The organism is Bacillus sp. GW823-FHT06B01 (assembly GCF_058952315.1).
This window is the reverse complement of the sequence record NZ_JBXAHR010000005.1, coordinates 1-57,671: the sequence shown is the minus strand read 5'-3', so window position 1 is coordinate 57,671 and position 57,671 is coordinate 1. Positions and strand designations below refer to the sequence as shown.

The 57,671-nt window shown below is 35.0% G+C and carries 63 protein-coding genes and 3 pseudogenes (1 of these 66 running past the window's edge); 14 read left to right on the top strand and 52 right to left on the bottom strand.

Translation table 11 applies throughout. The annotated features are described in order from the left end of the window. The 4 genes from AC1Q8N_RS21845 to AC1Q8N_RS21830 all read right to left on the bottom strand — a co-directional run. Positions 1-540, bottom strand: partial view of an ABC-2 transporter permease gene (locus AC1Q8N_RS21845; protein ID WP_048544081.1) — the 5' portion only. It extends 111 nt beyond the left edge of the window; 540 of the gene's 651 nt are visible here — the first part of the coding sequence; it begins with the start codon at positions 538-540; its stop codon lies beyond the left edge, outside the window. Further along, positions 541-1,392 carry an ABC transporter ATP-binding protein gene (locus AC1Q8N_RS21840; RefSeq protein ID WP_493521374.1) on the bottom strand — a complete coding sequence of 284 codons (852 nt, stop codon included), beginning with the start codon at positions 1,390-1,392 and terminating at the stop codon, positions 541-543. A gap of 46 nt (positions 1,393-1,438) precedes the next feature. Then, complete coding sequence (locus tag AC1Q8N_RS21835; RefSeq protein ID WP_098079653.1) at positions 1,439-2,227, bottom strand: helix-turn-helix domain-containing protein; 789 nt, start codon at positions 2,225-2,227, stop codon at positions 1,439-1,441. Between the two features lie 459 nt (positions 2,228-2,686). Beyond that, positions 2,687-2,890: a hypothetical protein gene (locus AC1Q8N_RS21830; RefSeq protein WP_048544090.1), complete on the bottom strand. Its 204-nt coding sequence runs from the start codon at positions 2,888-2,890 to the stop codon at positions 2,687-2,689. Between the two features lie 152 nt (positions 2,891-3,042). Here AC1Q8N_RS21830 and AC1Q8N_RS21825 point away from each other — a divergent pair, with 152 nt between their 5' ends. Next, entirely contained in the window at positions 3,043-3,855 is an 813-nt protein-coding gene (locus AC1Q8N_RS21825) for a GNAT family N-acetyltransferase (RefSeq protein ID WP_048544092.1), read from the top strand. A 171-nt stretch (positions 3,856-4,026) separates the two neighbouring features. Beyond that, positions 4,027-4,230 carry a CsbD family protein gene (locus AC1Q8N_RS21820; RefSeq protein ID WP_048544094.1) on the top strand — a complete coding sequence of 68 codons (204 nt, stop codon included), beginning with the start codon at positions 4,027-4,029 and terminating at the stop codon, positions 4,228-4,230. A 102-nt stretch (positions 4,231-4,332) separates the two neighbouring features. On the opposite strand, the gene AC1Q8N_RS21815 is transcribed toward AC1Q8N_RS21820, so the two are convergent. The 12 genes from AC1Q8N_RS21815 to AC1Q8N_RS21760 all read right to left on the bottom strand — a co-directional run bounded on the left by AC1Q8N_RS21815 (position 4,333) and on the right by AC1Q8N_RS21760 (position 12,593). Beyond that, the gene (locus AC1Q8N_RS21815) at positions 4,333-5,319 is read right to left on the bottom strand and encodes a HoxN/HupN/NixA family nickel/cobalt transporter (protein WP_098079655.1); all 987 of its coding nucleotides are present in this window, start codon (positions 5,317-5,319) and stop codon (positions 4,333-4,335) included. Further along, a complete protein-coding gene (locus tag AC1Q8N_RS21810) occupies positions 5,306-5,938 on the bottom strand; it encodes an AmiS/UreI family transporter (RefSeq protein ID WP_048544098.1) in 633 nt (210 codons plus the stop codon). The genes AC1Q8N_RS21815 and AC1Q8N_RS21810 overlap by 14 nt, the downstream gene beginning before the upstream one ends. A gap of 18 nt (positions 5,939-5,956) precedes the next feature. Beyond that, a complete protein-coding gene (locus AC1Q8N_RS21805) occupies positions 5,957-6,778 on the bottom strand; it encodes an urease accessory protein UreD (protein WP_048544100.1) in 822 nt (273 codons plus the stop codon). Continuing rightward, on the bottom strand, positions 6,775-7,392 hold the full coding sequence (ureG, locus tag AC1Q8N_RS21800) for an urease accessory protein UreG (protein WP_000594929.1): 618 nt from the start codon (positions 7,390-7,392) through the stop codon (positions 6,775-6,777). Before ureG ends, AC1Q8N_RS21805 begins: the two co-directional genes overlap by 4 nt. A gap of 14 nt (positions 7,393-7,406) precedes the next feature. Further along, positions 7,407-8,105, bottom strand: coding sequence for an urease accessory protein UreF (locus AC1Q8N_RS21795; protein WP_048544104.1), 699 nt, complete (start codon positions 8,103-8,105; stop codon positions 7,407-7,409). Further along, positions 8,083-8,538 (bottom strand): urease accessory protein UreE, encoded by a 456-nt coding sequence (locus AC1Q8N_RS21790; RefSeq protein WP_048544106.1) that lies wholly within the window; start codon positions 8,536-8,538, stop codon positions 8,083-8,085. Before AC1Q8N_RS21790 ends, AC1Q8N_RS21795 begins: the two co-directional genes overlap by 23 nt. 18 nt (positions 8,539-8,556) lie before the next feature. Then, on the bottom strand, positions 8,557-10,269 hold the full coding sequence (gene ureC / locus AC1Q8N_RS21785; RefSeq protein WP_048544109.1) for an urease subunit alpha: 1,713 nt from the start codon (positions 10,267-10,269) through the stop codon (positions 8,557-8,559). Position 10,270: 1 nt separating this feature from the next. Then, entirely contained in the window at positions 10,271-10,600 is a 330-nt protein-coding gene (locus AC1Q8N_RS21780; protein ID WP_048544111.1) for an urease subunit beta, read from the bottom strand. 14 nt (positions 10,601-10,614) lie between these two features. Further along, a complete protein-coding gene (locus tag AC1Q8N_RS21775) occupies positions 10,615-10,917 on the bottom strand; it encodes an urease subunit gamma (RefSeq protein WP_001241328.1) in 303 nt (100 codons plus the stop codon). Between the two features lie 135 nt (positions 10,918-11,052). Beyond that, entirely contained in the window at positions 11,053-11,304 is a 252-nt protein-coding gene (locus AC1Q8N_RS21770) for a DUF2164 domain-containing protein (protein ID WP_001994665.1), read from the bottom strand. A gap of 17 nt (positions 11,305-11,321) precedes the next feature. Continuing rightward, a complete protein-coding gene (locus AC1Q8N_RS21765) occupies positions 11,322-11,774 on the bottom strand; it encodes a peptidoglycan recognition protein family protein (RefSeq protein WP_098079659.1) in 453 nt (150 codons plus the stop codon). A 15-nt stretch (positions 11,775-11,789) separates the two neighbouring features. Next, positions 11,790-12,593, bottom strand: a complete 804-nt coding sequence (locus AC1Q8N_RS21760; RefSeq protein WP_098079660.1) for a protein phosphatase 2C domain-containing protein — start codon at positions 12,591-12,593, stop codon at positions 11,790-11,792. A gap of 114 nt (positions 12,594-12,707) precedes the next feature. Between AC1Q8N_RS21760 and AC1Q8N_RS21755 the strand changes: the two genes are divergently transcribed. Then, positions 12,708-13,547 (top strand): YitT family protein, encoded by an 840-nt coding sequence (locus AC1Q8N_RS21755; protein ID WP_176519582.1) that lies wholly within the window; start codon positions 12,708-12,710, stop codon positions 13,545-13,547. Between the two features lie 20 nt (positions 13,548-13,567). Here the strand turns inward: AC1Q8N_RS21755 and AC1Q8N_RS21750 are convergent, their stop codons facing one another. Then, on the bottom strand, positions 13,568-13,939 hold the full coding sequence (locus tag AC1Q8N_RS21750; protein WP_048544119.1) for a VOC family protein: 372 nt from the start codon (positions 13,937-13,939) through the stop codon (positions 13,568-13,570). A gap of 236 nt (positions 13,940-14,175) precedes the next feature. On the opposite strand from AC1Q8N_RS21750, the gene AC1Q8N_RS21745 reads away from it, so the two are divergent. Further along, positions 14,176-15,708: a BA3702 family sensor histidine kinase gene (locus AC1Q8N_RS21745; RefSeq protein ID WP_098079662.1), complete on the top strand. Its 1,533-nt coding sequence runs from the start codon at positions 14,176-14,178 to the stop codon at positions 15,706-15,708. A gap of 47 nt (positions 15,709-15,755) precedes the next feature. Here AC1Q8N_RS21745 and AC1Q8N_RS21740 read toward each other — a convergent pair whose 3' ends face one another. The 12 genes from AC1Q8N_RS21740 to hutP form a co-directional block, all read right to left on the bottom strand. After that, entirely contained in the window at positions 15,756-16,367 is a 612-nt protein-coding gene (locus AC1Q8N_RS21740) for an alpha/beta hydrolase (RefSeq protein WP_000975462.1), read from the bottom strand. Positions 16,368-16,391: 24 nt separating this feature from the next. Beyond that, a complete protein-coding gene (locus AC1Q8N_RS21735) occupies positions 16,392-17,330 on the bottom strand; it encodes a ring-cleaving dioxygenase (protein WP_098079664.1) in 939 nt (312 codons plus the stop codon). A 341-nt stretch (positions 17,331-17,671) separates the two neighbouring features. Next, a complete protein-coding gene (gene putP, locus AC1Q8N_RS21730; RefSeq protein WP_141520047.1) occupies positions 17,672-19,150 on the bottom strand; it encodes a sodium/proline symporter PutP in 1,479 nt (492 codons plus the stop codon). A 300-nt stretch (positions 19,151-19,450) separates the two neighbouring features. Then, a complete protein-coding gene (locus AC1Q8N_RS21725; protein WP_493521373.1) occupies positions 19,451-19,939 on the bottom strand; it encodes a CcdC protein domain-containing protein in 489 nt (162 codons plus the stop codon). A 112-nt stretch (positions 19,940-20,051) separates the two neighbouring features. Continuing rightward, positions 20,052-21,626, bottom strand: coding sequence for an FMN-binding glutamate synthase family protein (locus AC1Q8N_RS21720; RefSeq protein ID WP_048544127.1), 1,575 nt, complete (start codon positions 21,624-21,626; stop codon positions 20,052-20,054). 67 nt (positions 21,627-21,693) lie between these two features. Next, positions 21,694-22,821, bottom strand: coding sequence for an alkene reductase (locus AC1Q8N_RS21715; protein ID WP_098642773.1), 1,128 nt, complete (start codon positions 22,819-22,821; stop codon positions 21,694-21,696). Positions 22,822-23,413: 592 nt separating this feature from the next. Continuing rightward, positions 23,414-23,875: a CarD family transcriptional regulator gene (locus AC1Q8N_RS21710; protein WP_170771247.1), complete on the bottom strand. Its 462-nt coding sequence runs from the start codon at positions 23,873-23,875 to the stop codon at positions 23,414-23,416. Between the two features lie 281 nt (positions 23,876-24,156). Then, on the bottom strand, positions 24,157-25,128 hold the full coding sequence (gene hutG, locus AC1Q8N_RS21705) for a formimidoylglutamase (protein WP_098079672.1): 972 nt from the start codon (positions 25,126-25,128) through the stop codon (positions 24,157-24,159). Next, a complete protein-coding gene (hutI, locus tag AC1Q8N_RS21700; protein ID WP_048544131.1) occupies positions 25,107-26,378 on the bottom strand; it encodes an imidazolonepropionase in 1,272 nt (423 codons plus the stop codon). The genes hutG and hutI overlap by 22 nt, the downstream gene beginning before the upstream one ends. Before the next feature lie 12 nt (positions 26,379-26,390). Continuing rightward, a complete protein-coding gene (gene hutU, locus AC1Q8N_RS21695) occupies positions 26,391-28,049 on the bottom strand; it encodes a urocanate hydratase (protein ID WP_098079676.1) in 1,659 nt (552 codons plus the stop codon). Between the two features lie 23 nt (positions 28,050-28,072). Continuing rightward, the gene (gene hutH, locus AC1Q8N_RS21690; protein ID WP_493521372.1) at positions 28,073-29,590 is read right to left on the bottom strand and encodes a histidine ammonia-lyase; all 1,518 of its coding nucleotides are present in this window, start codon (positions 29,588-29,590) and stop codon (positions 28,073-28,075) included. A 102-nt stretch (positions 29,591-29,692) separates the two neighbouring features. Further along, positions 29,693-30,133 carry a histidine utilization transcription antiterminator HutP gene (gene hutP / locus AC1Q8N_RS21685; protein ID WP_098079678.1) on the bottom strand — a complete coding sequence of 147 codons (441 nt, stop codon included), beginning with the start codon at positions 30,131-30,133 and terminating at the stop codon, positions 29,693-29,695. Between the two features lie 193 nt (positions 30,134-30,326). Here hutP and AC1Q8N_RS21680 point away from each other — a divergent pair, with 193 nt between their 5' ends. Beyond that, the gene (locus AC1Q8N_RS21680; protein WP_048544133.1) at positions 30,327-31,274 is read left to right on the top strand and encodes a class I SAM-dependent methyltransferase; all 948 of its coding nucleotides are present in this window, start codon (positions 30,327-30,329) and stop codon (positions 31,272-31,274) included. A gap of 13 nt (positions 31,275-31,287) precedes the next feature. On the opposite strand, the gene AC1Q8N_RS21675 is transcribed toward AC1Q8N_RS21680, so the two are convergent. Then, a complete protein-coding gene (locus AC1Q8N_RS21675) occupies positions 31,288-31,860 on the bottom strand; it encodes a DJ-1/PfpI family protein (protein ID WP_098078774.1) in 573 nt (190 codons plus the stop codon). Continuing rightward, positions 31,857-32,444 carry an AAA family ATPase gene (locus AC1Q8N_RS21670; protein WP_095205705.1) on the bottom strand — a complete coding sequence of 196 codons (588 nt, stop codon included), beginning with the start codon at positions 32,442-32,444 and terminating at the stop codon, positions 31,857-31,859. Before AC1Q8N_RS21670 ends, AC1Q8N_RS21675 begins: the two co-directional genes overlap by 4 nt. Before the next feature lie 244 nt (positions 32,445-32,688). Here AC1Q8N_RS21670 and AC1Q8N_RS21665 point away from each other — a divergent pair, with 244 nt between their 5' ends. Both AC1Q8N_RS21665 and AC1Q8N_RS21660 read left to right on the top strand, forming a co-directional pair. Further along, positions 32,689-32,985 carry a hypothetical protein gene (locus tag AC1Q8N_RS21665; protein ID WP_000262403.1) on the top strand — a complete coding sequence of 99 codons (297 nt, stop codon included), beginning with the start codon at positions 32,689-32,691 and terminating at the stop codon, positions 32,983-32,985. Positions 32,986-33,088: 103 nt separating this feature from the next. After that, positions 33,089-33,529 carry a DUF2621 domain-containing protein gene (locus AC1Q8N_RS21660; protein ID WP_000889389.1) on the top strand — a complete coding sequence of 147 codons (441 nt, stop codon included), beginning with the start codon at positions 33,089-33,091 and terminating at the stop codon, positions 33,527-33,529. 30 nt (positions 33,530-33,559) lie between these two features. Here the strand turns inward: AC1Q8N_RS21660 and AC1Q8N_RS21655 are convergent. Then, a pseudogene (locus tag AC1Q8N_RS21655) lies at positions 33,560-34,504 on the bottom strand (hypothetical protein); the annotation flags it as partial. Between AC1Q8N_RS21655 and AC1Q8N_RS21650 the strand changes: the two are divergent. Beyond that, positions 34,497-34,757 (top strand): annotated as a pseudogene (locus AC1Q8N_RS21650) (hypothetical protein); the annotation flags it as partial. The pseudogenes AC1Q8N_RS21655 and AC1Q8N_RS21650 overlap by 8 nt on opposite strands. Positions 34,758-34,819: 62 nt before the next feature. Here the strand turns inward: AC1Q8N_RS21650 and AC1Q8N_RS21645 are convergent. The 3 genes from AC1Q8N_RS21645 to AC1Q8N_RS21635 all read right to left on the bottom strand — a co-directional run bounded on the left by AC1Q8N_RS21645 (position 34,820) and on the right by AC1Q8N_RS21635 (position 36,284). Continuing rightward, positions 34,820-35,326, bottom strand: coding sequence for a CcdC family protein (locus AC1Q8N_RS21645; RefSeq protein WP_001028637.1), 507 nt, complete (start codon positions 35,324-35,326; stop codon positions 34,820-34,822). A gap of 90 nt (positions 35,327-35,416) precedes the next feature. Continuing rightward, on the bottom strand, positions 35,417-36,124 hold the full coding sequence (gene ccdA, locus AC1Q8N_RS21640) for a cytochrome c-type biogenesis protein CcdA (RefSeq protein ID WP_001152684.1): 708 nt from the start codon (positions 36,122-36,124) through the stop codon (positions 35,417-35,419). 16 nt (positions 36,125-36,140) lie between these two features. Further along, positions 36,141-36,284, bottom strand: coding sequence for a peptidase T (locus tag AC1Q8N_RS21635; protein ID WP_098079680.1), 144 nt, complete (start codon positions 36,282-36,284; stop codon positions 36,141-36,143). A 325-nt stretch (positions 36,285-36,609) separates the two neighbouring features. Here AC1Q8N_RS21635 and AC1Q8N_RS21630 point away from each other — a divergent pair, with 325 nt between their 5' ends. Continuing rightward, entirely contained in the window at positions 36,610-37,518 is a 909-nt protein-coding gene (locus AC1Q8N_RS21630) for an EamA family transporter (protein WP_000947017.1), read from the top strand. Positions 37,519-37,606: 88 nt separating this feature from the next. After that, entirely contained in the window at positions 37,607-38,752 is a 1,146-nt protein-coding gene (locus AC1Q8N_RS21625; RefSeq protein ID WP_098079682.1) for a M20 peptidase aminoacylase family protein, read from the top strand. Positions 38,753-38,791: 39 nt separating this feature from the next. On the opposite strand, the gene AC1Q8N_RS21620 is transcribed toward AC1Q8N_RS21625, so the two are convergent. From AC1Q8N_RS21620 to AC1Q8N_RS21610, 3 genes are all read right to left on the bottom strand, one after another. Further along, entirely contained in the window at positions 38,792-39,736 is a 945-nt protein-coding gene (locus AC1Q8N_RS21620) for an ABC transporter permease (protein WP_000482782.1), read from the bottom strand. Then, a complete protein-coding gene (locus tag AC1Q8N_RS21615) occupies positions 39,729-40,640 on the bottom strand; it encodes an ABC transporter ATP-binding protein (protein ID WP_048544154.1) in 912 nt (303 codons plus the stop codon). The genes AC1Q8N_RS21620 and AC1Q8N_RS21615 overlap by 8 nt, the downstream gene beginning before the upstream one ends. 108 nt (positions 40,641-40,748) lie before the next feature. Next, entirely contained in the window at positions 40,749-41,306 is a 558-nt protein-coding gene (locus tag AC1Q8N_RS21610; RefSeq protein WP_493521371.1) for an ABC transporter permease, read from the bottom strand. A gap of 174 nt (positions 41,307-41,480) precedes the next feature. Here AC1Q8N_RS21610 and AC1Q8N_RS21605 point away from each other — a divergent pair, with 174 nt between their 5' ends. Further along, complete coding sequence (locus AC1Q8N_RS21605) at positions 41,481-42,080, top strand: YgaN family protein (RefSeq protein WP_098847908.1); 600 nt, start codon at positions 41,481-41,483, stop codon at positions 42,078-42,080. Between the two features lie 63 nt (positions 42,081-42,143). Here the strand turns inward: AC1Q8N_RS21605 and alsR are convergent, their stop codons facing one another. Then, on the bottom strand, positions 42,144-43,049 hold the full coding sequence (alsR, locus tag AC1Q8N_RS21600; protein WP_000423221.1) for an acetoin biosynthesis transcriptional regulator AlsR: 906 nt from the start codon (positions 43,047-43,049) through the stop codon (positions 42,144-42,146). 152 nt (positions 43,050-43,201) lie between these two features. Between alsR and AC1Q8N_RS21595 the strand changes: the two genes are divergently transcribed. Together AC1Q8N_RS21595 and AC1Q8N_RS21590 are read left to right on the top strand one after the other, a co-directional pair. Beyond that, the gene (locus AC1Q8N_RS21595; protein WP_098048202.1) at positions 43,202-43,567 is read left to right on the top strand and encodes a CidA/LrgA family holin-like protein; all 366 of its coding nucleotides are present in this window, start codon (positions 43,202-43,204) and stop codon (positions 43,565-43,567) included. Next, complete coding sequence (locus AC1Q8N_RS21590) at positions 43,564-44,241, top strand: LrgB family protein (protein WP_000578955.1); 678 nt, start codon at positions 43,564-43,566, stop codon at positions 44,239-44,241. Before AC1Q8N_RS21595 ends, AC1Q8N_RS21590 begins: the two co-directional genes overlap by 4 nt. A gap of 12 nt (positions 44,242-44,253) precedes the next feature. Here the strand turns inward: AC1Q8N_RS21590 and AC1Q8N_RS21585 are convergent, their stop codons facing one another. Beyond that, positions 44,254-44,667, bottom strand: coding sequence for an NUDIX hydrolase (locus AC1Q8N_RS21585; RefSeq protein WP_098048200.1), 414 nt, complete (start codon positions 44,665-44,667; stop codon positions 44,254-44,256). Positions 44,668-44,808: 141 nt separating this feature from the next. On the opposite strand from AC1Q8N_RS21585, the gene AC1Q8N_RS21580 reads away from it, so the two are divergent. Next, positions 44,809-45,015, top strand: a complete 207-nt coding sequence (locus tag AC1Q8N_RS21580; protein ID WP_000624203.1) for a DUF3903 domain-containing protein — start codon at positions 44,809-44,811, stop codon at positions 45,013-45,015. Between the two features lie 361 nt (positions 45,016-45,376). Here AC1Q8N_RS21580 and AC1Q8N_RS21575 read toward each other — a convergent pair whose 3' ends face one another. The 12 genes and pseudogenes from AC1Q8N_RS21575 to phnE all read right to left on the bottom strand — a co-directional run. Beyond that, entirely contained in the window at positions 45,377-46,132 is a 756-nt protein-coding gene (locus AC1Q8N_RS21575; protein ID WP_048544160.1) for a sulfite exporter TauE/SafE family protein, read from the bottom strand. 98 nt (positions 46,133-46,230) lie between these two features. After that, on the bottom strand, positions 46,231-46,377 hold the full coding sequence (locus tag AC1Q8N_RS21570; RefSeq protein WP_000644411.1) for a BC1881 family protein: 147 nt from the start codon (positions 46,375-46,377) through the stop codon (positions 46,231-46,233). Positions 46,378-46,616: 239 nt separating this feature from the next. Continuing rightward, the gene (locus AC1Q8N_RS21565; RefSeq protein ID WP_048544162.1) at positions 46,617-47,165 is read right to left on the bottom strand and encodes a hypothetical protein; all 549 of its coding nucleotides are present in this window, start codon (positions 47,163-47,165) and stop codon (positions 46,617-46,619) included. 23 nt (positions 47,166-47,188) lie between these two features. Continuing rightward, a complete protein-coding gene (locus AC1Q8N_RS21560; protein ID WP_141519870.1) occupies positions 47,189-48,208 on the bottom strand; it encodes an NERD domain-containing protein in 1,020 nt (339 codons plus the stop codon). A gap of 140 nt (positions 48,209-48,348) precedes the next feature. Beyond that, complete coding sequence (locus tag AC1Q8N_RS21555) at positions 48,349-49,395, bottom strand: GH25 family lysozyme (protein ID WP_048544171.1); 1,047 nt, start codon at positions 49,393-49,395, stop codon at positions 48,349-48,351. Positions 49,396-49,527: 132 nt separating this feature from the next. Beyond that, positions 49,528-51,291 (bottom strand): ABC transporter ATP-binding protein, encoded by a 1,764-nt coding sequence (locus AC1Q8N_RS21550; RefSeq protein WP_493521370.1) that lies wholly within the window; start codon positions 51,289-51,291, stop codon positions 49,528-49,530. Then, positions 51,291-53,042 carry an ABC transporter ATP-binding protein gene (locus AC1Q8N_RS21545; RefSeq protein WP_048544175.1) on the bottom strand — a complete coding sequence of 584 codons (1,752 nt, stop codon included), beginning with the start codon at positions 53,040-53,042 and terminating at the stop codon, positions 51,291-51,293. The genes AC1Q8N_RS21550 and AC1Q8N_RS21545 overlap by 1 nt, the downstream gene beginning before the upstream one ends. Before the next feature lie 123 nt (positions 53,043-53,165). Further along, on the bottom strand, positions 53,166-53,387 hold the full coding sequence (locus AC1Q8N_RS21540) for a YneF family protein (RefSeq protein ID WP_001123315.1): 222 nt from the start codon (positions 53,385-53,387) through the stop codon (positions 53,166-53,168). A 78-nt stretch (positions 53,388-53,465) separates the two neighbouring features. Further along, complete coding sequence (gene sirA, locus AC1Q8N_RS21535; RefSeq protein WP_000860645.1) at positions 53,466-53,906, bottom strand: sporulation inhibitor of replication protein SirA; 441 nt, start codon at positions 53,904-53,906, stop codon at positions 53,466-53,468. Positions 53,907-54,062: 156 nt separating this feature from the next. Next, on the bottom strand, positions 54,063-56,063 hold the full coding sequence (tkt, locus tag AC1Q8N_RS21530) for a transketolase (RefSeq protein WP_048544176.1): 2,001 nt from the start codon (positions 56,061-56,063) through the stop codon (positions 54,063-54,065). A gap of 223 nt (positions 56,064-56,286) precedes the next feature. Next, entirely contained in the window at positions 56,287-56,769 is a 483-nt protein-coding gene (locus tag AC1Q8N_RS21525) for a coproporphyrinogen III oxidase (RefSeq protein WP_087982027.1), read from the bottom strand. A gap of 74 nt (positions 56,770-56,843) precedes the next feature. Beyond that, positions 56,844-57,530: pseudogene (gene phnE / locus AC1Q8N_RS21520) on the bottom strand (phosphonate ABC transporter, permease protein PhnE); the annotation flags it as partial. Positions 57,531-57,671 lie beyond the last annotated feature (141 nt).

Below are 57,671 nucleotides of genomic sequence, written 5' to 3'. Positions count from 1 at the left end.
TGATATTGGAAATTGTTCTATTAGATAGCCAATTACACTTTGTAATCCGAAATAAGTAACAAGTCCCCCGCATGCGCCTCCAATTGTAATAACATCAGATTTTTCTGCTCCAAAAACATACAGGAGTGGATAGGCTATCGCTCCGGCATTAAGAATGATGAACGTCCCTAAAGAAACACTATTAAATATACCATCATCAATTGGTGTATCTGAAATGAAACCATGTACATAAAATATGCCATATGATAATACAGTACCAATAATTACAACTAAAAAATAGAAAAGGTAGTGACTTTGTACAATGTTATTTCTAGTAACCGGTAAAGTAAGTACATACTTTTCATAACCTGACTTACTCTCATATTTAATAACTTCAAGTGCAGGAATCGCAGCAAAAAAGATAATAAACGTAGCAATTAAACGGTACATTGAAGCATCACCAAAATAAAAAACGAATCCTGCTCCTAATATCGCTATTCCCATGAACATAAAGAAAGTTCGATACACTAGATAATAGTTTGTCAATAATAAACCTCTCATTTATTTTTCACTCCTCGTTAATAAGACACTCATTTCTTCTATCGAAATGGTTCTATGAGCAATCCCATTTGGTAGTTTATGCACATCTGATACAAGTACATTGAAATAAGAACCATTATTCCTTTTCACCACAACTATATCTTTGTTAATTAAAGTTAGTTGTTCCTCATCAACATCTACAATGGCATACTTGTCCAAAACCTTATTCTTTTCTTCATTCAATAAAATTTCTCCATCTTTTATAATGATAAGATGGCTAGCTATTTTTTCTACATCACTCATAATATGAGAAGAAAGTAGTATACCACCATTACTTTTACTCACAAAACTTTTTAATTCCTCCAACACCTCCTCCCTAGATGAAGGATCGAGACCTCCCGTCGCTTCATCTAGAATTAATAATTTTGCATTATGTGACAGCGCAACAGCTATAGTTAGTTTCATTGACATTCCACGCGAGAATTTACCTACTTTCTCATTAGTAGGTAAAGAGAAAGAATGAACTAATCGGTAAAAATTTTCTCTATCCCAAGAGTCAAACATCTTTTCAAAAACTTTGTTTAGTTGCTTTATCGTAAGATGAGCCGGTAGATTCATAGCATCAAATACGACTCCTATCTTTTCCTTAATCTTGGCATCTTTATTTATATTTTCTTTACCAAATATTTTTACTGTACCATTATCTTTAGAAATTAATTGTAATACTGTTTTAAAGGTTGTTGATTTCCCAGCTCCATTGTTACCAATGAATCCAACAATTGATCCAGACCGCACATTGAAGGAAACATCTCTTAAAACAACTTTATTTCCAAATGATTTACTTAAATTTTCAATTTCTAGAAGATTTGACATCATTACACTCCTATCTTAACTTTTAATAAAAATATGTTTTCTCCTATTAAAAATTATCCACTTTTTCTCTCACTTTCTTTTTCAGTTTAAAAATAAGACGATTACTATATTCTTTATTTTCTACTAAAATTCGATACGCCTCTAATACTCCTAACATACGAACAAAAAGATAAACTCCGATAGCAATAAGTACAACACAATAAGGGTGATACTGTACTAATTCTCCTGAAGTGATATGCTTTTTCTCAAACAAAAACGGGATTGCGCCTGCGGCTATAAAACAAAATCCAATGATCATTACTGCCGCATACTTTTTCTTAATAATTGCATATCTTTTTGTCAATTCTTTTAGAAAGTTTTGATCAAATAGTAGTTCTTCTTTTTTCAATACATTGTATCGACTCTCTTCTATCGTTGCCGGTACCATCATTGCTCCAATTCCAAGAACAGCAATGATAATGACAAGGAATGTCGACATTGTTGCATCTTCCTTAAATAATAAATACGGTATTGTAGATAAAATAAGCAAACTAAATCCTAACGCAATATATTTAGAAATTTTTTGTCCATATACTATATACCCTTCTGCCATTTCCTTACTTACGTAATAACCATCCACATTTTCATTACTTTGCTCAGCAGTTTCTTTTAATAAATAGTCGAGTGATACTTCAAATACATTTCCAATCATTATTAACTTTTCAGTTTCAGGAAAACCTTGACCGTTTTCCCATTTACTAACCGCTTGCCTTGTTGTGTTTAATTTTTCAGCTAATGCTTCTTGAGAAAGGCCCTTTTCCTTTCTTAATTTAAAAAGCTTTTCACCAAATCCCATATGTGTGTCCCCCTTTGTTTTCTTAACTAAATTGTATGTAAACATTACCCTTATCTCTATCTTCCTGCAGTTGCACTTTGTCAACTTATGGTTGCGATTGTGTTATATAGCCGTTTTCTATACGATTTAGCTAGTTTTCTTCTATGATTATGGCGTTAATAAAATACCCTCTCCCAATAACCAATTATAACAATTAAAGGTAATTACTGTTACAAAAAAAAAAAAAAACTCCCTTATTCATTTAAAGGAGTTTTCGATATGAAGTATTCCAATAAGGGTTAATTTGTCTTCCCCATATTGATTCACAATTTCTTCTATACATTTTTGTATGTCGTGCAACGATTAATAAGCATCCCACACAGTATATGTTGTTATCTCTTTATATAAAGACATACTCATATATATATATATGTAAAATATTACTCCTCTAACTTCCCTAATAAAAACACTTCTCCATAATTATAACGGCTTCTGCTTAAACTTTTCATAATGTCGTACTTTTAATAAAAGGATATTCCCGCAATCTGTACAAATATAAGCATCTACTGGTGAAGATGTGAACATCGTCTCCTTTTTCCGTATTTGTGCATAACCGACAAACTCCCCTTCTCCTATGTTATGAGAACCACAATTAGAGCATGTCTGCACGTCTTCCTGTTTCATGAGAGCACCACCTTTAATCTGTTTCCACTCCCTTCGACAGTTCACTTCCATTTCCCTTCCAAAAAACCTCTTATTCTCTTACATTTCAACAGGAATCTCCGAACAAACATCGTATATGTACTATGAAATATATTTATTGACGGAGGAATATTATGAGTACAATTATGACACTCAATGCAGCTCAAGAAATTGAAAACGCAGAAATACATATGCTCTCTTCTAGACTACAAGCACTACAAGCGTTAGCTGAAAATCCAATGCAAATACAAATGAAAAAGTTCGGGAATGCCACTGCCTTTTCATCAAAAATAATTTTTGGTCCTGCTTTTAACACAGTAAAAGGCGTTACCTTTACAAATACAGATGAGATAGATGAAATCGTCTCTTATTATCAATCGCTACAAATCCCTTGTCGTTTTGAAATTACACCCGCTCAAGGTACAGCTGAATTATTTCAATACTTATCTCAAAAAGGATTTTACCAATCCAGCTTCCATACCGCTTTATATAGTATACCGAGAGAAGATCCATCCCTACTTACTTCTAACATTTCAGTACGCCAACTAAAAGAAAATGAATTTCATATTTTTGCAGACATATATGTACGTGGATTTAACATGCCACCCTTTACAAAAGATGGCGTACGCCAAAATAACGAAATTCTCTACAATAAACCTGGCTGGCATTTTTTCATAGCCGAAGTTCAAAATACTCCTGCAGGCATTGGTGTCCTGTATATAAATAATGGGATTGCTTCATTAGCTGCTTCTGCTACTTTGCCAGAATTTCAGCGTAAAGGCTGTCATACTGCCTTAATTCAAAAACGAATAGAAAAAGCTCTAGCGAAAAACTGTCATTTAATAGTCGGACAAGCAAGGTTCGGTAGCGGAAGTCAAAATAATATGGAACGTGCCCATATGAAAATTGCTTATACAAAATCAATATGGACTGCAAAAGACATGTAATTTACATGCTTTCTCTTCTCATTACAATTTTATACATTTCATGACAATTCCTTTTCTATCCTATTAATCATTTGAATATTCAAACTAGATTTGTTACGCTATTACTAGATACATCGTTCAACTTGCAATATGAAAAGAGAATTCTAATCAAACTACAAGGAGGAGAAATGTATGACTAAGAATGATCATGGTTTAAAGGAAAAAGTAGAAGGTGCCATTGATAAAGTAAAAGGTGAAGTAAAAGAAGTTGTCGGGAAAGTAACTGACAATAAGAAATTACAAGCTGAAGGAAAATGGGATAAAGTGAAAGGCACTGCTAAAGATACGGTTGGTAATGTAAAAGAAAAAGTTCATGAATATAAGGAACATAAATAAAAAAACACGTTAGATGTATTTCCATCTAACGTGTTTTTTTATTTTATAAAATTTTATCTTTACTTTATATACATAATGAACCAAATGACATACAATATATTTTTATTTCTCTATACTCTTTGTAAGCGGTTCTTTAAAGGCATTTCTATTCCACACAGCAAAAACAATAAGAGAAATAATAAAGAATACAACAAGACATATACCCAAATAATCAAAATTAACTACCTGTATGAGATTCCAAAACGGGCCCTGTAAATTATAGCTTTCAATAAGCAAAGATAATAGTTGATAACCCCCTATTAAAAAAGCCGTTATAACAGATATTGAGGTAATTAATACGTTATATGAATTTCTTATTCGACTATTTTCCATTGCCCACTTATAATTCGTATTCATGAATGTACTATCTAATGTATCCATCAATGACATTCCTGCAGCAAACAAAATGGGAAAAGCAAATATGCTTACAAGCGGGATAGATTGACTTGTTGCAGTTACTGTAGAAAGAGCAATTAATCCGATTTCACTTGCTGTATCAAAACCAAGACCAAATAAAAAACCGATTATATACAATTGCTTTTGACTATCAATAAACGTAAATAAGCGTTGCGTGAAACGGTATATAAATCCTAAGTTCTCTGGCTGCTTATCCTCTTTGCTTCGTAACACTTTAATAAGATACAACAGATTGGTAAGACCGATAATAATAAGAAATGTACTAGAAACAATTGTTCCGATAATACCGCCTATAGTAGAAAAACTCTCCATTCCATGTTTTGCTGTTTTTCCAATTAAAGCAATTAATACGATCATCACAAATACTACAGTAGAGTGTCCTAATGAGAAGTAAAACCCCACCCCCTGTGAGTTTTTACCTTTTTCAATTAATTTTCGAACAGTATTATCAATTGCGACAATATGATCACTATCAAACGCATGACGCAATCCTAAAGAATATGCAATAATAGCCATTCCAATTATGCTATTACCTTTATACAGTGCAGGTAATAATAAGAGAATTCCGAGCACATGAAGAAATATAATAATAACAAAAAAATTAGTTGCTTTTTTCAGTTCACTTTTCCACATAGTTACTAACCCTTTCTACTTTAGATTGAATACTCTTGAAAAAGAAAAGTGCCATAATAAAAACTACAATCGTTATAATAGTCACTAAAATAATTACAAAATCATTTAACATGCCTGTATGATTTGTAAGTTTTAACAGGGCTGGTATCGTTGCAGTAATCCAAGATTCAATGAAGCAAACAATCCCTACATAAATATGAATCTTCTTTTTCAACCCATCTTGCAGGAAAAATAAAAACCAAAGGAACGCCCAAAAAAACCAAATTATTGTACTTTGTAGACTTCCACTCTCATGTAATTGATTCACTATTCCCATAACTGTTGCAATAATAGCAACCCAAAGAGAATAGTAACCTACACCTGAAGAATCAAGTTTTAATATATTCGTAAGGCCAACATATAAATAAGTAAAACCAAATAAAAAAATAGTTCCATTAGATAGGATAGTCCACTCATCAGATTGACTTCCTCTAAATAATAAATATAATGGTGTCAAAGTTTGTAATGCCCCTACAAATAAATTGAAGTACCCTACACTTTTGCTATCAATGAGTTTAAAAGCTGCTAGTGCATTCATAAATAGAACTGCACCGACAAATAATAATCCCACATTAGTCATAGTATCCCCTTCTCCTACTTAATATTTTCGATAGGATGTTAATTCTTCATGTAGACAATTCTCTCTAACAAAACGATGACACTGAAAAAATATAGACTCCATATCCTCTGTATTATGACTAAGTATGCGTATGACAAAACCTTTACATGGCGTAGAAGATATTCCAATCTTCATATTATTAGTGTTAGAAAGCGAAGTTTTCAATGCTGCAATTAAATCATTTGTAATGTTCTCATTAATAACTATGAAAGTACCATAATGGGAATATTGATTTAATATTCCCATTTGATCTAACGACTCTTTTAAAGGGTTTAACAATAGATGATCATAAACTACAAGTTTGTTTTCCATATATATTTTTGTTAGCGAATCAAAATACTGGTATGTGAACTTCTCCATATTTGGAGACCAACCAGGCGTAACTGAATCGCATAAAATCAATGTAGAATTATTTTGCATATATATATTTGCTTTTTGCTTATATGCTGCATCCTTGTACATAATTAACGGGTCTGGTAAATACTCCATAACAGCATTTTCACCAATATAAACATTCAATTCTTGCAAAGCATAACTATTTGGAGTCTTGTAAACTTTCGTTGCTGATTGGCTTGTTATATATGTTTTCGCATCTTCATGAACATTTATATTTATAGAATAGAAATCTCCTTTTAAATAACCTCCACCAGAATTCATGATATAGTAATATGCTCTACCATAATCGTCCAAATATATTGGCTGTGTTACTTTTAAGGCATCTTTATGATAAACCTTAATAGGTACCGTTTTATGTCTCTTTTCCATCACATCAATGCTTAAGACACCTGTAGGGGCTTTCATTTCTTCAATCCTTCTAACATGATGTTTTGTCGCATCCAATTTATTAATCCCTGTAAACCTTCTTCATCCTTCAAATTTGTAAAAAAATATGGTTTATTATGTCGGTAATTTTTCGTATCCTGCTCCATAACTCCAAGATCAGCCCCTACATAAGGTGCCAAATCCGTTTTATTAATAACAAATACATCAGATTTGATCATTCCTTGTCCACCTTTACGAGGAATCTTTTCTCCTTGTGCCACATCGATAATATAAATCGAAAAATCCACTAGCTCTGGACTAAATGTGGCAGCTAAATTATCCCCCCCACTTTCAATAAAAATAATATCTAAATTACTATGTCTAATCATGAGCTCTTCAATTGCTTCAAAATTCATAGAAGCATCCTCTCGAATTGCTGTATGTGGACACCCTCCTGTCTCTACACCAATAATTCTATCTTCTGGCAAAACACCTGTTTTCAATAAAATCTTTGCATCTTCTTTCGTATAAATATCGTTTGTAATCGCTGCAATTTCATAATCTGTATTTAAATATTTTGTTAACTTTTCAACTAACATTGTTTTCCCAGCACCTACCGGGCCACCAATACCAATTTTAATAGGCTTTATCATTTTATTTTTCCTCCCTATGACATGAAGACTCTTATATTCACATCTTCATGTTGCATTTGATTTATTTCGAATTCAGGATCATTCAATCCAAAATCCTCTAATGAAAGCATTTGAATTCTATCAATAGATTCACAGATCAATTCATGGCATTCTTGTAATAGTTTTTGACCATCTGTTTGTCCAAGAGGAATGGCTCTCACACCATTTTGAATAATGCCTCCAACACTTGAATATAAGAAAACTAAGAGCGTTTCTTCTATTGTCATTTTCAATTCCGCCCCTAATATTCCGTATACGATACTAGGATGTCCTTGTAATCTATTACAAAAAATATTTTCTTTGTACACATTTAAATTTGCAAATGAAAACAATTCACAACACAACTTAGAGGTGCTTTTACTAATCATTCTATTTGCTTTTCTACATTCAAAGGGCAATGTTTGTGCCGTTATTAATTCATCTAAAAATGTAATTTTCTTATCATCATTATTCTTAATGGCTTCGTAAGTATATTTGCAAATTAAGCCGTCCGTGTGTGTTAATTGCACTTTTACATATCGATTAATCCATTTGAAAAATTCTCCTTTATTTGTAACTTGTCCCTCTTGAATAAATGTTTCTAATCCAAAAGAGTGACTAAAACTTCCTGTTGGGAAATTCGAATCACTAATTTGGAGTAGGTTAAGTAGGTTAAATATGTTTGTGTGAAGCATGCTTGAACGGTTTTGGTAATACTCTATTTTCTTTTTGATAAGGAACACCTTCCTTTTTGAGTAACTCTTCTACTAAGTAGTCGTTCGCCAAAATCATACACCCTTCATCGAATTGTGCTGGCAAATGTCTATTTCCTAAGTTATGCGCAATAATCCCCATTTCTTTTATTGACGTTGGAGTAATTACAATTACCTCTTCTGGTAACACTTCAATATATACAATACGATGTTCATCCTCATATAAAATATCACCGTTCTTTAATGTTTCCCCATTATCTAAAGACACTCCAATTTCAAAACCAGATTCTGAAAATAATTTCTGAACCCTCTTCAGTAAAAGTTCACTAGAAATCAATATTTTATCAAGATGCTTTTTTGTATTTGAAAAATCATTCATATTGCATACGTTGTTATTAATTTTTTCAATAATCATTTTATCTCCCCCGTTATATCAAAATAAAAAATATCTTTGAGCCATAGGTAATACGTCTACTGCTTCACACGTAATAACTTGTCCATCAACTTTAACTTCATATGTCTGCGGATCTACTTCCATTTCTGGTGTTGCATTATTCAGCTTCATATCTTGCTTAGAAATCTCTCTCGTATTTTTAACAGGTAATACAACTTTATTTAAACCTAATTTTTCTTTAATATTATTCTCGTAAGCTGCTTTGGATACAAATGTAATCGAACTTGACTGTACTGCTTTTCCATATGCACCAAACATCTTTTTTTCATAATATGGTTGTGGTGTAGGGATCGAAGCATTCTCGTCTCCCATTAATGCCATCACTACCATCCCGTTTTTCAAAACCATATCTGGCTTAACACCGAAAAATTGGGGATCCCATATTACAAGGTCTGCATACTTTCCTACTTCAATAGAGCCAACATATTCTGAAATCCCATGTGTAATAGCTGGATTAATTGTATACTTAGCTATATAACGTTGAATTCTATTATTATCGTTATATTCTTTATCTCCCTCTAAACTACCAATCTGCTTTTTCATTTTATCGGCGGTTTGCCAATTGCGAATAATAACCTCTCCAACCCTTCCCATCGCCTGTGAGTCAGAGCTAATCATGCTGAAAACCCCTAAATCTTGCAAAATATCCTCTGCCGCGATTGTTTCTTTTCGAATCCTTGAATCTGCAAACATTACATCTTCCGGAATATTCGCTTTTAAATGATGACATACCATAAGCATATCTAAATGTTCATCCAGCGTATTCACTGTATATGGTAAGGTCGGGTTCGTTGAAGAAGGTAAAATATTATTCAGTGCAGCAATCTTTATAATATCTGGTGCATGCCCACCTCCAGCTCCTTCAGTGTGGTACGTATGAATAACACGATTATCAATAGCTTTTATCGTTTCTTCCACAAAACCACATTCATTTAACGTATCCGTATGAATAGCGACTTGAATATCATATTTATCAGCAATCTGTAACGAGTGATTAATCGCTGAAGAAGTCGCTCCCCAATCTTCATGGATCTTTAATCCGATAGCTCCTGCAAATATTTGTTCTTCCAGGGCAGGTAAACTTGAGCTATTTCCTTTCCCTAAAAATCCAAGATTTATAGGGAAAGCTTCTGCTGCTTCTAGCATCTTTCTTAAATTCCAAGATCCAGGCGTTATTGTAGTTGCCTTAGTACCCTCTGCTGGTCCCGTTCCCCCACCAATTAAAGTTGTTATACCTGAAGCTAATGCTGTATCAATTTGTTGTGGGGATATGAAGTGCACGTGTGTATCAATACCTCCAGCTGTAACGATTTTTCGCTCACCAGAAATTACTTCCGTTGATGTTCCAATGATGATATCAATATTATCCATAACTGAAGGATTACCACTCTTACCAATTGCTGAAATCTTTCCATCTTTTATACCAATATCTGCTTTATATACTCCTGTATAATCAATAATAATTGCATTGGTAATAACAACATCCACAACACCCTGTTCCCTTGTAAGTTGCGAATTTTGTCCCATACCATCCCTAATTGATTTTCCTCCACCAAAGACAGCTTCATCACCATATACGGTGTAATTTCGATCAATATGTGCGAATAATTGTGTATCCGCTAAACGAATAGAATCTCCTGTAGTTGGACCATATAAATCAGCATATTGTTTACGTGACATCTTAAAACTCATGCTATCTCCCTCTTTTTTTGTAAGATTGAATATCGCCATCCACTTTATTTTTAAATCCATATACTTCTTGCTTCCCTGAGTATGGAACTAATTCAATCGTTTTTTCATCCCCAGGCTCGAATCTTACCGCTGTACCCGCTGGAATATTTAAATGTTGTCCAATTGCTACACTACGATTGAACTTTAACGCCTCATTCACTTCATAAAAGTGGTAATGAGATCCAATTTGAATCGGTCTATCTCCCTGATTTAACACCTTAACTTCCGTTACTTTTTTATTTTCATTACATACTATGTCTTCTTTCGCAAGGATATATTGCCCTGGAATCATCTCATTCACTTCCTTTAATGAATTGGTTGATGAATAGTTACTAATTTTGTTCCATCAGGAAAAGTTGCCTCAACTTGAATATCTGATATCATGTCTGCAATACCATCCATAACATCTTCAGCACTTAAAATGGTTTTTCCAAGCTCCATTAATTCCGCTACATTTTTACCATCTCTTGCTCCTTCCAAAATTTCATACGTAATAATAGCGATACTTTCTGGATAGTTTAACTTAAGCCCCCTCTCCTTTCGTCGATAAGCTAAATCAGCCGCAACAACTACTAGCAGTTTATCAATTTCTCTTGGCGTTAATCTCATTACACTCTTCCTTTCTGAAGTATTTTAAAACTAAGAATATTCTAAAAATAAATAGTGTACTTCCAATGTCCTTTCCGTGTTTTCTCCATGTTTTTTTGCTATCAATCAAATAAAAAAAGAGCCCATCGGCTCTTTTTACTTCCCTTCATTCTTCTCTAACACATACAAATCTTCTTCAATATTAGATAGTTTCTCTGTTACAAGCTTTCTAGCATCTCCAATCGCTTGATTGTATGCAAATGGCCCTACTAATTTAATCATTTCTTCTATTAAACGCTCTGCTTGGAAACGCCCAATTTCATCTAAATCTTCTTCAACGAAAAATTGCTGAATTTGTGCTACTAGCTCTTCTTTTTTATCATTTGGTATTTTTATATTCATCATCATTTGTTACTCCTCTATATTTAAGTTAATCCGTTTCTTAACTCTACCATAGAAAAACGCTTTCCAGGACAACTTTTTGTAACGCCTTCTAGCTCCCTATGACCGAGTATATTTTCTTTCTTTATAGCAAACTGCTTCATAAACATTTTACATAAAAAATATAATGCATTCATTTGTGCGGTAGTTGGATCATATTTATCAAAATTACCCGTCATACATATTCCAATTGTATCCCTATTATTATCTTTCGCATGTGCTCCAATATGTAAACCTCGCCCTTCGACTACAGTTCCATCTTCTTCAATAAAATAATTGTAACCGATCCCGCTCCACCCTCTTATTTTTTGATGAAATTCATGTGTTTTATACACATCCCATCCATCTTCGGATGTATGGTGGATAATCAGTTTATTAACTTTCTCTAAAGGAACTAATTCGTCTTGAAATGCTAGATTTGCACATTTAATTTCCATATGAATTGCCTCCTCTTAAAAATCAATCATTATAATTGTTTTATCATCTGGTCTTATTCTCTTTTCCCCTTCTAACTCTTCGATAATTGCTACATATTCACTTATACTATTCTTTCTTATATATGCAACAGTTTGTTCGAGTGACCAATCTGGGTGGAATAATCCGTCTGAACAAATAAAAATCCCGTTCACTTCATCTATATGTAATTCACCATGTTGTAAATAATGTATTGCTTCTTTCATTCCATTTGCAACGGAATACCCACCCTGCATATTTGCAAGATAACGATTGTATTTTAACTGTTCTCGTACATCTTGAAAAACATGTTCTTCTGGTACAGATAACCCTTTTTTACGATCTTCTTCTCTCTTCTTTTTTGCTCGTTTACTAATTCCTTCAACTGTGTCTTTCGTTAATACTTGCATTGTTCCATTTTGAAGTATTGCGACAATCATACAGTCCCCTAACTGTGCGTATTCCATTTTCTCACCATCTATTTGAACTGCCGCAATACATGTGCACCACAAATGCTCTTTTTTTCTCGTATCTACTTCATACTCTAACATTTTGCTTTGCAATGCTTCATTTGCTTTTGCAACAGCAACTTGCAAACTATGATTTTCACGTAATGAAGCAAAATAACTTGCAAATAAATGCGAAGCGATGTATGCTCCATTATGTCCCTTTTCATCACGAAACGGGACGAGCGGTGTTGCACCATCACATACACCATACATCTTTTTTTCTTCATTACAAAAATAAGAATCCTCACATTCTTGCTTCAACGGGCTTTTCTGTTGATACGTTTTTACCTTCATATCTGTATCCCCTTTCAAATAATAAAACACTCGAATTATTTTGATTAATCTAATTTTCCGAAATAAACTGTTTTTACCCAAAACTTTCAATATCATATATAATCTTGAAATAATATGAATTTTTTAGTGAAGGACGGGAAAGAGATGGTCAGATTTCTTGGTGTTATTATTGGTTCTATTATTATTGCGATTGCATTTAATCTTTTCCTTATCCCCCACAAAATTTTAAGTAGTGGAATTGGCGGAATTGCTATTATTTTAGGAATTGTAACTCCTGTAAACACGGGTATTATTAACTTTGTATTAAACTTACCTATCCTTATTCTAGGATACATAGGTCTTGGAAAAAAAGTAATTTTTAACACGATTATCTCTGTTATTGTATTATCTGTTGCATTATACTATGTTCCAGTAAAAGTCGTAGCAACAGACCCACTTTTATCATCTATCTTTGGTGGTGTCATTGCCGGAGCTGGTATCGGCCTTGTTTTTAACTGTAATGGATCAACTGGTGGATTTGATATTATCGGTATGCTATTGTCTCGAAAAAGAGACATTAAACTTGGTGGATTCCTTATTATTTTAAATGCAGTCGTTGTAATAATTGCAGGATTCTTCTTCACTTGGGATGTTGCTCTTACAAGCTTACTTTCAATTTATGTAACTGGTAAAGTGATCGATGCTATTCATACGAAACATCGAAAGGTTACACTTATGATTGTAACAAATGAAGCAGAAAAAATGAAAAAACAACTCCTTTCAACTGTTGTACGTGGAATTACATTACTTGATGGCGAAGGTGCTTATTCCAGCGAAAAAAAACGTGTACTTATGACCGTCGTTTCTCGTGAAGAATTAGCAAGTATGAAATTAACAATTTCCGAAATTGACCCTCATGCATTCGTTAACATTACCGAAACGGTTGAAGTATTAGGATTGTTTAGAAAAGGTTAAAAAACTAGGTGGATTCCCACCTAGTTTTTATTTTCCATAAATTCAATTCGATTTCCGAACGGATCTGACACATAAAACCTAATTACATCTAGCCGTGCATGATCATCTATTACTTCAATACCTTGTTTTATTAATTCTTGTTTAAATTCATCAATTTTTAAAACATAAAAAGCTGGATGCGCCTTTTTAGCTGGGGTGAAGTTTTGCTCAACTCCAATATGAATCTCTTGATTTCCACACTTAAACCAGCACCCACCACGCTTCTTTAATTCCTCCGGCTTCGGTATTTCCTCCATACCTATTTTTCCACCATAAAACGCTCGTGCTTCTTCTTCACATCCTACAGGCGCAGCTACTTGTACATGATCGATACCTTGAATATAATGTCTCATTTTCTTTCCCCCTCTTCTACCCTAATGTTATAAAGAAAACCTACTTTTGTAACTTACAAAAGAGTTATAAAACAATATAAGCTCCCCTTATTACCACCTTGTACTCACTTTGCAAAAAATAAAGAAAACAAAATTTATTATATAACTTCCATTTTTTATAGAAATACACATTACATCTATATTATAGTTATGAATAGACAAATCTTTTTAGATGCTATTTGTACGGAGGAACTATTATGAGTCGTAAAAAATATTCATCAACTCAAAGAAAACGTCATCCGAACATTTCTAGACGTTTGCGAAACCATATACAAAATCGTTCATTAACAGAAATGTACGCATCTCTGTTCGAACACAATCCTGATAGTATTATTTCATTAAATTTAGAGGGAGTTATACTACATATAAATCCTTCTGCCGAAAGAATATTAGGTTACAATTCTTTAGAATTAGAACAGAAAAATATTACCTCTATTTTAGAAGCTCATATTTCTGAGCAAGTATTACAAAATATAAAGAATACTGGAGCGGATAATCAACAAGAGTATATCTTATCAATTTATCATAAAAATGGATTCTTATTAGACGTCGTGACAAAACTAGTTCCTATTTTTGTCCAAAATCGTCTAACTGGCGTATATGCCATTATGAAGCCTCTTGAAAAATCAGAAAGAATTGAGAATATGCTAAAAGAAAGTGAGAAGAGGTTACGTACATTAGTGAACTCCATGCCTGCGTTTGTTATATTTAAGGATCATGAAGGACGCTGGCTTGAAGCAAATGACTACGCACTTTCTTGTTTCAATTTCCACCATGTACCTTATCATGGGAAAAAAGATAGTGAACTCATTCAATATAACGAAGCGTACCGAGAAGCTTTTTTACATTGTGAAGAAGTCGACGAACTAGCATGGCAACAAAGACAAATTCTTCATGGCGAGGAATTTATTATTCATAGAGATGATTTCGATCTAATCTTAAGTATATCGAAAGTTCCACTTTATCATCCTGACGGCTCCCGTAAAGGTCTTATCGTAATGGGAAGAGATGTTACCGAGCTAAAAGAAACGGAAAAGTTATTACGAAAATCAGAAAAGCTCGCAGTAGTCGGACAACTGACAGCTGGAATTGCCCATGAAATTCGAAATCCACTCACTTCTCTAAAAGGTTTTCTAACATTGCTACTCCCTGAAATAAATGAGGAGCAGAAATGGTATATCGATGTTATGTTAAGTGAGATTTCACAAATGGAATCTATCACGAGTCAATTTATGGCGATGTCTAAACCACAAGTATTATCTATCCAAACTTGTAACATACAAGCTTTAATTGAAGAGGTAGTTACATTTATTTTACCAACAGCTATTATGCATAGTGTTCATATCATTATGGATCATTTTGATTACAAACATGATATTCAATGTGATGGTAACCAATTAAAACAAGTTTTTATAAATATATTAAAAAATGCGATAGAAGCAATGCCAAATGGCGGAAATATTTACATCCAAACAAAACCATTAGATGATACCTTTATTTTAATACGGATTATCGATGAAGGTTGTGGTATCCCAGAAGAACGTATCTCTCGTTTAGGCGAACCATTTTATAGTTTAAAAGAAAAGGGAACAGGACTAGGATTAATGATGTGTTACAAAATAATTGAAGAACATCATGGTAAATTACACATTTCAAGCGAGTTAGATAAAGGTACGATCGTTGATATTCAACTTCCGCTTTCTTCATCTCATCTTGCAATTCAGTCGTAAAAAAAGAAGTATCTGCTAATTGTTAGCAGATACTTCTTTTTTTACTTTTATAATACTGTATTGACATACCATTCTTTTGCTTTTTCTACTTCACCCATCGTTAATTGATGTCCTCTATTTTCCCAATGCATTGTAACAGTAGCGTTTGCATTCTCTAATAGTACCTTCAATTCCTCTGACTCCGCTGATGAACAAATCGGGTCATTTGTCCCAGCAGCGATAAATACGGATTTCCCTGCTAAATTAGGCAATTGTGTTCCTCTTCTAGGTACCATTGGGTGATGAAGGACAGCACCTTTTAATGCATTTTCGTAATGGAATAATAAGCTTGCAGCAATGTTTGCTCCATTTGAATAACCGATAGCTACAATATTATTTCTATCAAATTCATATGTTTTTGCAGCTTCATCTAAAAACTCATTTAATTCCTTCGTACGGAAAATCAAATCCTCTTCATCAAAAATGCCTTCTGCTAATCGGCGGAAGAAACGTGGCATGCCTTGTTCTAATACATTTCCCCTAACACTTAATACAGATGCTTCTGGATCAATTATTTCTGCAAGTGGTAATAAATCTAATTCATTACCTCCTGTACCATGAAGTAATAACAACACTGGTTTTGACGTATCTTTTCCTTTTTGAAAAACATGTTTCATCATAATCCTTTTCCCCTTTCAATCACTTTAATCTAAATTTCTCACTTCAAATGGTAAAAGTGTTTGTTCAATTTGTTTTCTATGTGGTTCATATTGCTCTGGTAACTTTAATTCCTCACCCATCGTCTCTAACGATTCGTCATGAGCGAAACCAGGAGGGTCTGTTGCAATTTCAAATAAAATTTCCCCGTGTTCTCTAAAATAAATTGCGTTAAAATAATTGCGATCTTGTACAGGAGTTACGTGGTATCCAAAACGAGACACATGTTCTTTCCAATCGAGTTGATCATCATCGTTAGTCGCTCTCCAAGCAATATGGTGGACTGTACCAACACCCATTTGGCCACGCCCGATTGTCGATAGCCTCAAGTCTATAATATTCCCAATATCAGCAGAAGAACGGAATCGAACGAATTCACCTTCTTCTCCAATTTTCTCAAGACCCATAACATGCTCTAACAATTCAGCTGTTTTTTGAGGTTGTGCAGATAAAAGAACAGCACCGCCAAATCCTTTAATTGCTACTTCTGGCGTAACTTCTCCAAAAGTCCAATTATTTAATTCGCCTTCTTCTCTTTCTACTAATTCTATATGCAAACCATGTGGATCATCAAATTCTAAATACTGCTCTCCAAATCGAGTCATTTTTGTATACGAAATATCGAATTTTTCTAATCTATTTTCCCAAAACTCCATTGCGCCCTTTGGTACGACATAAGACGTAATGCCTACTTGACCGTCACCAATAATTCCTTGACGAGCACCTGCCCATGGGAAAAACGTAATAATTGTTCCAGGCTTTCCTCCTTCATTACCAAAATAAAGATGGTACGTGCCTGGATCATCAAAATTCACTGTTTGTTTCACTAAACGTAAACCTAACACACCAGCATAAAAATCTACATTTTCTTGTGGGTGTCCTACGATTGCTGTAATGTGATGAATTCCCATCGTTTTCTTTTCCATTTTCTCCGCCCCTTTTTATTTCATTTTAAAAACTTGTATACATTAAAATTCATTATTCATTTTGTCCATACTGCAAAGTAAAATCCATCGTTATAATTTTATCTTTAATTCGAGATATAAGCTGTGAAATTACGCATTATCTTCTATATCACTGAATTAATCTCGAATTCGAGATAATTTCAAAAAAATATTTACTCTATCTGAAATCTTTATTCGGAAATAAATTATCTTGAACTCGAAATTTATTATAAGTTACTTACTTTTAGTTGTCAACAAGTTATTTATTTTCATTTTAAATCAAAAGAGAGTAAATGCTAGTTATCATTTACTCTCTTCGCTAATTATTTCGTTTCCTCTTCCAACACTGCTTCCATCTCATTAAATTCACGATGAATTGCTTTCACTGGTTCTTTCGTTAATAAACTTACAACAATAACAGCTAATAAGCTACAGAAGAATCCAGGTACCATTTCATACATAGTGGCTTTTAAACTTGGAATTTGTACCCAAGTAATAACAACTACTGCACCTACAATCATCCCAGCAAGAACGCCCCATTTGTTCGTTCTCTTCCAATATAAACTTAATAAAATAGCGGGTCCGAATGCTGAACCAAATCCTGCCCAAGCATAACCGACAAGTGTTAAAATTGTATCACTTGGATGATATGCTAAAACAATTGCAATCATAGCTACTACTAATACTGACAGTCTACCGATAAATACAAGTTCTTTATCACTTGCGTCCCGACGGAAAAATGTTTTATAGAAATCTTCCGTTACTGCACTTGAAATAACAAGTAATTGCGAGGAAATACTACTCATAATCGAAGCCAAAATAGCTGATAGTAAAAACCCAGTAATGTACGGATGGAATAAAATATTTGAGAATGTTACAAAGACCATTTCTGGGTCTTGTAATGTCTCATTATTTTTAGCGTAATAAGCAATACCAATTAGACCAGTAAGCATTGCACCTATAATTGAAATCGTCATCCAACCAATACCGATTCTACGAGAAGTTTTTAAATCTTTAATAGAGGTAATTGCCATAAAGCGAACAATAATATGCGGTTGCCCAAAATACCCAAGACCCCATGCTAAAAATGAAATAATACCAAAAATTGTAGTCCCTTTAAACATATCTAAACGCGATGCATCAACTTGCTTAATCGTATTGAATGTTTCTGTTACACCGCCCACATCTGTAAAAGCAACAATTGGTACTAATACAAGCGCAATAAACATAATACATCCTTGCACAAAGTCGGTCCAACTTACTGCTAAAAAGCCACCGAATAGTGTATAAGCAACTACGACACCGACAGTTACAAATAAACCAATTTTGTAATCAAGGTTGAAAGAGTTTTCAAACAAGCGCCCACCTGATACTAAACCAGCCGACGCATAAAATGTGAAAAATACTAAAATGACGATAGCGGAGACAAAACGAAGTATTTTCGTACGATCTTTAAATCGATTCTCTAAAAAGTCTGGAATCGTAATTGAATCATTTGCCACTTCTGTATACGTTCGCAAACGCGGGGCAAGAATTAAATAGTTTGCATAAGCACCTATCAATAACCCTATCGCAATCCATACACTAGATAATCCTGTTGCATACATCGCACCAGGTAATCCCATTAGCATCCAACCACTCATGTCAGAAGCACCAGCTGATAAAGCTGTAACTGCTGGACCGAGTCCCCTTCCGCCTAACATATAATCTGATAAATCGGATGTCTTCTTATAAGACCAATAACCGATATACAACATACCTGCCATATAAATAGCAAGCGAAACCATAATCTCAATCTTCACCAAATCTCTCCCTTAGTTACATAAGCCATTCAAAATTTCGAAAAATGACTTTTTCTATTTTCTTGTTTTCACTTATGGTTCCCTACCTTAACAAACATTTTTTGTTCTTTCAAGTGAACAAGCCCTTTTCACTACATGTGAAAACCTTTATAAACGCCTTTATCCCAGTGGATTACCCCGGTTTTAAAATAAATTAAAGTGAAAATATTCAAAAAATAAAATACCGTTTTTTTCACACCTTATTTTCATTCACTTATCAGACAAATTTTAAAAGAAAAAAGCCATACGAATGTATGACTTTTAACTTATTGGCATTGCAATTTTCTCTTTCTCTACATATACTTTACGAAATTTCATATAGCAACCAATGCGCCAAGGTACTATATAACGAACTGCAAGAGTGTAAAAAAGAATACCGATTGACTTTGGATCTAAACCTTGCAAATGTCTTCTAAAATAAGCACGTAAAAGAACGATAACTAAAAATGTAGCAATAAAAGCGATACTTTTTTTTGCATAAATATGACCATCTTCTCTGATTTCATATCCACTTAAAATAATAAGTGGAATTGATAATAACAGTCCAATTCCAGCAGCTATACCAATTTGCCAAACAGCAAGTTGTATCGGTGTAGCATATAAAGAAAAACCTGGTAATAAAAAGAATAATGGCAATAGTAGTCGTCTTCCTTTATTTTTAATTGGGCGATTCATAGAACGCATACGCCTAAATATAACGAGCCCTATGACGAGTAAAAAAATTGTAATACTGTATGAACCTTGCTGCAAGTGAATCTCTCCCTAAAAATAGTCATTTTTAAAAATACTCCCCTATTATACTCCTAATTTTTCCAAACGATATGATTATTCCTCTGAAAAATCTTACATATTAAATATACTTTTAGGTTTGATTTACTATAGGAAACAATTCCGAAAGAGGAACTACTCTTCCCATCTCATCTTTAAACACAATATGCTCTCTCGTTAAATGACGCGGACTCTTTACTCCCGCTGCTGCCGCAAGTGAAAACAAACTATATCTCATACTTATTATATAGTTCATGACCCGCCACTTCTTCTCATACGGATCTAACGCTTTTTGATAATGAGGATTCGTCGTCGCCACACCAGACGGACATTGCCCAGAATTACATTGAAGCGCCATTATGCAGCCACTTGCCATCATAAAACCGCGGGCTGAATTTACAGCATCTGCGCCAATAGCTAAAGCAATTGCCACTTTATCTGGTGTAATTAATTTCCCCGAGGCAAAAACTTTGAATTTGTCCCGAACATCATAATGATTCGCTGTATCAATACATGTCAGTAACGCTGGAATAAGCGGCATCCCCATACTATCTGCCATCGATTTATACGTTGCACCTGATCCACCTTCTGAACCATCAACTGTAATGAAATCTGGATAGATGTTTAACTCTTTCATCGATTTGAATAAATCTTCCAACGGCTCTTGCTGTCCAATTACAATCTTCATCCCAACTGGTTTACCGCCGTTTTCTTGCAAACGTTGAATAAAATAAAGTGTATCTACTGCATTCTTTAAAAATGGAAATCGATTCGGTGAATTAATCGTTTCTCCTTCTCGCACATTCCGAACAGAAGCAATTTTCTCATTTACTTTTTGTCCCTCTAGATGACCACCACGTATTTTCGCACCTTGCCCAAATTTCAATTCGAATGCTTTAATATTGCTTTCTTTTGCTTTCTCCATAAATTTCTCCATTGAAAAATTACCATCCTCGTCACGATATCCAAATAATCCTGGACCAATTTGCGCAACGATATTTGCACCTGTATGTAAATGTTCTGGAATAACGCCACCTTCACCAGTATTAATCCACGATCCGCCAGCCATCTTCGCACCAAACCCGCTCGCTAAAATATAATTTTCGCCAATCGCACCGTAAGAAGTCGCAGATGCCCCAAACATGCCATGTAGCTTCCACGGATATTTGCGGTTTTCACCGACGATAATTGCATCATCTTCTTCATATAACCAAAGATTCGTTGTATCCGCTGTCAATTTTTCTCTTCGTGAAAATAACCCTTCTTTATGAATCACATACTTTTTCCCTTCACGTTCTTGCGTTACATTCACACTTAATTCATCTGTTAATTTAGGAAATAATGTATTAGCGATATAATATCCAGATGCATCAAAATCTCGTTTTGATCCAAAACCGAGTATTTCTGAACGGTATTTTGCTAGAAACATTACACTTTGAAAATCATAACGTGAAAAGGGCTTTCCATCCGTATCATGATCAAACCAATATTGCCTAAATTCCGGCCCTATCTTTTCAAGTAAATAACGCATCCTTCCTAAGTATGGATGTAACTTTAATATAGAATGATGCGTCCGTTTTTTAATAAAAAATGTAATAATAAAAAAAATGATTAATAGTAACATCAATAAGAGCAATATACTAATAATAACGAGTAGCGTTTCACTCATCCCGCTTCCTCCTATGAAAATCCATAATAAAAGGAGAACACCTGATGTGTTCTCCTTTTATCTTTATTCAAATTAATGTAGCAAGATGCTCTTTCGCATCATATTCAACTAAACTTTCAGCATTTTTAATTCGATGAACAAAATCTGGATTAGCAATTAAAGGTCTTCCGAATGCCGCTACATCAATCGTTCCTTCTCGCAACGCTTCTTCAGCTTCTTTCGGATTTAAATTCCCTACTCCTACGATCGTACCATCCCAATATTTTCTTACTAATTGATGAAAATTCTTTCCGTCAGCAATGACTGCCGTATAATTCATTGTTGAAGGGTGAATCATCGTTAATCCAACTTCTTTGAACATATTTACAAACGTTTCAATTGCAAGCTCAGGGTTTTCCCACATATAAGTTGGATTATCACCTTTGAAAGCAGAGAAGCGAAGAAGTGTTTTATCAGCCCCAACAGCTTTTATTACAGCCTCCGTTACTTCTTTCATAAACGTTAGCCTTTGCTTTAAATCTCCGCCGTATTTATCAGTACGCTTATTTGCGAAATCATAAGTAAATTGATCGATTAAATATCCGTGTGCACCGTGTATTTCTACTCCATCGAATCCAGCTTCGATCGCGTTTTTCGCAGCTTGTGCGTATTGACCAATCACCTCTTGTATTTCTTCTAACGTCATTGCTTCTGGCGTGTCGAACGGTTTACGAAAACGCGGAACATTTCCCACTGCAGCGATAGCAGACGGTGCTTGTGGCATTTGCCCACCAATTATCTCGTGATGACTCATACGGCCAACATGCCATATTTGAGCAATAATCGTTCCACCTTCTTTATGTACTGCCTCTGTAACAGGCTTCCACGAATCGATTTGCTCTTGTGTATAAATCCCTGGTACTCCTGGATTTCCTTTTGCTCTTGGGCTAATGACGATTCCCTCTGTAATAATTAAGCCAACTCCATCAGCTGCACGTTTTCTATAGTACTCGACTACATCAGTACCAACGATTCCTGTTTCATGATTCGCGAAACATCTCGTCATCGGTGCCATTGCTATGCGATTACGAAGAGACCAAGATCCAATTTGAATCGAGTCAAATAACCTCGTTTCTTCAATATTTTCAAAAGAACCCCAATCATTTATATTTGTTCCTTCATAAATACTTGCTGCTTTATTATTTGAACTTGTCATTTTTCTTCCCCCTAAAAAATTCTTACTATAATCGCATCATACTTACTTTTAGATAGTAACGTCAATTTATACGCCTTTACCATCAAACATTCGCATATCAAAAAAACAGAATGATACAAATAAAAAAAGGTTTCCTAGGAAGGAAACCTTTTTTAGTTTACCGTATATGGATGACAACACGTTTATCTCTTTTATATAAAGAAAATAAACAATTATAATCTCTTCACATATAAAAAACTTTAACAATAGAAGTGAGAGTGGTTCAGTATCCTTCTAAAAATAATAACTTATAAACCTAAAACAATGAAAGCCCTACCTCTCTTTCATCCTTACGGCTCCTCGTCCGTGCCAGTGTGAATCAGGATTGCAAAAATCAAGTAACTATTCTATCGAAGTGTTTAATTAAACTTCGAATATTCGTAAAGAATTAAAAAATAAAAATGGATTTGATTGTAGTAACAACAAAAGAGGTTAATGCTCTAAAAGTGGTTTGAAAGAGTTGAATGTCTTTGAAATGATTAATTCTCTATAATTATGTTCCCAAAAAATTCAAAACCTTTTTTGGGATCTAATACATTATTTGTAATGAATCTTAACAAAAGCTTTTTATTTGACTTTCTGTGATACCTTCAATTAATCCCAGTTCACTAATCAAAAATTCGTGTGCGTTATCTAACATTTTCTTTTCGCTTGCATTAAGTGCTTTTTCTTTCTGCATACGTAATAAATCACGTACAACTTCAGCACCTTCTTGTATTTTACCCGTCTTTATTTTATCAGTGTTCAATTTATACCTTTGTTTCCACGTAAGTAATCTATCAGATTCTCCATGTTGAAAAATATCCAATATGTGTGCTATTGCCGTTATATCCGTGACTGGTCGTATATTTGAGCTCAATATTCTCCCTGCCGGAATCATTACTTCCATATTACTACCCGACATTTTTATAACATAATATTGTTGTTTTTCTCCTGTGATTTCCTTCTCTTCTATGGCTTTAATTATACCTGCTCCCTGCATTGGATAAACAATGTTATCGCCAATTTGAAACAAATAATCCACCTCCATATATGGTAACCTTCTCAATCTTAACACACAATCAATTTTTTAGCAAAATTTTTATTTTATCATAAAATTATTTTTAATGTCAATCCTTTCGAACTAAGAAAATAATTTCGTCAAATATCATTAAAAACCCGCAATCTTATTAACTTTTCCGCACATATATACATTCTAATTTCACCTTCTCTTTTTACATAAAAACACATTACTACATATAAATAGTAATGTGTTTTTTATACGGAATCGTTAAACATTCCCTATTAATTTCACGCCTATACACTAACCTGCTTACGTACTGTCTCTCTCGCTAAAAGAAAACTCATAATCACTTGCGCAGCTACTCGACTTGTCATATCTCTGAAATCAAGGGTTGGATCAATTTCTACTATATCCATCCCTTGAACGAGCGGTTCTTTACCAAGAAATTCAATCGCATCAAGTAACGTCATACTATCCATTCCGCCAGGACCAATTGCTGGACAACCTGGTGCAAATGCTTGATCTAGTACATCCATATCAAGAGAAATGTAAATAGAAGTCACGCCTTGCTTTCTTAATACTTCAATACTTTCTGTGATAATATCTTTGATTTGTCGCTCTCGTACATCTTTCATTGTATACACTGTCACGCCATGTTCTTTTGCATATTCATGGTACGCTCGTGCATTTGAAAAATTACGAATTCCGATTTGAATGAGTTGTTTTCCTGTAATGACATCATTTTCTAATAAACTACGGAACGGTGTCCCATTTGATGGGCCACCATCATCTAAATTACGTAAATCATGATGGGCATCAAATTGAATAACGCCGACCTTCCCTTTACTATTTGCAAACCCTGTTATACTCGGAAAGCTAATCGAATGGTCACCACCAAGAACGATTGGTATCATGTTCGGATTTACTTTCGTTACATGACTAACTGTTTTCGCAATTCGCTTATGACTTTCTTTTATATCCGTCACATGCATCGTAATATCGCCGCAATCATATAAGACACTTTCTTTCATATCATGTTCTTCTGTAATTGCGTACGTGCTATATGCATCTAACATTGCACGAATTGTTTTTGGTGCAAAACTTGCTCCCGAATGACTAATAGATGGTTTAGAAAGGGGTGCTCCAATTAAGGCAGCACCGAATATTTCCAAGCCTTCCTCCCAATCTTTAATCATCTCACTCCATTTCGTCACTTCACGATCGATAAACTTTGCATTTTTCTTTAAATAGTGGCCGTGCTCCACGATTGTTCACCTCTTGTATATGCGATATTACCATTCTTCCATACTGTATTTACATGACTTACGCCGTAATGATACGGTACGTAAGCATAATTGTAAGCATCCCATAGAACTAAATCTGCCTTGCGACCAACTCTAATTTTCCCAGCTACATCACCACGATTAATTGCGTAAGAAGAGTTAACTGTTACTGCATTCCAAACTTCTTCTGGTGTCATTTTCAGCTTGAGCATTGCAATGCTCATAATAAGCTGAATGTTCTCAGTTGGACAACTACCTGGGTTAAAGTCTGTAGCCAAAGCAACTGCAACACCTTCATCAATCATTTTACGTCCACGAGCAAAGCTTTCTTTATTTAAATAGAAAGTTGTTCCTGGTAATAAAGTCGCTACTGTATTAGAATTTGCAAGCATTTCAATTCCTTTATCAGAAGCGCCAACTAAATGGTCCGCTGATGCTGCACCAATTTCAGCCGCTGCTTCCGCGCCACCAAGAGGATCAATTTCATCTGCATGAATTTTCACATCAAACCCAAGCTCTTTCGCTTTTAATAAAAACTCTTTTGACTCTTCAACAGAGAACACACCTGTTTCACAGAAAATATCAACGAATTCAGCTAATTGCTTCTCTTTCATTTCTGGTAGTAAGTCTAACATCCATTGTAAAAATTCTTTCGATCTACCTTTATACTCTTTCGGAACTGCGTGAGCACCTAAAAATGTGGAAACTAAATCAATCGAGTGCTCTTTTTGTAATTGTGCAGTTGCCTCTAATTGTTTCCATTCCGTCTCATCATCTAATCCGTAACCACTCTTCGCTTCTACAGTTGTAACTCCGAAAGATAGCATACGGTCTAAATGGAATTTCGCTTTTTGAACAAGTTCTTCTTTCGACGCCTTTTTCGTTGCATTTACAGTTGAAAGAATACCTCCGCCTTGTTCTAAAATTTCTAAGTACGGAACTCCTTGTAATTTTAATGCGATTTCATTTTCACGAGATCCACCAAATACAAGGTGAGTATGCGGATCAACAAGACCAGGAGAAACCATTTTTCCGCCGCAATCAATAACTTCTTTCGCTTGTAATCCTTTAGCTTCTTCCACTGTTCCAACGAAAGTAATTACGCCGTTTTCAATTCCAACCACACCATTTTCGATAACAGGAAGCGTGTTCATCGCTTCCCGTCTTAACAAGCCATCTTCTTGATCCATTGTTAGTAATTGACCGATATTTATTAGTAAAGTGTCCAGCATGTTTTCTCCTCCTTATTTCATCATCGGAATGTTAACGCCTTTTTCTTTCGCCGTTTCTACAGCTAAGTCATATCCTGCATCAACATGACGAACAACACCCATACCAGGGTCAGAAGTTAATACGCGCTCAATACGTTTTGCTGCTGCTTCTGTTCCATCTGCAACGATAACCATTCCAGCGTGAAGTGAATAACCCATACCAACGCCACCACCGTGGTGAACAGATACCCAACTCGCACCGTTTACACTATTAATTAATGCATTTAAAATTGGCCAGTCTGCTACTGCATCACTACCGTCTTTCATCGCTTCTGTTTCACGGTTTGGAGATGCTACTGATCCGCAATCTAAATGGTCACGACCGATAACGATTGGTGCTGATAATTCACCATTTGCCACCATTTCATTAATAATGCGACCAAATTTCGCGCGCTCACCGTAACCTAACCAACAAATACGAGATGGAAGGCCTTGGAACTCAACTTGCTGACGAGCCATACGAATCCAGTTACATAAATGCTCATTATCCGCAAACTCACGTAATATTACTTCGTCTGTTTTATAAATATCTTCTGGATCACCAGAAAGTGCTACCCAGCGGAATGGTCCTTTTCCTTCGCAGAATAATGGACGGATAAATGCTGGAACGAATCCTGGGAAATCGAATGCATTTTTCAAACCTTCATCGAAAGCAACTTGGCGAATGTTATTTCCGTAATCAAATGTAATTGCGCCTTTTTCTTGCATAGCAAGCATTGCTTCTACATGTTTTGTCATGCTTTCTTTTGATAATTGTACGTAACGTTCTGGATCTTCTTCACGAAGTTTCGCTGCTTCTTCTAATGTGAAACCTACTGGAATATAACCGTTTAATGGATCATGAGCAGATGTTTGATCCGTAACTAAATCTGGCGTAATATTGCGCTTCACTAGTTCTGGTAAAATCTCTGCCGCATTTCCTAATAAACCAATTGAAATTGGTTCTTTCTTCTCTTTATACTCGTTCGCAACCGTTAATGCTTCTTCTAATGATTCTGTATACATATCACAGTATCTCTTTTCAATACGACGATCGATGCTGCGCTTATCAACATCAATAGCAATGACAACACCGCCGTTCATCGTTACAGCAAGAGGTTGTGCACCACCCATACCACCTAAGCCAGCAGTAAGTGTTACTGTACCTTTTAATGAACCATCGAAATGTTGACGTGCCGCTTCTCCAAACGTTTCATATGTTCCTTGTAAAATACCTTGTGTTCCAATGTAAATCCAGCTACCTGCTGTCATTTGTCCGTACATCATAAGACCTTTTTTCTCTAGTTCACGGAAGTGATCCCAGTTCGCCCATTTTGGTACTAAGTTTGAGTTCGCTAAAAGAACGCGAGGTGCATCTTCATGCGATTTAAAGATTGCAACTGGTTTTCCTGATTGAACAAGTAATGTTTCATCGCTTTCTAACGTTTTTAATGAATCTACAATCGCATGGTAGCTTTCCCAGTTACGAGCTGCACGGCCAATTCCGCCATATACAACTAATTCTTCTGGTTTTTCAGCAACTTCAGGATCTAAATTATTCATTAACATACGAAGTGCAGCTTCTTGAACCCACCCTTTCGTTTGTAATTCAGTACCTCTTGGCGCGCGAATTGTTTGTTTAACTTTTTCCATTTCAATCTCTCCCTTTTCTCATTTTATAGTGCTGCGTTTACATCTAATCTTTCTTTTATCGAATAATTCGTTTTTAACCAGTGCGTAATATTTTCAATATCCGTTGAGAATATGCGATCATTTGTAATAGAAGGTACTTGTTGACGGCCTTGATGGTAGAAGCTCTTCGTCACTGTACTCATGTTTTCAATACCGCGATATTCTGCTGCTTGCATCGCACAAATCATCTCAATTGAAAGAACACGTCTTACATTTTGAATAATTTGATGTGCATGGCGTGAAGCGATTGTTCCCATACTTACGTGATCTTCTTGGTTAGCTGATGACGGAATTGAATCAACACTCGCTGGATGTGCTAACGTTTTATTTTCAGAAACAAGTGACGCTGCAGCGTATTGCATAATCATTGCACCAGACTGAAGTCCTGGTTCTGGACTTAAAAATGGAGGTAAATCATTTAATTGCGGATTTACTAAACGCTCGATACGACGCTCTGAAATATTTGCAAGTTCCGCCATTCCTACTTTTAAGAAGTCCATCGCAAACGCAATCGGTTGACCATGGAAATTCCCACCCGAAATTACTTTTTCTCCGCCATCAAAGATTAGCGGATTATCTGTTGCTGCATTCATTTCAATTTCTAATTTTTCTTTCACATAATTTAAAACTTGCCAAGAAGCACCGTGTACTTGTGGGATACAACGAAGTGAATATGCATCCTGTACTCGTAGTTCTCCTTGTTTTGTTGTTAATTTACTATCATGAAGGATGTTACGAATTCTGCTCGCTACTTCCACTTGCTCTTTATAACCACGTGCTTTATGAACATTTTCATCAAATGCATCAATAATGCCTTGTAATCCTTCAATTGTCATCGAAGCAATGAATTCAGCTTGATACGCCATTGCTTCTGCTTCTATATAAGAAAGAACTCCTTGCGCTGTCATCGCCTGCGTACCATTAATTAATGCAAGCCCTTCTTTCGCTTCAAGTTCAATCGGTTCAAGCCCTTCTTCTGTAAGAGCAACCATCGCATGAACGCGTTTCCCCTTATAGAACACTTCACCTTCGCCTAATAATACAAGCGCAAGATGAGATAAAGGTGCTAAATCGCCACTCGCACCAAGTGACCCTTGTTGCGGAACGACTGGGTGAATTTTACGATTTACAAACTCAAGAAGCATATTTACAACAAGTGGTCTAACACCAGATACTCCTTTAAGCATCGTGTTCGCTCGTAAAATTAACATACCGCGTGATACTTCTTCAGGGAACGGATCACCTATACCGCATGCATGTGACTGAATTAAATTGTGTTGAAGTGCCTTTACATCATCTTTTTGAATAAGCACATCACTGAACTTTCCAAATCCAGTTGTAATACCGTAAACGACTTTTCCGTCCTCTACAATTTTCTCAACAACTTCGCGGCACTCCGCCACCTTTTGCATACTATTTGGACAAGCTGTTACACCTTCCCCTTCAAGTAACAACCTCTTCATTTCTTCAATTGTCAATGTGTGTCCTGTTAACATAATCATTCTTTTTCCTCCTTAAAAAGGCAAAAGGGGACCTTATCTTTTTAAGACAGACTTCTGTCCCAAAAAGTAAGGCCCCCTTCTAACTAATAGACTATGGGCAAATCATATGTGATTAATTCCTAAACCAATCGCCTCATGCTCAGATCCTTTTACAGGTGCACCAATCGTTCCATATAATGCAACAGCAACCCATTCGCCTTCTTTTTTTCCGTCGTATGGTCTACCGCGCACAATCGCAAAGCGAAGTCCTACTGTACGAAGAACGTCTGCTAACTGAATTTGACCTCTCGTCACTCCGTACAAAGCTTCCATAATTGCATGATAAAGTGCATGTGTTTCTCTGTAAACATCTGTTTCAATAACTTGGGTGCTCTTAGCCGCTGTTTCCATTGCTGCTACAACTTTTTGCGAATTCATCGAACCAACTTTCCCCGTACAATACTTCCAACCTTTCGGAATAGATAATACAGGGCTTTCATTCGCATCCGCAAGTGCCAACAACATGGCCATACGACCAATTCGATGTGTTCCTTGAAGAAGCATGTGACTCTCTCATTTCTTTAATTATTTGAATATTTCTTAATTTAAGAATATATGAAAACGGTTAAATCGTCAATAGTTTAAACTCACATTCGAACAATTTTTTCATCCCCTCCATTTGTGTACACAAATTATTTACACGAATTTTTCAGGCGTGCTATAGTCTCACTAACAGATGCAAAGGGGCGATATTTCAATGACGAAGCGAAAAGATATTCATTTTCGAATTGAAGAAAAATTACTTGAAAGGTTTGAATCTGCACTCCATTACGAAGGGTTAAAGAAAACCGACGTATTAACACACGCGATTCAGCAATTTTGCACGAAGGTGGAATGTGAAAAAATGAATGATGTAAAACGCCAATATAACGTAAGCAACCATTTACAAACACGTATCGATACGCATAAACATTACGAAGAAAAACAAGTAAATTTAGATGAACTCGTCATGGAACATTTGCAACTTCAAGGAGAAGAAAAAATATTAGAGGTTGGGTGTGCTAATGGAAATTTTCTTTCCCTTTTACAAACTAACGGTCATAAAGGTCAACTAACCGGTTTTGATCAATCAAAAACGATGCTTTCTGAAGCTGCAATAAAGAATAGCATAATTGAATGGAAACTAGGTGATGCTGGTAAACTTCCTTTTGAAGCTAATTGCTATGACTGGGTCATCGCAAGACATATGTTATATCACATGAAAGATGTCGAAAAAACAGTTCAAGGATTCCATAAAGTAATTCGTCCCGGAGGCTCACTTTTAGCTACAACAAATTCTGACGTTACATTACCTCATATAGTTGAAATGTGTAACCGCATGTTAGACGCATTTAATTTACCGAAAACAACATCATCAGTCACTCCATTTTGTTTAGAAAATGGTAAAGAGATATTACAGTCTGTTTTTCCAACTGTTGAAGAAACAGTTATTCATAATGCTCTCGTTTTTCATCATGCTACTCCGATTGTAAGCTATATTTCTAGCATGTTTCCATCGCTAAATATACCTGATAATACATATCTTCACGCCGAAATGAAGGAATGGCTAAAAAAAGAAGTAGAAAATGAATTGTCACTTCATAACGGTATATGGCGCGACCCGAAAACGTTAGCCATTTATCGATGTCAAAAAGAAAAAAGCTAGCAAATGCTAGCTTTTACACATTCTCAGGCAAAAGCTCCTCCATCATCACATTCCCCTTACCACTGTAAAAATTTATATTATGTTCGTTTGTTACTCCAAAATAAGAGGCAATCGCTATTCCGAATGGTACGAAAGCATGTCCTTGTGCAGTAATAATATTTGAGTGTTGTACAACTTCTTTATATACAAAATTTTCTACTGGAAAACAATCTAACTTTTGATAATCTATAGTCGCTGTATAAGAAATCCCTTTAAATAAACCTGCTCTTGCTAACGCATACGGTCCAGCACAAATCGCAGCTACTAATTTTTGTTTTTCAGAAAATTGGCGAATGACTGAAAAGAGAATATCTGCGTCTTTCATATGTACTTCGTCTCCCCCTGGAATGATAATCCCCTCATATTCATCTACACGCACTTCACTTAATTCTATATGCGGTTGTACTTGCAAGCCTGTTTCACTTATAATCAACCCTTTTGTTAAGCCCGCAGTAATGATTTCATATTTCTTTTTCAGCAATGCTGTCGCTACTGTAATTTCAAACTCCGCAAATGTTGGGTATACGAATAATAATATTTTTTTCATAGTCCTTTCTCCTTTAACCAGCCCATAAAATATGCTTCTAACTCATCCACTGTTAATGTATTCGTGTCCACATAAGTTATAGGAAATTGTTTATACCATTCTTTTTCGGTTTCGACTAATTTAAATTGCTCCTCAAATGTACTTCGATTTCTTGTTCTATCATTATTTTTTCTATCATATACATTCTTTTTCGTGACATCTAAATAAAAAATCGCATCTGAACGACATTCTCTTAATTTATATAATTCATCTTTTAATTCAGTTTCCATACCCCACTCTTCCCCTATAATCGTTGGATAAAAGAGTGTATAAAATTCAATATCTTCTGGTCCGCGATCAAAAATCACGACTGAATCTTTCACATTTTGAAACTCCTTTATTTTTGCTTCCATAAACATTTTTTGATTTATAATAAATCCTTCTTTTGAATTCATATCCAAATTTAATTGTTTTCGCTTTTCTACAATTGGATATGGATTTTCATATATAACTGAAAGCCCACATCGCTCTAACCTTTTAGCCAATGTTGTTTTTCCGCTTGCCATCGATCCTTGGAGTGAAATTACATATGCCATTCCTCTCATTCCCTTGCATTTTAGTATATCTATAATATACAGAATTTTAAAAACCATCAACAGAATATATATCACCTTGTTTCTTATTCTTATCTAACTTATAATAAAAATAGAGATTATGACGGACGCATCAATAATGTAAGCTTGGAAATCCAAGCTTACATTATTTTTTGCTTTCCCTTTTCTAATAAAAAGAGTATACTAGTTTAGAACGTATGTTCTTAATGATTACATACAGTAAGGAGATAGAACAATGGTATACGATACAAAAGCGATTTCTTGGAATGAGTCTTTAAAACAACTTCAACGCCGCTATACAAACAAACAAGTTGATCGAAAAGAATTTGAAGATATTGAACTGATGGAATTCTTCCGCGATAACGACTACATTTCTTTACCTACACATATAAGCGGCCTATCAACAGCACGTTTTACTTCTTACTCTATTTTTACAACTGAAGATAAAGATCGTAAAGTTGGCACATTAATCATTGAATATGTAGAAGATGATAATAATAATTTATGTGTTGAACAACTATACTTTGTTTAAATGATAACGCTTGGTCAAAATGACCAAGCGTTCTTGCTTTCTATGAATATCACTGTTTATAATATGAATAAAAGAAAACCGCAATCATTAAGGGGGGATAAGCTTGCTCGAAGGATGGTTCAGTTGGTTCATAGTGCTATGGACTGTTATTTTATTAGGACTTATGTCTATCGGTGGATACTTTATGTTCAGAAAATTCCTAAAACGATTACCTAAAGAAGATGGTATGTCCATTTTAGATTGGGAAGAGCACTATATTAATAAAACTAGACATTTATGGGATGAAGAACAAAAACAATTGTTAGAAGAGCTCGTAAGTCCTGTTCCAGAACTATTTCGCGATGTCGCTAAATCAAAAATTGCTGGCAAAATTGGAGAACTGGCATTACAAGAAAAAGCCTCTCAAATTACACAAGATTTAATTATTAAAGGATATATTATTGCTACACCAAAACGCGACCATAAATTTTTAGTTAAAAAACTACAAGAAAAAGAGATTGATTATTCTCATTATGAATCTTTACTGACAAAATCCTCCTCATAAAAAAAGATTGCTAGATTATAGCAATCTTTTTTAACTTACAGTTACAGATTTTACGGCTGTTAATCTAGCTTCTGCCAAGTCTATTTGTAATCCGACCGCACTTGTATAAATCGTATCCCCTGTACCTGTAATATTTACTTGTGTAGATGTCGTATTTGGCGCAATAGAACCTGTTGCATTTACATTTGTAATATCAAATTCAGCTCTCGCATCTGCCTTTGTAGTAGTTCCAGAAAAATTCCGATCTGCAAAACTTCCAATTGTATTTAAATCCCCATTAATATCATTTACTTGCCCTCTAAAAAAGTTTCCCGACGGATTATTCGGTCCCGTTAATGTTACAGAGTTCAATTGAAAGTTATCCCCTGTAAAGTTCGGATCGCCATTTACTGCCATTACAAAAGCTCTTGCTGTCACTGTCCCTGCAGCTGGTGTAAAAAATCCAGAAAGGGTTTGTGGTGTACCTGATAATAAAAAGCCTGGAAATAAACTCACATTTCTCATTGGATAGGAGGAATCACGATAAACTACAATTAAAGACCATCCAGCACCATAACCGACTGGCTGACGCGTAGGTAATCTTGTTACACTATACCTCCCTGCTGCTCGATTTGGTAATCCTTGTAGTAAAGATGTTACGTCTGCTGCTCGATTATAAACATTGGCTATGAAAGGTAAATTCGTCCCTCCTGATGACCATGCTGAATTTATTGTCACTTGTGTACTCGTTCCATCAGGCGTAACTAAATTTGGTGGATTCGCATCAACAACAGCGGTTGTAACAAGCGTATCCAACCCACCTGACCAAACAAGTAATGCAAAATCCACAACCGCCGTAGCAGGAACAATAGTAGTTGACGGATTTAATTCAGCCCATGAACCATCTAGCGTCCAATCATTCGTCGTACCTCCAAATGTATTTGGATCTGTTGAAGAAGGAACCCCTCCAAAAGTTAAGTCAGTATTCATTGAAACTGTTAATCCAGGTGAATCCGTTGTTGTCCGTTTTATCGTTCAAGTAACAGCAGAGCCACGAAACGGTCTCATTCGAAATACCGCCCGCATTCGCTATACACTTAGACCTGATCCTACTAAACCACCGATTCCTGTTGATGAGACTTCGGAACCAAATATTATTCCGTTTATCGGTCCATTCGTCTCGCCAAATTTAAATTGTTTCTTTAATGGGGAACGTTTTATACGCCGCGGCTGGGACAGAAGATGTTAACAATATAAATAAAAAGACAGCGTCAAAAAACGCTGTCTTTTTATTTTATACATATACAGTTTTTAAGTTAGTTTCATATCTTTTTCATTATAAAAACCATCTTCTTTTTCCATTTCCTTCTGTAATTTCGTAAAGGAACGGTACATAGCAATTCTCCATGACACAATCATCGCGAACGCCAGTAAGAAGAACATGCCACTAAGTTGTCCTAAATCAAGAGATTGACTTAAGTATGTTTTAAATACAATCCGCACGACAAGTAATCCAATTAATATAAAAACAAATGCTTTTGAACGCTTCAAATAAATCTCTTGTCCTCTAATTTCAAATTTAGATGTTTTAATAAGAAAAATAGAGAAAAACAAACCGACGCCAATTGCTTCTAACATTTCTGCTGGAGTTAATCGAAATTCAGGAAAAACAAACATCAACGCTCCCGTGCTCATAAAAAATGGTGGAAGTATAATTTTTTTCAATGTTGCCGGTTTCTTAGCTGCTTTTAAACGAATAAACATCGCACCAACAGCCATACAAACAGCAACGATACTGGATAAAACAACTATGTTCATATTTTCTCATCCTTTTTTGTGGCTATATGCAAAATATACTTTCATTATATGCTTTTCCGTTAGTATTTCCAACATTTTCACAGAATAATACTAAAAACCGGTAAAACCACCAAATAAACTTGAGAAATATACGATAATTTTCGTCATCCAGTTAAAATATAGGAAGATACCCATGACAATCATAACGTATCCCCCGATTTTCATGAATTTCATACTATTTCTTTTAATCCAAGACATTTTCGTAATAAAGAATGATAGCACGAAAAATGGGATAGCAAACCCAAGTATGTATGCTATCATATAAATCATTGCTGATTCTGGATTTGTTGCTGCTAATCCAATGACAGACACTAAAATAGGTCCAGTACAAGGCGTCCACCCTGCAGCAAAGGCCAATCCAATTAGAACGGATCCAAAATAGCCACTCGGACGATTTTTAAACGTAAATTTGCGGTCTTGCATTAAAAACTTCGGCTTAAACACACCGACAATAATAAGACCGAACACGATGATAAATATACCACCTAACTGTCTAATTAAATCTTTATAATTTGTAAAGATGCCTCCAATAAAACTTGTACCAAACCCAATTGCAATAAATATAATTGAAAATCCAAGTAAGAAAAACGCTGTATGTATCATACTTCTTTTACGAAGCATTGCATTTTCTTCTTTCAACTCAGAAACCGACATACCTGTTATGTACGATAAAAATGCCGGATAAAGCGGTAAGCAACATGGGGAAATAAATGATAAAAATCCAGCACCAAACGCTAAAAAAATACTAATATCTTGCATGATTCCACTCCTCTCCTTACATATTGTAGCAAAAACACATAAAAATAGTATGAACAATTCGTGAACTCACTTTAACAACGTGATAATAAGAAAAACTACCCTTACAAACAGTTTCTAATAAAACGTTTTCATTTCCTTCTATTATATAGAACAATCTCAATTGGACTACGAAACTTCTCTAATTGTTATTAACATAACAAAGGTAACATAGTTTCTCAAATGATTAGCACACTATAATGGACTACCGTTCTATCTCCCTAAAAAATATTTTTTTCAAATGCTGTCTTTATACAATACGAAGCTGATTTTACAATACTTTTATTATTACTAATTTCAAGATTATGCATAAATATCATACTTTTATTATTATTCTATAAAATGTCATACTTTTCTTTTATTTGACCCTTCATTTTTAATTTTGTATACTTCCCTCTAGTTATATATATCCGTTAGGAACAATTTCATATAGATGGGAGGAATTTTTCATGCTTCGTTATTCTCTTTTAGTTTTATTAGGAGCGTGTAGTTATGGGATTTTAGCTATTTTCGTTAAACTTGCCTATGCAGACGGGTTTTCACTTGGAGAGGTAATTGGCAGCCAATATTTGTTCGGTTGGATTATTTTGCTTGCTATTACTCTTCTATTTTCTAGACATCGTGTTCCATTAAAACAAGCGTTAATTTTATTCGTTGCAGGTACATCTGCAAGTTTTACTGGAATTTTTTATTATGCTTCATTAAAAACTGTACCAGCATCTATTGCAATTATACTTTTATTCCAATTCGTTTGGGTCGGAATTATTATTGAAGCAGTCGTAACAAAAACATTACCTTCAAGAGAAAAGGTTATTTCCGTTATTTTCTTACTTGCAGGTACATTTTTATCAAGTGGTTTACTAGAGAAATCAGCAGGTGATTTCGATATGACTGGAATCATACTAGGTTTATTATCTGCTGTTACATTCGCAACATACATTTTCGTGAGCGGAAAAGTTGCTGTTGAAGTACCTTCATTACCGCGCGGTGTTCTCTTAATGACTGGCGCTTTAACTTTAGTAATGATCGTATTCCCGCCAACATTTATTTTTAGCGGTGCAATTTCTGAAGGACTTTGGAAATACGGTTTAGGATTAGGAACATTTAGTATCGTTATTCCTTCTATCGCCTTTACAATCGGTATTCCAAAGATCGGTTCTGGCTTAGCGACTATTCTTGGTGCAGCAGAACTACCAGTTACAACAATTATGTCTGTATTCGTTTTAAAAGAAGCGGTGCTATCTTCACAATGGATCGGTGTATCACTTATTTTAATCGGTATTGCAATCCCGCAAATTGCCTATGCAATGCGTGGACGTTATCGTAAACATCATACACACAAAAAATTGGCAGCATAAAACGAGAGAGGATTTTCATTTGAGAATCCTCTCTTTTCTTATTGTATACTTAATGTAAATACTTTATTTAAGAAAGAAGGCATTATACGTGGCAGCAAATCTAGAGCAATTAACTGAGATGCTAATTTCTATTCGTCGAAATTTACATGAGCATCCAGAATTATCATACGAAGAATTTGAAACGACGAAGACTATAAAAAATTGGTTAGAAGAGAAAAACATTACGATTATAAATTCTAGTTTAGAAACAGGCGTTATTGCTGAAATTTCAGGGAATAATAGCGGACCAATTATAGCAATCCGTGCTGATATTGATGCCCTTCCTATTCAAGAAGAAACAAATTTACCGTACGCTTCAAAAATTCCCGGTAAAATGCATGCTTGTGGGCATGATTTTCATACAGCTGCTATTATAGGTGCCGCTTATTTATTAAAAGAAAAAGAATCTTCTCTTAGCGGAACTGTACGCTTTATATTCCAACCAGCTGAAGAAAGTAGCAATGGTGCTTGCAAAGTAATTGAAGCCGGGCATTTACATGGCGTGCAAGCGATTTTCGGTATGCATAATAAACCTGATTTACCAGTAGGTACAATCGGTATTAAAGATGGTCCACTGATGGCCGGGGTCGATCGATTTGAAATTGAAATTCACGGAGTTGGTACACATGCAGCTGTACCAGATGCTGGGGTAGACCCTATTGTCGCGTCCTCTCAAATCGTGATGGCACTCCAAACAATTGTAAGCCGAAATATAAGCTCTTCACATAATGCCGTCGTCAGTGTCACAAACATCCATTCAGGAAATACGTGGAACGTAATTCCTGAAAAAGCAACGCTGGAAGGAACTGTACGTACATTCCAAACTGAAACACGTGAAAAGATTCCAGCTCTCATGAAACGTATTATTCAAGGGGTTTCTGATGCATTAGGTGTAAAAACAGAATTTCGTTTTTATGCAGGTCCTCCTGCTGTTCAGAACGATACATCTTTAACAAACTTATCCTCTCAAGTTGCTGAAAAAATGAATTTAAATATCATCTCTCCTACCCCGTCGATGGCCGGAGAAGATTTTTCTTTTTATCAACAAGAAATACCTGGTTCATTCGTTTTTATGGGAACGAGTGGTACACATGAATGGCATCATCCAGCTTTTACAGTAGATGAGCAAGCATTACCTATAAGTGCAGAATACTTCGCTTTGTTAGCTGAAAAAGCACTTAAACAATTTGCATAAAAAAGAGCCGTTAAGAAATACTTAACGGCTCCTTTTTTATTAAGTTAAATCACGTTTTAAAAATACTGTATAGGAAATGCTTAAAAATACAAATAAATATAGTAATAACATACATGAAGCAAATGGGAATGTTACTCCATCAATAAAACTTCCATTCTTTGAAATACTGTATAAATCTGTGTTTGCTGGCAATAAATATTTCGCCCAATCATATCTAGTTGCTGCTAATAATGCAATATTTCCTGATAAAGCAAGAAATAGTGAAATACCAATCGCGCCTCCACTAGATCTTGTTAAGACAGAAATCATAAATGCAAACGCTGCGTACACAATGGTCGGCAACCACGATAAAATATAATACTTACTAGCTTCCACAAAAATATTTTGTTTTATAATATTTCCATCTTGGAAAATAAGCTCGCTCCATGCAGGCTGTTGGAATTTATAAATAACAAGTCCACATAAAGTGGAGAAAATCATATTAAATATAAACAATAACGCTGCAAATATCACAATTGCTAAAAATTTAGCTGTCAAAATTTTAAATCGACTCGCTGGTCGTATCGTTAAAAATTTATATGTTCCCCAGCTATATTCATTCGCAAAAATTGTACTTGCATACACGAGGATAAATGGGAGCAATATTGGAAATACGATAAAACCTGTATCTCTCATGAAAGAAAGCGGAGAACTGCTTGCCGGTGCTGTATCTGTATCTAAATGCTTCATCTTAAGCTGATATTCCTTTACAAGCTCGTCCCCAGATCGTTCCGCTAAAATAGCTTCTTTTTTCATGCCTAGCTTTTTCTCAATTTCTACAGTTCGTTCTGTATAATCGGCTTTCCATCCTTTTGTTTCCGGTTCTAAATACTTTACCGTAACCCATCCTAATCCAATTATTAATACTGCAATAACTGCAAAGGGAATAATCGTTCGCTTTCGCTTAAATATTTTATACAGTTCGTTATACACTAAATTAAACAATATCTTTTCCCCCTGTTAATTCTAAAAATTGCTCTTCTAACGTTTTTCTTTCTTCATATACACGATACACTTGAATATTTTTCTCAAGCAATGTACGAATAACATTTGGGATTTCTTCATCTTTTACAGTAATAAGTAGATCATTACCTTTTATTAAAACATCTTGGTCTAACATTTCTGCTGCTTTATTCGCATCATCTACACGTATACGGATTGTCTCCATCTCTTCTCTTTGATTATGCTGAATATTTTGCGTCGCCACATATTCTCCATGCTGAATAATGATAACTCTATCACACATTAATTCAACTTCTGAAAGTAAGTGACTAGATACAAGTACCGCTTTTCCTTGTTCATGTGCAATTTTCTTTATGTACATTCTCATTTCATGTATTCCACTAGGATCTAATCCATTCGTTGGTTCATCTAATATTAATACATCTGGATCGTGAATAAGCGCTTGAGCAATTCCTAAACGTTGTCTCATGCCGAGTGAATATGCTTTTACTTTACGGTCAATTACTTGTCCCATTCCTAACAATTTCACTACTTCATCGATACGTTCTTCGGTCACATTACCATTCATTCGTCCGAAATATGTTAAATTTTCATAGCCGCTCAAAAAAGGATAAAATTCAGGTGTCTCAATTACCGCTCCAATTTTCGCAGCGGTTTTTTCAAATTGCTGTTTCACAGATTGACCATCAATCCATACTTCACCTTCTGTCATACGGATCATACCAACCATCATTCTCATTAAAGTCGTTTTTCCAGCACCATTTGGTCCGAGCAAGCCAACTACTTCACCCTTTTTAACTTCGAAACTAATATTTTCTACAAGTGTCTTTGAACCGATTCGCTTCGTTAACCGCTCAACCTTTACAATTGATTGTTCATTTGTCATACTATACAACCTTTCCTTCCCATTCTTTGTCAGGTCTTTACACTGTAACATGATTATTTTTATGTGTAAAATAAGAAAAGGCATGATTTCTCATGCCTTTTCCTTAAATTAAAACGAATTTTCATCTTGTAAACTTTGAACAAATCGAAAACATTGCATCATCGATAATAGGACGACCACAATCATAATTATACTAACAACTACTATTGCATATATTGTAATCGGTGCACTATTTATCCCTTGTATTCCTGCTATTTTCATAAAGATAATCGTAAATAATTTCAAAAATAACATCCCATTCACTAATCCAAAAACAAACGCTGCTCCATAAATAAATAATTGCTCCTGACATAATAAACATAGTACGTCATTTCTCTTCCTACTCTCTGCTACATAAGATTTAATTTCCTCTTCCCTCACTTGCAGAAGAGAAAACGTTATTTTATATGTAGTAAAAATACAAATAAAAATGAATACAATAAACAGCATGTAAAAGCTCATTTGAAATAAAAGTGTAGTCTCTAATTTCCCAATAGCTCCTTCATTAAATTGGAGCGATATCATAAAAAATAAAATCATAGTACTCATAGCAACCCACATGAATTGCTTCATCCTTTTGGCAGCAAATGTTCTTATATTTTTTCTCACTAACTGACATAAAGACATATGTTCTTCCCCTACCTTACTTCATACCATACTCATTCTATACTACTAGTGTATAAAAATATGACATTTTAAACATCGCACTACAATCTGAATTTTTTCTAAGTCTTTAGTCCTAGAAAATAAAATGGAAAATAAATCATATTCAGAATATAATTGTAAAAAGGAGGGGGTTGCATGCGCATAAAATTACTATCAATCTTATTTTTATTATTTCTCACAAGTTGTAGCTCACTTAAAAACAATGAGATCACCATTGTTGAGCCATACAAATTAACAGAAGAGCAATCTTCTATTTTACAAATGACTCCTTTTCAAGAAGGAGACAGCATGTTTTATAACGTTACCCTAAAAAATGAAAAAGATGAAATACATGCTACAATTGATTATTATCAAAATGGTAAAAAAACAAAAGTAATTGCGAATATAGCTACCTCCCATTTTCAAAAAAAGAAAGTAAAGCTTTCTTTTTTACCACCTCAATTCCAACTCGATAAAGATGTACAAGTGCAAAAACATTGGTATGTTAATATTGAAGGTAGTTCCATGCTCGCTCCTGAAGAAGCACCTCCAATCATAAATAGCTCTACCTCTACTACTCTTCAATCTGCTATAAACTTAACATACAATCAAAAGACGACTTTAGCGGCTATAATAAAAACGAATAAAGAAACCGTAAGAATTCCAATGCTTGAGGAAAAAACTGCTATTGACCAACTATTACAAGAAAACGAACATGTTTATCTCTTTAGTATAGAACTAAAAAAAGAACACTAAAGCGGAAATGCAATTATATTGCATTTCCGCTTTAGTGTTTAATGAGGTGTAATTTTTAACAAATTAATTAATCTCATCCTCAACTTCTATTCTTTTCTTCTCTCTTGCAATTTTCAAAAACTCTAAAAGTTCTGGATTAGTATTCATTTTTTTGTACGCTACTGACATTTCTGCAACAAAATTAGAATCACATAACTCTTTATATACGACTTCGGTTTTATACAATTTATTCGCCGATACAGGTATTACCGTAATTCCGATTCCTGCCGCTACAAGTCCCATAACTGTTTGATATTCCGTTGCTTCTTGTACAATGTGTGGACTAAATCCTACGTCGCGGCAAAGTGATAAAATTGTATCGTATAACGCTGGCCATACCGGTCTCGTAATAAATACGAACGGTTCGTCTCTTAAATCTTCAATATGTATTTCATCCTTTTCAGCAAGTGGATGTGCCTTCGGTAAACATAACGTACAAGAAAGCTTTTGAATTGGTTCTAACTCTAGTAATTGCGTTGGAATTGGCGGACGCAAAAAGCCAATATCAATACGGTTATCGTGAAGTGCATGCACCTGATCCGGTGTTGACAGTTCATGTAATGCAACAGACACTCTGGGAAATTTCTTTCTATACTCCCTTACGATAGATGGTAAAATATCATATATCGCCGCACCTACAAAACCAATTGAAAGTGATCCCACTTCTCCCCTTTGGGCACTTTGTGCAACTTCTACTGCTTTATCAATTTGTTCGAACGCTTTTTTTACTTCTTTTAAAAACATTTCTCCAGCTTCTGTTAATTCAACTTTTCTCTTTGTTCTTGAAAATAACATAACTCCCATTTCTTTTTCTAATTGCTGAATTTGTTGACTAAGCGGTGGTTGTGTCATTTGTAAACGAGCAGCTGCTCGTCCAAAGTGTAACTCCTCTGCCACTACAACAAAATATTGCAAATGCCGTAATTCCATTTTGGACACCCTTTTCACTTTCAATTAATATATCTAATATATTAATAACATATAATTTATATATTAGACAAATTTTTCGAATGAACGTATAGTAGAAATTGTTAATTCTTTTTTACAATTTTTATGTAAAAAAAGAAAGAGGTGGGTACTGTATGAAATGGTGGAAATTAAGCGGACAAATTTTATTATTATTTTGTTTCGCTTGGACAGGTGAATGGATTGCAAAACAGGCACACCTCCCAGTTCCAGGAAGTATACTCGGTATTTTTTTATTGTTAATTTCATTAAAATTTAACCTAGTGAAAAAAGAGTGGGTACAGGACGGAGCAGACTTTTTATTAAAAGAACTTATTTTATTTTTCATTCCTTCTGCAGTCGCTGTCATACGCTACAAAGATACACTATCACAATATGGAATCGATCTCATTTTAATTATTATGATTAGTACACTTTGTGTCACTCTCGCTACAGGACTCCTAACAGAATTGCTACTAAAGCGGAAAGGATCCGTGCAATGATCGGCTTTCTTTGTTTACTATTAACACTATTCACATATTGGATATCGAAGAAAATGTATCAACGCTGGAATTGGAGCTTACTTTCTCCTCTTCTCGTCTGCCCTATTATTTTAATTGCTTTATTACTCGGACTAGACACACCTTATGAAACATATGAAACAGGTGGTCAATGGTTAACAGAATTATTAAAGCCTGCAACAGTTGCTTTCGCATGGCCAATCTATAAATACTTTGATTTACTCAAGAAACATGGAATAGCTATTTTACTTAATGTCATTGTCGGTTCATTTTTATCAGTTATTACTTCAGCACTACTAGCTAATTATTTTCAAATTGATTCATCGTTAGAACATAGTTTAGCGCCTCATATTGTAACGACACCAATTGCAATGGCCATTTCAGAAATGATTGGTGGTATGTCACAATTAACAGCAGTATTTGTTGTTTTAACTGCGTTAACAGGAGCATTGCTCGGACCTGCTCTCATACGTATATGCCGTATTAAAACAGCGCTCGCAAAAGGCATTATGTTAGGCACGAGCGCAAATGGAACCGGTACATCAAAAGCATTCGAAATCGGCCCTGTAGAAGGAACCATCGCAAGTTTATCTATGCTTTTAACAGCAGGAGCTAGTTTAGTTATCGTTCCGCTTTTCTTGTCGTGGATACATTGAAAAAGCAAGTGTTTAAACACTCGCTTTTTTATTTATATATTTATTTAAAACCTCATAATCCTCCGGGAAAGATAGCGTTAATTCCTTCATTTCATCTATCCTCTTCCAAGCAATTTCATGTATTAACTCATCAGGATCTTGGATTTTCATACTACCGCCTATTTTTTTAACGACATAATAATAAACGTATACAGGAACCCCGTATGTAATACCCTCTTTTTCGTATATTTTATTTACAACTTCCACATTGTAACCTGTTTCTTCCCAAACTTCTCGAATACAACATTCTTCTAGTGTCTCTCCCTTTTCAAGCCCTCCACTTGGAACAGACCATCTTTTTTCTTCACCCTTTTGCCCTTGCAACACCATTAAAACTTCATTTTTTTCATTTATACATACTGCTGCACAACCTATCCATCTTTCCATATACATCCCTCCCCTACAAAAATTCACCTTCTTTATCATTTTCTCCTTGAAAAAAGAGGAAAAAAGTAAACTAATGACGAAAAATCACATTAACTTCATAGACAATCCCTTCTTAGAAATTAAAAACGGAAGGATGAAAATATGATTTCTAAATATGTTGTGGAATGTGTCTTTTGTGAAGAAAATCGAAAACCACGCCAAGCTATCGTAACAGTTCCCGCCACTACTCAGCTACTAGCCATTGAAAAAGTGCGTGCGGAATGTAAACGTCGTTTCGGAAAAGCTTTATTATTGCAAACAGAAATTAAAGAAGAAATAACTTTTGAACAAAAAGAAAGCCGACCATAAATTGGTCAGCTTTCTTATCCGATCATATTTTCTCATGAAGATTAGGGGCATCCTCTTTAAGGATCGGGATTTTCCCATTATGTACGTTCCATAATGGTCATCGAACAATATATTTCTATGCAATTAATTATTGAATAGAATAGGGCAAAACTTGTTCGCATTTTTAGAAAAGGGATAGGGATATAATTCAAGTAGTACTTCGAATACTCGAACTTTACACTCATTATATTAAAGTAAATCCTTTTATATGGGAAATATGAATTACTTACATAATTCATTCGTAAAATATATTAATAGTTTGCTATATTAATTTTATCCCGCTATTTGTAAGCAGTAACCCCCTACTTATTATAATTTCACTTTATTCCATCAATAGCATACATCCAGCTAAAACCGGTGTCATAATCATCGAAAACCTCAAAAGCATTCGCGGTGCATAATTTGTAAACTTCGCGCCAATATATGCCCCTAACATGGTCCCAATTAATACTTGCAATAACAATATATAATCTAAATATCCTTCCGAACTATATCCTAGCCCGCCTCCAATTGCAATCGGTAATATAACAAGCATCGTTGTCCCTACAGATTGCTGAATCGTTAGTCCCAATAGAACCATTAATCCAAGTTGAATAAACGGTGCAGAACCAATCCCAAATGAACCAGCCATCATTCCAGTAACTAATCCAAGGCATACACATTTCAACAAGTAGTTCATGGAAAACTCTTTATGCTTATATAAAGATGACTGTTCTTTGTTTTGGAACATAATTAATTTAATAAACATAAAAATTGCCGATAAAAATAACATCCCAGCTGTAAACCAATGAAGAAGATGTGCTGGTATAAGTGAACCAAATTTAGAACCAATATAAGAGCCAATTGCGCCAAATCCCCCAACAATCCCTCCTATAATAAGTGCAACATTGCCTTCACGGTAATGACTGACAACACCTGATAATGTCGTAAACGCCATTGCAGTTAAAGATGTTGCAAGAGCAACATGAATAGGAATATGGAATACTAAAGTGAGTATCGCGATAATAAACCCAGCTCCTCCAGCTCCAACAAATCCTAATAAAATACCCATTACTAACATTGTTATAATAATTGCCACAGACTTTCCCTCCAGTAACACAATTATCCATCATATTTATCCTTACATACAAATAAAAAGCATCCTAAACGGATGCTTTTTATTTCAATGATATGTACTTAATCTTGATTAATCAAAATAACCGCTGGACCAGCGACTACTACTCCAGCTACTTCTATCTTTTCAAATTCCTTTACTGTAATAGATATAACTCCTTCTCTTTCCATCAATTCTTTACTCAGGACATCAGTCGGGATTGCTTTCACCGTCTTACCCCCTTTTCATTTATACAATATGATAAAGTGAAACTTTCATCAGTGGTTTTTTTGTCCGTACTTATTAATTATTAACCCTCAGCAATCGGGCGAATAATCACCCAATGCATCTATATATATGCATCACCTCCGCTTTCATTCCTTATTCCACTCAAAAACCTTCTCCCCCTTCCGTGACATATTGAAAAATAAAAAAGAAGCTATAACATATAGCTTCCCTCCACGTTTCTTTAATCTTTATGCACCGTATATTCCATGACTTTACCATCTCTATCAAATTGTAAAACAAGCTGTTCGCTATCTATTGGAATAAAGCCACGTTCAGTCCCAAGATAATACAAAGTGATAACTCCTTCTTCCCCACTTCTCGTTTCCGTTGGAGCTCCTAACAATTGTGTAATTTCTTCATTTGATTTCCCTATTAATTTATATTTTTGTAATAGATCATCTACCATATGTACCCGTTTATCTGCATGATTTAACCATCTATTTTGATTAAACTTTAATGTATATTCATTTACACTTAGTTGTACAGTGCACACTATTAATGGTATAAGTGCTACTATTAATCCCCCCAACATTTGCTTCTTTTCTTCATTACGATTTTTAGAAACATATAAAATAGCCCTTTGAATCATGACTAATAAAACAAATGGTATGAATACTACAAAAATGCTCCTTACACTTAAGGGTATATGGACCATATCAATGACGAATATAAATACAATGTACATTACTATATACAAACAAAAATAGACATACACAATGCCACGCAGCATATCGTTCAGAAAGATCTCCCCTTTTAACTCACTATATAATTCATCCGGCTAATCATTTCTTGAATCTGTTCTAATTCTTGCACTGTATATACTACTTTCCCTGCTAATATTTCATTTCTAAAGAACGTTACAATTTGCTCCCGATCTTTTAATCTAGGTGTTTCCTCACTAGAAAGGTCTACTATTGCTTTTCCATTTTTATTATAAAAATATACAACTGGTTTTACCTTTTCTTTTATACTATTAGCCTGCATTTCTTTCAAACCACTGTATAAAATTTGAGATAGTTTCTTCGCCCTATATACTGGATTCCCTTCATTTTTCACTTGTATAGTTGACGAATCTTTACCTACTATATATTCAAATGTCTCTTCTTTTTCAACTTCTTGTTGATACTTACCCATCTCATCAATCATAAATGTATATATACCAGCATTTTCTTTCGTTAAACCATGAATTAATTTCTCTTCCCATTCTTTCGTCTCAAGTAGATAAATACCAGTTTTGCACAAGATGAGATGATGGATTCGATTATCGTTTATTTCACTATTATTTTTAATAAAAACATTCGGCATGATTTGAATTTCAGCATCTAATATGATGCCTTGCTCTATGAATCCTCGTTTCATATAATGTAATGTTTCGTACGTATTCATTTCAGCGCCGTTTTTAGTATATTCTCGTAGATTTGCAATTAATTTTTGAAACATATGTATTTCGTTATTATGTTTATTTTGCATTTCACTACGTTCTTTACTATGCTGCACAGCTAATTGATTTTTCATCATACGCATATTTTCAATTTCTCTATTTGCACTTACTTGTAAATCATTGTATTTTTTCTGTTCCATATTTTTTAAATTATTTTGTTGTTCTTTATGCTCTATCACCGTAGCTGCAATTTCATTTTTATACGTTTCAATCGCTTGTTTCTTTTCAAATTCTACTTGCTGACTCTCTGATTCTAACTGTTTATTTTTATAAAACAGCACAAATACTACAGCTAATAATATTAAAACCGCACCTATTAGCACATAATTCATATTTTTACCCCTTTATTTCATTTTCGATTATTTTTTATAAATATATCTACTATAGTATACTATGGTTTCGATATAGACTTTGCAAAAGTTGTATATTTTTAATAAAAGGCACCTCTGACGGGGCACCTTTTATTTTCACTCTATTGTACACCATACTGAATATAACTTGGATCGTAGTATATCCATTGATTTGTCCCTAAGCAAAGCCATCCATCTTGCTTACTCCATACTCGATACGATTCACCATGATGTAACTGTCTTATAACATTTCCATTTAATGATGGAGCATCACGCAAATTTACATTATCACCAGTAATAGTCGCCACATAATGTTTATACTGAATATAACTCGGATCATTATATACCCACTGATTTGTCCCTAAACAAAGCCATCCATCTTGTTCTCCCCAAACTTCATATGTTTCGCCACGATTCAATTGGCGAATTACACTAGACTGCAAAGATGGTCCACTTCTCAAATTCACATTATCTCCATTAATTATAGCAACCCCATACACTGGAGTTGCATTATTAGGCGGGGAAACATTACCTCCACCACTTGCTCCATTCCCTTTTAAAGCTTCTAATGAAACTGCAGCTGATACATCACAATTTCCTACGCCTGAAATTTGTCCAGAATCTGTGTACTGCCACGCTGTCCACGCTGTCCATCCACCAGCATCAGCAGGCGGTGTACTCGAGTATTTAGCAATCCAAAGCGGTATATCACTTAATCCGCTAATTCCGAACTCATTAATATACCAAACTCCTGTATATAACATTACATCTTTTCCAGTAGCCTGTTTCACATAATTTATGAAGTTTCTTGCCCAATTCGATATAGCGTTACCAGTTAAATTACTGTTGCTCGGATCTGTTGGTGATTCTAAATCCAGAACTGGCATTAAGTCTGTCTGGTTATTTTGTAATATACTCACAAAATATTTCGCCTCTGAAATTGCATCATTTTGTTCTGGGCGTGCAAAATGGTATGCACCAATTAATACATTCGCATTTCGTGCTGCTTGTACATTCTTAGTAAAAGTAGGATCAATGTAGTTTACACCTTCTGTCGCTTTTGCATACGCCGCTGAAATACCCGATCCCTTCACTGCATTCCAATCAATGTTTCCTTCCCAATGAGACACATCGATAAACGTAATATTTGAACTAGATCTACCTTGCATATAAAAGCTCCTATCAATTTTTTTCATTTCGTATACATACAATATGTACAACTTTAATAAAAGGTCACGACGTTTATACTATAGATATTGAGAGCAAACATATTTTATAAGCAAAGTAAAAAGGCCTTATAATTACAAGGCCTTTTGTAAACTTCCTTTATTTTGTAGTAAATACATATTATAATACAACCCTTGCTCACTCAGTAATTCTTGATGTGTTCCTCTTTCTACTATTTCTCCATCATGCATAACAAAGATTTGATCTGCATCTTGAATTGTAGATAATCTGTGTGCAATTGCTATAGTCGTTCTCCCTTTTCGCATTTGCTGTAATGCTGTTTGGATCGCATCTTCTGTTTCTGTATCAATATTAGCTGTTGCTTCATCTAATACTAATACTTTCGGATTCGTTGCTATCGTTCTAGCAAAAGCAATTAATTGTCGTTGACCACTAGAAAATGCAGCTCCTCTTTCTACTACTTCCGTTTCATACTGCTCTGGTAATTTTTCAATAAACGTATTCGCTTGCACAAATTGTGCCGCTTCTTTTACTTCTTCATCCGTAATTTCTTCATTGTACATACGAATATTTTGTTTTACATTTCCCGCAAATAAAAATGCATCTTGCAATACGAGTCCTATTTTCTTTCTAATTTCTCTTTCTTCAAATTTCTCTAAATCTACACCATCTATTACAATATTTCCGGACTTAATACTATAAAATCGCATTAACAAATTCATAATAGTACTTTTTCCGCTACCAGTGTGCCCAACGAAAGCAACTGTTTGCCCTTGTTTCACGTGGAAAGATACATTTTTTAAAACATCACGTTTTCCATCATACGAAAAAGTAACATTTTTAAATTCAATTTCTCCATTAACAACTTGAGGATTTCCATTCCCTTTTTGAACTGGAGCTAAATCTTTCTCATCCATTAAATGAAATACACGTGATGATGAAACAAGTGCCTGTTGGAAAAATGATAATTTCATCATCATCTCATTTACAGGCTGGAAGAAACGATGTATATAGTTAACAAACGCATATAAGACACCTACTTCAACAGGACTCTTCAAAGCATCAATTCCAAATAAACCAAGTACTAACGCAATAGCCACAATATGAACTAAATCAGTTGCTGGACGTAAAAGTAACGCGTCTAACTTTAACGTCCGTCGCCCTGCACTATAATGTTTATTATTCACTTCTTCAAACTCTTTTCTCATACGCTTTTCTTGCCTGAACACTTGAACAATATTCATTCCTTGAATGGACTCATTCAACTTTGCATTTAACACGCTTAATTGATTACGTACTTCTAAATAAAAGGCTGCACTCTTCCGGCGATATAGCACCATAATTGCAAACATTATCGGAATTAATACGAGAGAAAATAGAGCTAGTTTTACATTTAATAAAAACATTGCTACTAAAATACCTATTAAAAAGACTACATTTTTGACAAATGTGGATAATACACTGACATAAAAATCTTTAATTGCTTCCGTATCATTTGTTATGCGCGATACAAGCGTACCAATCGGCGTACGATCAAAGAAACTTAATGACAACTTTTGAACATGATTATATACTTCAACACGCATATCTTGAACAATTTTAAAAGCGATATTTTGAAAATACAATAAGTCTAAATAAGTAAATAATACTTTTAATAAGTGAGCAATAAGATACACTACAAATAGAGTAACAAGTGCTGATTGATCAAAGTTACGTGGTACTAAATGTTCATCAAGAAATTGTTTAATTAAAAAAGGACCCATCATTTCAGTTACAGTTGCACCAACTAAAAAGATAAATGCTAAAGATAGTAACCTTTTATATGGCTTCATATAAGAAAGTAATCTACTTAAATCACTCCGCTTCTTCTCGGTCATCATACGCCTCCTTTCTCGACTAATGCTTCTAACTGCTGGCTCTCGTACATTTCTTTATACCAACCGTTTTCTTTCATTAATTGTTCATGTGTACCTCGTTGCACAATTCTGCCTTCATCCACAACAAGTATAAGATTGGCATGTTGAATTGCACTTAAACGATGAGCAGTAATAATCGTTGTTTTTCCTGCTCTTTCCCTCTTTAATGCATTTAAAATCGTTTCTTCTGTTTTTGCATCTACCGCTGATAAACAATCATCTAAAATTAAAATTTCCGCATTCGTTAATAAAGCACGTGCAATAGAGATTCTCTGTTTTTGACCTCCAGATAACGAAACGCCTCTTTCTCCTACTACCGTTTCATATCCTTCTGAAAATTGGAGGATGTCATTATGAATACAAGCAATCTCTGCAGCGCGGGTTATTTCATTATATGTAGCATCCGCCTTTCCGAAGGCAATATTCTCCCCAATACTCGCTGAAAATAAAAAATGATCTTGCGGCACGTATGAAATGGCAGAACGGACACCGTAAAGTGTTACATCGCGAATATCCCGCTCCCCAACTTTTAATTCACCACTAAAATGATCATACTCACGGATTAAACATTTTAATAAAGTCGTTTTCCCTGCTCCTGTACGTCCGACAACGCCTAGTGTCTCACCCTTCTTCAAATCAAAGTGAACATCTATTAGCTGTAACAGTTCATTTTTCTTATATGAAAATGAATCGACCGCAAATGTAACATCACCGCTTGCTACTTTATGTACAGCATCTTCTCTATTTACTACATCTGATTTTTGCGAGAGAATTTTTTCTACCCGGTCATACGAAGCACGCCCACGCTCCATAATATTAAACAACCATCCAAAGGCTAACATTGGCCAAACGAGGGTACCTAAATACGTTGTAAATGTAACGAGATCACCTACAGTTAATTCACCCCTCACAACTAATACTGACCCGTAACACACTGCAATTAAAAAAGAAAATCCAACGATAAGAGAGATTGTTGGATCAAACAACGAATCAATACGTGCGACTAACATATTTTTATGTACAACATCTTCTGATTTTTTTCGAAATGCTTGTAAATCTTCTTTCTCTTGTCCAAGTGATCGAATTACCTTCATCCCACTCATACTCTCTTGCACTTTATCATTGATTTCTGAAAACGATTGCTGCGCTTTATGAAACCTTTTATGTAATAACGTTCCATAATAATTTGTCGAAATCGCTACAATCGGCATTGGAATTAAGCTTAACAATGTTAACTTCCAACTAATTGTAAAACCCATCGCTACGAGTACACATCCCCCAACCGCTAATGAATCAACAAGTGTTAAAACGCCCGATCCAGCAGTTTGTTGAATCGCCTGAATATCATTAGTCGCATGCGCCATCAAATCACCCGTACGACGTGATTGATAGAAAGATGGGCTCATCCTTGTAAAATGTTCATATAAATTCTTTCGTAATTGACGGGCTAGTTTTAACGAAGATCCAAAAATCATAATACGCCATAAATAACGTAATATGTACATAGTAATCCCTACAACTACTAACAGAATAACCCACTTCAACAATTTTTCAGATGTTAATGTTCCATTATTAATTTCATCTACTACAATACCTAGTACTTTCGGAGCTACAAGTTCAAGAAGCGCGACACCAAATAACATAATAATTCCGATTATGTACGCTCGTTTTTCTTGTTTAAAAAACCACGCTAAATTAATAAATACCTTCATTTTTATCCTCCTCCCTTAAAATGAGCGATGTTTTCAGTTTACCAAAAATACTGAATTTTTAAAAGTTTCAAACTACATAACTAACAAAAAGAAAAGACACTCTTAACGAGTGTCTTTTAGCGCTTATTTCGTTTGTTGCTTATTCATCGCGCTCATCATTTGATTGATTTTCTTTTGGGAAGGTTTTTGTCCCATTTGCATCATCATCATTTTTAACATTTGTTCATTAATTGGTGGATTTTTTTCTAAGTAGTTCATCATGTATTTGCGGGCAATGAAAAATCCTAACGCCACGCCTGCTACTAGTGCTACTACGCCCACTAGAATACCTAACCAAATTGGCATATATTTTCCTCCTTCATGTTGTCTACCTTACAGTGTACTAAAACCTTTTCAATAAGACAAGATACAATTCGACATTTTTTACACATATGTTCGTACTTGTTTTAGAGGATTCAGCCATCCGTACTTTGTATTTTCATAATCCATAGCTAAAAATGTTAATTCACACTTTCTTAACACCTCAAAGAAAGTCGTTTCCATAGAAACGTTTCCAGAGGTATTCATGCGAATATAGTGCGGTTTCACCATTATTTCGCCGTATTCCGCTCCTGTATAAAGTGTATGTGTATGATGTGTTCGATCATATTTACCAAGAACGCGCAAAGCTTGTTCTAATTTATGGTGAATTTTCATTACTTGTAATGGCATCGTTATATACATCATTTGTTTATATAACACTTTTTTCTCCGAAAGGGACCCAGATTCTGAAAATCTAGCAAATAAATCAAAAAACAAATATTCACGACCAAAGTAAGCTTTCGCAATATCCTCTTGAATTAAATACAATTCATACGTTTTCATCTTTCGCCTCCCAATCTGGACAACCTTTTCCCTTCATTATATAGAAGAAATTTTGCAATGATTGTCTGACTGCGGAGAGATAAAAAACTTTTTCTGTCGAAAAAACTCATTTACATAGAAAAATCTCTCCATGCCGGAGAGATTTTTCTAAAATCATTAAAGCATTTCTTTTACTTTACGAACAACGTTCTCTACAGTAAATCCATATTCTTCCATAATCTTCTCGCCAGGAGCAGAAGCACCGAATGTATCGATACCTAACACATCTCCGTCAAGACCTACGTAACGGTGCCATCCGAATGTAGCACCCATTTCGATTGCGAAACGTTTTGTTACTGCTTTTGGTAATACAGATTCTTTGTACTCAGCTGTTTGAGCTTCAAAGCGATCCATAGATGGCATGCTGACAACAGCTGCGTCAACGCCGTCTACTGCTAACGCTTTTTGCGCTTCAACAGCTAGACTTACTTCAGATCCAGATGCAAGTAAGATTACATCAGCTGTTTCTTTCTTGCTTGCAGAAACTACATATGCACCTTTTGCTACTTTTTCATACGTATCGTCTTTTGCACCTTCTAATGTTGGAAGGTCTTGACGAGTTAATACTAAAGCAGTTGGTTTGTTTGTAGATTCTAGAGCTAGTCTCCAAGCTGCAACAGATTCGTTACCATCAGCTGGACGAATAACAGATACATTTGGCATAGCACGTAGCGCTGCTAATTGCTCGATTGGTTCATGTGTTGGACCATCTTCACCAACAGCGATACTGTCGTGTGTGAATACATACGTTACTGGCAATTGCATTAATGCTGCAAGACGAATTGCTGGACGTAAGTAGTCAGAGAATACGAAGAACGTACCACCGTAAGTTTTTAAACCGCCATGTAGTGCAATACCGTTCATTGCTGCACCCATTGCGAACTCACGTACACCGTACCAAATGTTTTTTCCGCTGTAATCATCTCTTGTAAAGTCTTTTTCGTTATTCATGTATGTTTTGTTAGAACCAGCAAGGTCAGCAGATCCACCAAAGAATGATGGTACAGACTCTGCAATTGCATTAATTACAGCACCTGAAGAATTACGAGTTGCTGCTTTTGATCCTAATTCATAAGTTGGTAAGTTTTGCTCCCAACCTTCTGGAAGAAGACCATTCATTGCCGCTTGTAATTCGTTTGCTAATTCTGGGTATGCTTGTGCATATTCACCTAGCATAGTGTTCCACGCTGCTTGCGCAGTTTCACCAACATCTTGTACAGTTTTACGGAAGTTGTCATATACTTCTTCTGCTACATGGAAGTCTTGCTCAGCAGTCCAAGCATATGCTTCTTTCGTTAATTTTGTTTCGTCTACACCAAGTGGAGAACCATGTGAAGCTGATTTTCCTGATTTGTTTGGAGAACCGAAACCAATTGTCGTTCTTACTTCAATTAGCGTTGGGCGTTTTTCGTCAGCTTTCGCTTCTTCAATTGCCTTCGCGATAGCTTCAATATCGTTTCCATCCTCAACACGGATTACTTGCCATCCGTATGCTTTGTAACGATCTTCTACACTTTCAGAGAATGAACGATTTAAATCGCCATCTAATGAAATATCATTTGAATCGTAAAGCACAACAAGACGACCTAATTGTAAATGAGCAGCTAATGAAGATGCTTCAGCAGAAACGCCTTCCATTAAATCTCCATCACCACAAATAGCGTATGTATGATGATCTACTACATTATACGCATCACGGTTATATTTAGCTGCTAAATGTCTTTCAGCCATTGCCATACCTACAGCAGTTGCAATACCTTGTCCAAGTGGACCAGTAGTTGCGTCTACACCTGCTGTATGACCGTACTCAGGATGTCCTGGAGTTTTGCTTCCCCATTGGCGGAAGTTCTTTAAGTCATCCATTGTTACATCATAACCAGATAGGTGAAGTAGGCTGTATAGTAACATTGAACCATGACCTGCAGATAATACGAAACGATCACGGTTAAACCACGTTGGGTTATTTGGATTGTGTTTCATAAATTGAGTCCATAATGTATAAGCCATTGGTGCTGCACCCATTGGCATTCCTGGGTGACCAGAGTTTGCTTTTTCAATCGCATCGATGGATAATGTGCGAATCGTGTTGATAGAAAGTTGTTCGATTGAATGTGACATGCTATTCTTCCCTTCGCTTATATTAGTAAACGTTTTATACATTTATATGATAGCTTCCCACGCAAGATTATACAACATGTATCGACAAATATGTTGATATTTTTTTGGTTTTTCATAAAAAAATCAATGATTTCGGTAATGTATGGGTATTCAATATGACATACTTTTTCATTGTTTTTATTTTAAAAAGAAAGAGAATTATCTGTATATTTATTCATCATTTTCAAATTCCATAATGCAAAATATATCCTTCCCCATTTTTCACTCTGCAAAGCAAACGAATAAAAGAATTTAAATCTTGGCATAATTTATCTCGATCAAATACGTATCTTTCATATTCTCCATCAGTATTATTATCATTTTCCCATTGAAACTGCCCTGTCAGTTCGATTGTTTCTGGCGCTAGAGAAAACATGTTAACTAGCGAACAAAATAACTGTTCTGCTATCACTGCCCCTTGCTGTTCTATTTTCGTAATACCATAATAGTGAATTCCAAATCCTTCTGCTCTTTTCGCTGGATAATAGGTCGGAATCCAATGGGTAAAATCTAATAGATATACGATTAGCTCATCACTTAATACAACACACTCATCTATCGTTGCCTCTTCTTTATATAGAAAACAAAGTTCAATCCAATCTATACCTATAAAATCCAACCCCTTTTTTTCATTCGAAACAAATACAAACTCGTGCTGTAAAGCCAAATTATCCCCCCTATTGCTCACATTTATTATTCTTATTATATAAAAAAGCACCTTTTATAGGTGCTTAAAATAAATTATACAATTTTCTTCCGTATCGAACTTGAAATAAAGTCAATGATAATGACCATTAAAATGATGCCTAATAAAATAATTCCCACACGAGACCAATTGCGTGAACTCAGTGCAAAAATTAACGGTGTCCCAATCCCACCTGCTCCAATAACACCTAAAATGGCAGCGGATCGTACATTAATTTCGAACCTGTATAACGTATACGATAGAAAATCCGGTAATACTTGTGGCAGTACTGCATACCAAAGTATTTGAAAGCGATTTGCGCCTGTTGCTATTAACGCCTCCGTCGGTCCCTTATCTATATTTTCAATTCCTTCTGAATATAATTTCCCTAACATGCCAATAGAGTGTAATCCTAGAGCTAGAACTCCAGCAAACGAGCCTGGCCCAACGGCTTTTATAAATAAAAGTGCCATAACTAATTCCGGAAATGTACGAACAAAACTAAGTACAAACTTCCCAGTTCCTGAAGTTAATTTTCCACTGCTCATATTCGTTGCCGCCAAAAAAGCGAATGGAACAGATAAAAAGGCAGAAATAAATGTACCTAATATCGCAATTGCCAACGTATCAATTAAGCCATGTAATAAATCTTCACCATCTGGCAAAGATACATACGACCAATCTGGATTCAATACACCTGTCATAATTGCTTTTGTAATTTCTCCTGCCGTATCCTTTATTCCGATACGATAAACTTAACTAAATCTATACAATTCAATCAAATTTACACAAGTTAGTGCTTCAAAGTGTTCTCGCAGCCCCAAAGGGACGAGGGGTATAACACTCCACACGAGGCAGTATCGTTACCTCCTATTATCAAGCAT

Coding starts and splice junctions, on each gene's coding strand:
- AC1Q8N_RS21840 (WP_493521374.1), bottom strand. CDS start 1,392: ATGTCAAATCTTCTAGAAATTGAAAATTTAAGTAAATCATTTGGAAAT.
- AC1Q8N_RS21835 (WP_098079653.1), bottom strand. CDS start 2,227: ATGGGATTTGGTGAAAAGCTTTTTAAATTAAGAAAGGAAAAGGGCCTT.
- AC1Q8N_RS21830 (WP_048544090.1), bottom strand. CDS start 2,890: ATGAAACAGGAAGACGTGCAGACATGCTCTAATTGTGGTTCTCATAAC.
- AC1Q8N_RS21825 (WP_048544092.1), top strand. CDS start 3,043: ATGAGTACAATTATGACACTCAATGCAGCTCAAGAAATTGAAAACGCA.
- AC1Q8N_RS21820 (WP_048544094.1), top strand. CDS start 4,027: ATGACTAAGAATGATCATGGTTTAAAGGAAAAAGTAGAAGGTGCCATT.
- AC1Q8N_RS21815 (WP_098079655.1), bottom strand. CDS start 5,319: ATGTGGAAAAGTGAACTGAAAAAAGCAACTAATTTTTTTGTTATTATT.
- AC1Q8N_RS21810 (WP_048544098.1), bottom strand. CDS start 5,938: ATGACTAATGTGGGATTATTATTTGTCGGTGCAGTTCTATTTATGAAT.
- AC1Q8N_RS21805 (WP_048544100.1), bottom strand. CDS start 6,778: ATGAAAGCCCCTACAGGTGTCTTAAGCATTGATGTGATGGAAAAGAGA.
- ureG (WP_000594929.1), bottom strand. CDS start 7,392: ATGATAAAGCCTATTAAAATTGGTATTGGTGGCCCGGTAGGTGCTGGG.
- AC1Q8N_RS21795 (WP_048544104.1), bottom strand. CDS start 8,105: ATGCTTCACACAAACATATTTAACCTACTTAACCTACTCCAAATTAGT.
- AC1Q8N_RS21790 (WP_048544106.1), bottom strand. CDS start 8,538: ATGATTATTGAAAAAATTAATAACAACGTATGCAATATGAATGATTTT.
- ureC (WP_048544109.1), bottom strand. CDS start 10,269: ATGAGTTTTAAGATGTCACGTAAACAATATGCTGATTTATATGGTCCA.
- AC1Q8N_RS21780 (WP_048544111.1), bottom strand. CDS start 10,600: ATGATTCCAGGGCAATATATCCTTGCGAAAGAAGACATAGTATGTAAT.
- AC1Q8N_RS21775 (WP_001241328.1), bottom strand. CDS start 10,917: ATGAGATTAACGCCAAGAGAAATTGATAAACTGCTAGTAGTTGTTGCG.
- AC1Q8N_RS21770 (WP_001994665.1), bottom strand. CDS start 11,304: ATGATGATGAATATAAAAATACCAAATGATAAAAAAGAAGAGCTAGTA.
- AC1Q8N_RS21765 (WP_098079659.1), bottom strand. CDS start 11,774: ATGGAAATTAAATGTGCAAATCTAGCATTTCAAGACGAATTAGTTCCT.
- AC1Q8N_RS21760 (WP_098079660.1), bottom strand. CDS start 12,593: ATGAAGGTAAAAACGTATCAACAGAAAAGCCCGTTGAAGCAAGAATGT.
- AC1Q8N_RS21755 (WP_176519582.1), top strand. CDS start 12,708: ATGAATTTTTTAGTGAAGGACGGGAAAGAGATGGTCAGATTTCTTGGT.
- AC1Q8N_RS21750 (WP_048544119.1), bottom strand. CDS start 13,939: ATGAGACATTATATTCAAGGTATCGATCATGTACAAGTAGCTGCGCCT.
- AC1Q8N_RS21745 (WP_098079662.1), top strand. CDS start 14,176: ATGAGTCGTAAAAAATATTCATCAACTCAAAGAAAACGTCATCCGAAC.
- AC1Q8N_RS21740 (WP_000975462.1), bottom strand. CDS start 16,367: ATGATGAAACATGTTTTTCAAAAAGGAAAAGATACGTCAAAACCAGTG.
- AC1Q8N_RS21735 (WP_098079664.1), bottom strand. CDS start 17,330: ATGGAAAAGAAAACGATGGGAATTCATCACATTACAGCAATCGTAGGA.
- AC1Q8N_RS21720 (WP_048544127.1), bottom strand. CDS start 21,626: ATGAGTGAAACGCTACTCGTTATTATTAGTATATTGCTCTTATTGATG.
- AC1Q8N_RS21715 (WP_098642773.1), bottom strand. CDS start 22,821: ATGACAAGTTCAAATAATAAAGCAGCAAGTATTTATGAAGGAACAAAT.
- hutI (WP_048544131.1), bottom strand. CDS start 26,378: ATGCTGGACACTTTACTAATAAATATCGGTCAATTACTAACAATGGAT.
- hutU (WP_098079676.1), bottom strand. CDS start 28,049: ATGGAAAAAGTTAAACAAACAATTCGCGCGCCAAGAGGTACTGAATTA.
- hutH (WP_493521372.1), bottom strand. CDS start 29,590: ATGATTATGTTAACAGGACACACATTGACAATTGAAGAAATGAAGAGG.
- hutP (WP_098079678.1), bottom strand. CDS start 30,133: ATGCTTCTTCAAGGAACACATCGAATTGGTCGTATGGCCATGTTGTTG.
- AC1Q8N_RS21680 (WP_048544133.1), top strand. CDS start 30,327: ATGACGAAGCGAAAAGATATTCATTTTCGAATTGAAGAAAAATTACTT.
- AC1Q8N_RS21675 (WP_098078774.1), bottom strand. CDS start 31,860: ATGAAAAAAATATTATTATTCGTATACCCAACATTTGCGGAGTTTGAA.
- AC1Q8N_RS21670 (WP_095205705.1), bottom strand. CDS start 32,444: ATGAGAGGAATGGCATATGTAATTTCACTCCAAGGATCGATGGCAAGC.
- AC1Q8N_RS21665 (WP_000262403.1), top strand. CDS start 32,689: ATGGTATACGATACAAAAGCGATTTCTTGGAATGAGTCTTTAAAACAA.
- AC1Q8N_RS21645 (WP_001028637.1), bottom strand. CDS start 35,326: ATGAACATAGTTGTTTTATCCAGTATCGTTGCTGTTTGTATGGCTGTT.
- ccdA (WP_001152684.1), bottom strand. CDS start 36,124: ATGCAAGATATTAGTATTTTTTTAGCGTTTGGTGCTGGATTTTTATCA.
- AC1Q8N_RS21630 (WP_000947017.1), top strand. CDS start 36,610: ATGCTTCGTTATTCTCTTTTAGTTTTATTAGGAGCGTGTAGTTATGGG.
- AC1Q8N_RS21615 (WP_048544154.1), bottom strand. CDS start 40,640: ATGACAAATGAACAATCAATTGTAAAGGTTGAGCGGTTAACGAAGCGA.
- AC1Q8N_RS21610 (WP_493521371.1), bottom strand. CDS start 41,306: ATGTCTTTATGTCAGTTAGTGAGAAAAAATATAAGAACATTTGCTGCC.
- AC1Q8N_RS21605 (WP_098847908.1), top strand. CDS start 41,481: ATGCGCATAAAATTACTATCAATCTTATTTTTATTATTTCTCACAAGT.
- alsR (WP_000423221.1), bottom strand. CDS start 43,049: ATGGAATTACGGCATTTGCAATATTTTGTTGTAGTGGCAGAGGAGTTA.
- AC1Q8N_RS21595 (WP_098048202.1), top strand. CDS start 43,202: ATGAAATGGTGGAAATTAAGCGGACAAATTTTATTATTATTTTGTTTC.
- AC1Q8N_RS21590 (WP_000578955.1), top strand. CDS start 43,564: ATGATCGGCTTTCTTTGTTTACTATTAACACTATTCACATATTGGATA.
- AC1Q8N_RS21585 (WP_098048200.1), bottom strand. CDS start 44,667: ATGGAAAGATGGATAGGTTGTGCAGCAGTATGTATAAATGAAAAAAAT.
- AC1Q8N_RS21580 (WP_000624203.1), top strand. CDS start 44,809: ATGATTTCTAAATATGTTGTGGAATGTGTCTTTTGTGAAGAAAATCGA.
- AC1Q8N_RS21565 (WP_048544162.1), bottom strand. CDS start 47,165: ATGCTGCGTGGCATTGTGTATGTCTATTTTTGTTTGTATATAGTAATG.
- AC1Q8N_RS21560 (WP_141519870.1), bottom strand. CDS start 48,208: ATGAATTATGTGCTAATAGGTGCGGTTTTAATATTATTAGCTGTAGTA.
- AC1Q8N_RS21555 (WP_048544171.1), bottom strand. CDS start 49,395: ATGCAAGGTAGATCTAGTTCAAATATTACGTTTATCGATGTGTCTCAT.
- AC1Q8N_RS21550 (WP_493521370.1), bottom strand. CDS start 51,291: ATGACCGAGAAGAAGCGGAGTGATTTAAGTAGATTACTTTCTTATATG.
- AC1Q8N_RS21545 (WP_048544175.1), bottom strand. CDS start 53,042: ATGAAGGTATTTATTAATTTAGCGTGGTTTTTTAAACAAGAAAAACGA.
- AC1Q8N_RS21540 (WP_001123315.1), bottom strand. CDS start 53,387: ATGCCAATTTGGTTAGGTATTCTAGTGGGCGTAGTAGCACTAGTAGCA.
- sirA (WP_000860645.1), bottom strand. CDS start 53,906: ATGAAAACGTATGAATTGTATTTAATTCAAGAGGATATTGCGAAAGCT.
- tkt (WP_048544176.1), bottom strand. CDS start 56,063: ATGTCACATTCAATCGAACAACTTTCTATCAACACGATTCGCACATTA.